A 57,671-nucleotide genomic window follows, 5' to 3' on the forward strand; every position below is an offset into this window, starting at 1 on the left:
AGCTCATGAGTGAGATTGCCGTGGACAGCCCGGATGTCTGGCCGCTTCATCGTGCTGTAAATTCCCGGGCGGACAGTGTTACCTTCAAGATGCGCACCAGTCCCCTGTGGGTTTCATTGTTCGCGCCCTTGCTGCTGACAGTTCTTATCGGATGGTTGGACAACATCACGAGCTTTGAGGTCAGCTGGTTTGTCTTCTATGCTCTTCCCATCATTCTGGCTGTATGGTGGGCCGGTGTTCGTGGTGGGATGTCAGTGGCCATCGTGTCGGCTGTGGTTTGGTGGGTGGCAAACAGATACTCCAGCCCCTACCAAACTGTGATGGGGTATGCCTGGGCCATGCTCAACCGGCAGTTCTACTTCTTCGTGCTGGTTTTTGCGGTGAATGCCGTGCGCAACAAGCAGGATGCAGATGCGGCCCACATCCGCATGCTGGAGGAGCGGCAGCAGCTGGAGCTGGACATTATCAGGGTGAGCGAGCACGAGCAGCAGAGGATCGGCCAGGACCTGCATGACGGCCTCTGCCAGCAGCTTGCGGCGATCGGCTGCGCGGTTCAAGCGCTGGCGGAGGATCTACAGTCCCAACGGCTGCCTGCGGCGCAGGACGCGGCCCTGGTGGTGGAGTCAGTAAGCCAGGCTGTGGTAGACGCGCGTGGGCTGGCTCGCGGCATCTTTCCGGTGCATGTGGATGACTCCGGCTTTTCAGTGGCCTTGAAAGAACTGGCAGGAAATACCAGCCGGCTGACTGGCGCCTCGATCGTCATTCACGAAAGAGGAGAGATCCAGGTCGGAAAACCCAAGGTGGCGATGCACCTCTACCGCATCGTGCAGGAAGCTGTGGCCAATGCAGTGCGCCATGGGAAGGCAGGTGAAATCGTCATCTCATTGATCCAGCACGGCGAGACAATGGAAATGAAGGTGGAAGACAATGGCAGCGGCATGAATGCCGACAAAGCAGCCCTGGCTACGGGGATGGGGCTGCGCACCATGCGCTATCGATCAGAAATCGTGGGGGCCGACTTTAAAATCACGCCACGCAATGGCGGGGGGACGTGTGTGTGGTGCAGGCTGCGGGCAGGGGACAGCGTATCCTAGAGGTGCGCTGGTTTGATGTCGCGAAGTCGAAACGCTGACGTGATTCCGTTGAGATGGCAGAGACCGAGTTTCCGCGTGAATAATGAAGATGGAGAATGCGTTTCAGTCCACCGTGCCATGAGTTTCAAATACGTGATCGTTTGCGCAGGTCTGGTCTTTGGCGGCCATGCTCCCTGGTCTTTGGCCGGGGATCTTGTTCCCTTCAGCGGCGACGTCGTCCAAGGCATGTCGGTGGAACAGATTTCCAAAGCCCTGGCATCCACCGCACTGCGCCGGCAGCCGCTGCGCCTGGTGCTGAGTGAAAAGGCCACTTCCCAGGCTGCGGAGGGTAAACCAGCGTCACAGATTCTTTATCATGTGATCTGGGTGGAGCCCGGGTCCCGACGAATGCGCTATGACCGTGTGGACTATGCGACCTCCGACAAGTCCCCTTACGTGGTGAGTTCCTTTACCGATGGCGTACACTCGGGCCGCTGGGAGAGCGGGGTCAAAGAAGAGGATGTGCCGCGGTTGCTGAGCGGGGATGACAGTATAGCGCGGGGCGGCATGTGTTATCTGGGGCCTGCCGTATGCTATTCTCCCCAGATCGTACTGCGAGTGCTGGGACTGACGATGCTGGACAAACCTATGGCCGAAGTCGTGGAAAGGTGGGGAAACGGTGCCACCATCATTCCGGATGCGGCGGGAGACGGTCTCACATTGGAGACCCAGACCAAGAAGCTCATGTTCGACGGTCACGGACTCTTGAAGCAGTATCTGATGTTTGACGCCGCGCGCGAGGCTGACGCTGGAGGTGATCCTACAATCGTTGAGAGCATTCTCGTCACCGCAACTGGCCAGGTGGGAACTTTTGCCGTCCCGACCCAGATATGCCGCCGCATCAATATTGAGGGCAGGACGCATGAGTCAGTTTTTGAACTCAGGGTGAAGGACTGCAGGCTGTTTAACACCCAGGAGATGGATCAGGCAGTCAATCCACTCTTACCCCAAGGCACTCCGTTGGTCGGCGGAAAGCCAGGAGACAGGATCGAGACTGCAAGGCGCGTGTTTGGTGAGGGAGCGAATGAGGTGCGTTAGAAACGAACCCTTTCGACCGATAAGTCGGCGAGGGCGATAGACTTGCCAAGGCCAGGGCAGGCCTGGGTTGGGCGCTTGCAGGCGAACTGGCGCAGCGGCGGCGTGAATCAATAATATTTCACCAGACCATCACGCCACAGCGGCTTGAGCTGATCCACAGGGGAATCAATGAGCGTGGTGCCGTTGTGAGAGATGTAGAGATATTGCTCGCGGGTAGAATCGCCGATGATCACCAGACCAGCAGCCTCTGCAGCACTCACATGCTCAGGCGCGATCTCCACGAGGAGGCGGCCAGGTGTTTCGCCAAAGAGAAGCTCCGCAGTAGTGAGGCCGGGGGCGGCGAGCGGCATCTTGTCCGTGGATACGCGGATTCCCGCCTTGCCGCTGAAGGACATTTCCGCCAAGGCGACGGCGAGGCCGCCTTCACCGATGTCGTGCGAACTGAGGACGCCGCCCTGTTTCACCAAATCGTAGTAACGGCGGTAGGCGGCCATGCTTTCATCTTCGGAGAAGTCTGGCGCTGCATCCATGCCGATGCCCTTCGTGTACTTGGCTACGATGCTGCCGCGCAGGCCGGTGCTGGCCTTGCCGAGGATGGCGATCTTGCTGCCTACGCGACGCAGAGAAGCGCCGACGACATGCTTCGCATCCTCCACGATGCCGAAGCCGCTGAGCAGCAGCGTGACGGGGATGGAGACCGGGCCTTCATCCGTGACGAAGTAGTTGTAGAAGCTGTCCTTGCCCGAGACGAAGGGGGCGGCGTACGTGGTGGCGGCCTTGGCCATGCCCTTGGTGCACTCCACGAGGGCACCGAGCTCGCGCTCGTTGTCGGGGTTGCCCATGCAGAAGTTGTCAAGAATGGCGATGCGGTCGGGGTTTGATCCCATGGCCACTAGCTGGCGCACGCACTCATCCACGACGGCGCGGCCCATGAGGTGCGGGTCGGTTTTGCCCCATTCAGGGAGAAGAGCGCAGGCCAGGGAGACAAGCTGATTGCTGCCGTCCACGCGGATGACGCTGCCGTCCTGGGGCGCGTCGCCAGAAGCACCGGCCAGCGGCTTCAGCACCGTGTTGCCCTGCACTTCGTGGTCGTATTCGCGGATGATCGGCTCGCGGGAGACGATGGAAAAATCAGCGAGGAGTGTCTTAAGAGTCTGCGTCCAGGACTCCGGGCGCACGGGGACGGCAGGCTTCACTGCCGGAGGGGTGCGCCATTTGGCCTTCATTTCACGGCGCGGGGCCTCGTGCAGGGCCGCTACATGCAGGTCGCAAACGACGGTGCCGTGGTGCAGGACTTTCAGGCGCTGGGAGCCGTCTGCCTTGGCCAGCACGCAGAGCTCGGTCTGGTAAATCGCGGCCAGCTCGTGCATGGCGGCGAGGTCCTTTTCTTCGATGGCGATGACCATGCGCTCCTGAGATTCGCTGATGAAGACCTGCCAGCTTTCGAGATCCGGGGCCTTGAGCGGGGCATTTTCCAGCCACACTTCGCCGCCGGTCTCACGCAGCATTTCGCCTGCTGCAGAGCTGAAGCCACCGGCACCGCAGTCGGTGACGAATTGAACAAGGCCTTTCTCACGAGCGGCGAGCACGAAGTCTGCGGCCTTCTTTTCCTCGATGGGATTGCCGATCTGCACTGCGGTCTGGTCCTCCTCGTGCGAGTCGGTGGTGAGGGATGCGGAGGAGAAGGTGGCGCCTTTGAGGCCGTCCTTGCCAGTGCGACCACCAGCAGCGATGAGCAAGTGACCGGGTTTCACTTCCTTGGCGATGTCCTTGATGGGGATGATGCCGGCGGTGCCGCAGAAGACGAGGGGATTGTAAATGAAGGTGTCGTCAAACTGGATAGCCCCATTGACCGTGGGTATGCCCATGCGGTTGCCGTAGTCGCGCACGCCGCGCACCACACCGCGCATGACGCCGAGAGGATGAATGACGTCCTTGGCCTTGATGTCTTCCTGCTCAATGTTGGGCGGGCCAAAGCAGAAGACGTCGATGGAGGCCACGGGCTTGGCGCCTTTCCCTGCGCCCAGGATATCGCGGATCACCCCGCCGAGGCCGGTGTTTGCTCCGGCGTAGGGCTCGATGGCGCTGGGGTGGTTGTGCGTTTCCACCTTCAGGCACACGGCCTTGTCGGCATCCAGGCGGACGAAGCCTGCATTGTCTTCAAAGGCGCTGAGCACGAAGTCCGGCTTGTTCTTGCAGATCTCCTCCGTCACGTTGCGGATGTAGGTCTTGAAGAGCCCGTCCACTGTCTCCTCCTTGCCGTCCAGCACGTGGGTGATCTTCGCGCCAAAGATGCGGTGCTTGCAGTGCTCGCTCCAGGTCTGGGCGATGACTTCCATCTCGACGTCTGTGGGCTCGCGGCCCTCGTCCTGGTAAATCTTCTGCACGGCGAGCATGTCGGCGCGTGAGAGCGAGAGCTTCATGCGCTTGGAGAGGTCAAGAAGCTGGTCGGCGTTGAGTTCGCGGAGGGGGATGTGACGAAAAACGGCTTTGGACATGGGTGGGACCCCCTGACTTGGCGAGGAATCCGCCGGGTTCAATGGCGGAGGCGGAAAAATGGGTGGCCAAAGGCGGAGGGTCTGTGGGGAAGGCTTCGCCTTTGACTTCTCCGGGGCATCAGCGTGGCATGCGGGACTTGAGAATAGCCCGGATTTTTTTCGGGCTTTGATGCAGATGCTGGACTGCCAGGATCATGTTCCGGCTTCCTACCACCGCGTAGAAGATGCCGAGATTCCAATTTTTCACAATCAACTTGCGGGCACGCTTGTCATAGCGTGAGCCCAAGAGTGGGTTTTGCGCCAGCAAACGGTACATATGGGTGATGTCCGCATTCATTCGGAGAGTGTGATCCTCCCCGCGCTCCATCTGCTCGCAGTAATGAATGAAGAGATCTTCTTCCGCGCCTGAGAGAACCACGATCTCGTTCATCAGCTCTGTCTGGCGGCTTTCCACTCGGCCACTCTTTTCAAGAGACGCTGCTGCACCTCTTCCCACGGGGCGGCGGTTTCAGGGTGCTCATGGTAATGCTGCAGCCGTGCTTCCAGCAGTTCTGAGATCGCCGCCTTTCCCTCGGGAGTTTCGGACACGTCAAATGAGTCGGTGGCTGTCAGGCGCTCCTCTAATTCCCAATACAACTCGCGCATGTCTTCCACGGACATCGTGGCAAGCTGGGCAAGAATTTCGGTGCTCATGGGAGGATATTAGCGGTGCAGCCTGCTTTCGTCAAGATGGCGGCAGGGCCTGTCACACCTCTAGCAGCTCTGCTCCTGCGCGAACCAGGCGCGGGGATAATCACCTTCAGCGGTGTGCAGGCGTGGTGCACTCCGGATAGGAGGTGGTGCGAAACGGTTGCTGTTCTTCCCGCGCCAGCTTTTATCCTGCCCCCATGGCAACCATCGCAGTCCTCGGCACGCTCGACACCAAAGGTCAGGAACACGCCTACGTGGCGGAAATCATCCGCGCACGCGGGCATCAGACGCTGCTCATTGATACCGGCAGCGGCGCAGCGCCGCAGGTTCAGCCGGACATCACGCGGGACCAGGTGGCGGCAGCGGGGAAGGTGGATCTTGCTGGAATTATGGCGCGTCAGGACCGCGGCGAGGCCGTGACAGCCATGGCGGGGGCGGCGGCAGCGTTTCTCTCCGCGCTGGTCAGCAGCGGCAAGGTGCAGGGCGTCATTTCTCTCGGCGGCGGCGGCGGCACAGCCATCGGCACCGCAGCCATGCGCGCTCTCCCTGTGGGATTTCCGAAGGTCATGGTCTCAACGCTGGCCGCAGGAAATGTGGCCCCGTATGTGGGCACGAAGGACGTCGTCATGTTTCCCAGCATCGTGGATGTCAGCGGCATCAATCGCATCTCGCGTGTGCTGCTGGCGCGTGCTGCTGGCGCTATCTGCGGCATGGTGGAAACGACGGTGCCCACGGGCGAGGACAAGCCGCTCATCGCCGCCTCAATGTTTGGCAACACCACCGAGTGCGTGAACAAGGCCAAGCAGATTCTCGAAGATGCAGGTTACGAAGTCCTCGTCTTTCACGCCACGGGAACGGGCGGCAAAATCATGGAGTCGCTCATCGAAAGCGGCATGTTTGCCGGAGTGCTGGACATCACCACCACGGAGTGGGCGGACGAACTGGTGGGTGGCATCCTTGGGGCTGGAAAAACTAGACTGGATGCTGCGGGCAAGGCGGGCATTCCTGCGATCATCACACCGGGCTGCCTGGACATGGTGAACTTTGGCGAAAAGGCCAGCGTTCCCGCCAAGTTCGAAGGCCGCACCTTCTACATCCACAACCCGCAGGTGACCTTGATGCGGACCAACGCCGCCGAATGCGCTGAACTCGGCCGCATCCTGGCGGAGAAGGCGAACGCCTACACCGGCCCCGTGACCGTGCTGCTGCCGCTGAAGGCCATCAGCATCATCAGCGCGGAAGGGAAGCCATTTCACGATTTCGAGGCCGACATGGCTTTGTTTGCCGCCATTCGCGAGCATCTGCGGCCGGGCATTCCGCTGGTAGAGGTTCTTGCTGAGATCAACTCTCCCGTGTTCGCAGCAGCGTGCGCAAACAGCCTGCTGGGACACCTTTCTCAAGCCGAGTCTTGATTCCAAATCATCGCCGGTTCTCTCATTGCAACCCAGGGTGGTCGGTCCAAACTGGCACATCTATGAACTACCCGCTCACGTTTCGATTCAAGTTCTTCGCCCTGGCCCCGCAAATCTATGTGACCGACGCTCATGGCGGCACGGTGTGCTATGTGAAGCAGAAGCTGTTTCGCTTTCGCGAAAAGGTGGAGGTGTTTGCTGATGAAACCATGAGGACGCTTCTGGCCACGATCGAAGCCGACCGCATCATCGACTGGTCGGCGCGATACACGTTCAAATCTCCCGATGGGCAGGTGATCGGTGCGGTGGGACGGCGGGGGATGAGGTCGCTGTGGAAAGCTCACTACGATGTGTTTGCGCCAGGTTCTCAGACGCCTGCCTTTGTGATTCAGGAAGCGAATCCTTGGACGAAAATGCTGGATGGTCTGGTGGGTCAGCTACCCGTCGTGGGCATGTTCACCGGCTTTATGCTGCACCCCAGTTATGTCGCCTCCCGAGGCGAAGGCGGTGCGCCGGTCGTGACGCTGACCAAGCAGTCTGCCTTTTTCGAAGGCCGCTTCGGACTGACGCAGGAAAGTCCGGCGGATGATGGCGAGCAGCTGGCGCTGCTGCTTTCGTTCCTGATGATGAATCTGCTCGAGCGTTCACGGGGTTGAGCCAGTTTATCTTGGCAATCCTTCCATCACCGAAGCAGGCAGCTCCACCGTCTTCTGCCGGCTGGAGGTGCCGCGCAGCAATGAGATCTGCCCTTTGGCGCAGCCCAGTTCGTCGGCGAGGAAGCGAATAAGTTCCGTATTGGCTTTGCCATCCACCGGCGGGGCTTTGAGCTTCACCAGCAGCACAGGACGGCCTTTCTCATCCGCGGTCCATCCGGCGAATTCGGACTTCTTCGCGTTTGGAGTCACACGTACGGCGAGCTGGGCGAGATCCTGGGAGGCGGCCATGGGATCAGACGAGTTTCAATCGTTTGCGCATGAGCCACTCGGCGGTGAGCAGCAGGATGGCGGCGCCAAACCACCACCAGCTGCTCCACAGGATGGTCTCATCGGTGATGACCTGTTTGCGGTCCATGCTTTGCAGCAGACTGGGCAGCAGGCTGCCTGCCTGTTCTTCGCGCATGAAACGTCCACCACTGTTGGTTGCCATGGTCTCGAGCAGCATGCGGTTCATGGTGAGGGCGCCCCACTCGAGATTGCCGGTGTCTGAGACGTGCAGGGAGAGGCGTGCATCGCTGCGTTGCGCGCTGGGGCTTTCGGCCACGGCGATCTCATACGTGCCGGCTCTCAGGGGGGGCGTAACGGCCCGGTAGATTCCGATGTGCGTGGGGTCTGCTTCCAGCTGCAGGGTGGCCACTTCAGCTCCGTCATGCAGAAGGTAGGCGCGTGGCTGTGCGTCCGCGATGATGTCTCCGTTGTCATTGCGCACGCGCACGCGGATTTCGGAGGATTCTCCAGGTGAATACCGCAGGTGGTCGGTGCCGAGGGAGAGTTTTTTCTGATCGATCTGAAACGGCGGCGCAGCAATCCACGAGCCAAGCTGCATCCACAGCCGCTGGTGGTACAAATCCGCCACTTGAAAGCGCCAGCGCCACATTTCATCAGTACCGAGGTAGAGCACGGCGCCGGCACCCACCTGCCGAAAGACCATGGTGGGCTGCTGCGCCTTTGCGAGCGTGATCGCAGCGGGAAGCGGCTCGACGTTCGAGTGCCAGTTTATCTTTGGCAGCGTGGGCCAGAGAGTCGCGTTGGCGCTGGGGCTGTCGCTGAGACGCAGTGCGTCAAAACGCTGGCCATCGGCCGTCAGCTCGATGCTGGACGGGGAAACTTTGCCGCCGGACGAGCCAAAACGCACCGGGACGAGCGGGGCGGTTTTCCCCTGGCTCCATTCTTGCAGTTTGCCACGCTGGCCATCCACCATGATCAAGCCGCCGCCGCGCTTCTCAACGAACTCGACGATCCAGTCAAGCTGCTCGCCTTTGAAACGGCTCAAAGAAATGTCGCCGAGAATGATGAGGTCATAACTCAGCAGTTCGTCCCGGGTTTTGGGGAAGTTTTTCTGCAGGTTGCCGTTCGCCGCATTGTCGGCCATGTCGTCAAAGATCACCTTGGCCTGCCAGCGTTCATCCCGGTCAAAGTGGTTGTGTACATAGCGCGACTCCCAGCGCGGATGGCCATCGACAATGAGCACCTTGCGTTTCTTTTCCAGCAGATGGATGGAAAGCTCGCGGGCGTTGTTCGAGCGTGTTTTTTCCAGTGCGGCACGGTCGCCGCTGGCGGAGACCTGGATGTTCACGCTGCGCAAGGTTTTATCGCGCTGAGCAGGGGCGGGCGGAGGAAGTTCGGAGACGGGAAAAATGAAGTCGTAGTTCTTTTCTCCTTTGCCATCGGTGGTGAAGTCTTTCTTCCACAGCACCTTGCCCTGGCTTTCGATGCGAACGCTCGCGGGAATGCCACTTGGCATGCTGTCATTCACGGTCAGCCAGCCTTGGAAGTTCTCCTTGGAAAAGACGGACTCGGGCGCGGTGACGGCCAGCAGCGCGAGATCCGCCGGGGGAATCTCGGTGCCAAAGCCGACGGTGAAAATGGCGGTGCCGCTGCTCTTGAGCGCCGTGCTGAATTCCTCCGGCGAGCCAGAGGAGTTGTGCTGGCCATCCGTGAGCACAACGAGTGCGGTACCCGCAGCGGCGGGGCCGAGCGCCGCGCGCAGCGTCTGGTCCAGATTGGTGATCGGCGCCGTGGCTGGAAGGTCAAAGCTGGCGGGCATATCGCCCGAAGTGTCTTTGCCACTCTGGCGGTACCACCACAGGCGCTGTGTGTTCATGCCGCGCAGGGCCACCAGTTCAACGTCCTGCGTCTCGGCGAGTTTTTTTAGCAGTGGCGTCGTGCCTTTGAGCAGGAGATCTTCCGCGCGTTGAAAGCGGGCCTTGGGAGTGCCGGTGGAATTCTCCGCAGTCTCATCCGTAAGCTGCATGCTGGCGGAGCTGTCCACGGCTACGATCACGCGGCCCAGCTGCCTCATGGTCGTGACATGCCGCAGGATCGGACCTGCAAGCGCCAGAACAAGGATGAACACTGCGAGAGAACGGAGCACCGCAGGTGCCTGGGCCGCCCGGCCACCCACAAACTTCAATTCACGCCGATAGAGAAACCACATCAGCGCCGCCAGACCAAGCGCGATCACGACCACCGGCAGCGGCGGGTAGCCGCCGGTAAAGCGCAGGGTGGTTTCGGTTTGCGGTGTCATGCGGAAAAGCTCAGCCTCTGGCGATGTGTTGCTGCAGCAGAACTTCTGCGAACAAAAGCATCAGCAGCGCGACAAGCAGAGGCTGCCAGAGTTCGCTGCCATGCCGGCGGGTGCGGTCAAGCGCCTGGTAGGAGGGCAGAGTGTCGGCGTAGGCCGCATCATGGCGCTGGGCGATCTTCTGAATGTCCGCCACGGGCAGGGCTTTGAGATTGGATTCGCTGCCGTCAATGTTGAAGGCCAGAAGCGAGACCTTTTCCGTGCCGTTTTTTTGCAGCTGATAGATGCCAGGCTGCGAGATGGACGAACTCTGCACAAAGACCGCATCTCCTTCTTTGACGGACTTCAAGGTCTGTGTCTGACCCGTGGGATCTCGGAGAGTGAACTCGGAGCCGAGCTCCGCTTTATCCAGCGGCAGGCGGATCGTCGTGCCCACAAGCTGCCATGCAGGCGCGCTGCCCACGGTTGCAAGGTAGGTGGTGAGCCGCTGCATGAGAGGCACAAAAAACGGCTGCAGCGGCAGATTGCTCCATTCTGCGTTGGCCGTGGTGGCGGAGGCGATGACGCGTCCACGCCCGTATTTCTTTTCGACCATCAACGGCATGTTGCGGTCCAGATTGAAGATGCGCTGGGTCTGATCTCCCTGCGGAACCAGTTCAAACCAGTGGCGGAATTCAGCATCCTGCAGCCGGCCTGCGCGCGCATCGTTGAAGTAAAGAGCGGAGGGATGAGTGAAGCGCTGCATCAGGATGCGTGCGGACGGTTCGTCGGCATCGGCGCGGCCCTGGCCTTTGATGGCGGCAGGATAGAGCCCCTCTCCTTTGCGGAAGAACTCGCGGTTGTACCATTCGAGATCGCACTCAGGGCCGGCAAAAACGAGCAATCCGCCGCCCTCTTTGACAAACTTGTCGATGTCATTCTGCGTATGACCCTGCAGGCGCTGCACATCGGCCATGATGATGACCTCCTGCTGGCGAAGGTCTTCATTGCGGATCTTGCGCAGATCCACCTTGCGGGTTCGGATCAGATCTTTCAGCGATGCGGAGGCAACCGTGTGCGGAGTGAGCGCGATCTCCAGAAAGTCAGTGGCGCCGCTGAGCGGCTCGGTGCCTGGCTTGCCGTCGATGAGCAGGACGTTGAGCTGATTGCGCACCTGCACGATGGAGTGAAAGGCATTGTCATCGGCAAAGCTGTCGCCTTCGATGCGGACAGAAAGCGAGTGGTCGCCCACCTTGTTAAAGGCATGGGTAAAGGACAGAACGGCCTCGCCTTCCGGCGCGAGAGAAACGCGCGCGGTGCGCAGGCGCGCTCCATCTGCCTCCAGTTGCACCGGAATGTCCTGCCAGGGGCGTTTGCCATGGTTCTTGATGCGCACCCGCATGCCGATGGGCTGGGACTCTGCGGCCACGAGAGCGGAGATGTCCGCGCTGGCGATGCTCAGATTCTCCGCGAGGTCGCTGCCCACACGGTAAAAGGTAATCTGCGGCTTCGGCTCCTGCTTGGAAAGATTGTCCAGCGCGGGAAGCGCGGCACCATCGGCGATGGCTTTCCAGTCGGCTTCCTGGAAGTCGGAGACGATCACCACCTCACGCGCGGCATTGGGCGCATCCTTCAGGGCGGAGGTGGCGGCTTGGAAGGCATCATTGGCGGCCAGCGGTCCGGACATGGAAGGCACATCGCTGAGCTGCTTGGGCACGAGATCGAGAGACGTGGTGGACTTGTCGAGCAGCTTGCGTGGCGAGCCGCCGGAAAGAATGACCTGAGCGCTTGAGCCACTTGGCAGATCGGTGAGGATGTTCTGCAAATCCTGCCGCGCCTGCTCCATGACGGTGCCGCCCGGCAGCGTGGTCTGCGCAGCGGGTGCGCGCATGGAAAAGGAGTCATCCAGCATGACGACGAGGGAAGAACTCCCAATGCCAAGGGAGCGCAGCGCCGTCAGAACAGGGCGCGCCAGACACAGAGCCAGCACGATGGGAATGGCAATGCGGATCATGAGCAGCAGCAGCTGCTCGATTTTCATCTTGCGCTTCCGCTGGCGGATCACCTCGTGCAGCAGGTGCATGGCGCCCCAGCGCACGGTGATCACCTTCCGCTTGTTGAGCAGATGGATGATCAGCGGGATGAGGAAGGCCGCTGCGCCGAAGAGGAGGATCTCGTTGATGAACATTGTTTTAACGCATGCGCAGGGAGAGGTAGTTGCGCAGCGCCATGGAGTGAGACTCGTCTGTCGGCAGGCTCAGGTAATCGACTTGGTGTTTGCGGAAGCCTTCCTTGAGCTGGGCGGCGAAAATCTGCTGCACTTCCATGTAGCGCTGACGGATGGTGGCGGGATCCAGAAGGAGGAAGTCGTCGTTGTTCTCCAGGTTCTCAAAACGGGCCCAGTTGCCGAATGAAAAGTCGAGTTCGTCGCGATCCCAGAGCTGGAGGGCGATGATTTCGTGGCCTTTTTTGCGCAGCACACCGATGGACTGAAGCAAAGCTGTGGGATCGTCAAAGAAATCGCTGATGAGAATGACAAGGCCCCGGCGCTTGAGACGCTGCGCGAGAGATTCAACCACGGGTGCCAGGCTCGTGTCCTTGCCGGGAGTGGTCTTCACCATAGTCTCCAGCATCAGATGCAGGTGGGAAATCTTGGTGCGGCAGGGAATGATGTCCCGCACCTTGGAGTCAAAGGTGATGAGCCCCACGGCATCCTGCTGGCTCATCAGCAGGTAGGCCAGCGATGCGGCGAGCTTGCGCGCGTAGTCAAATTTCAATACGCCCTTCTGGCCGCGGTAGCCCATGCTGCCGCTGGCATCCAGCACGATGGTGGCGCGCAGATTGGTCTCTTCATCAAACTCTCGGATGTAGAAGCGGTCCGTGCGGCCGAAGATCTTCCAGTCCAGCCGGCGGATTTCGTCTCCCTGCACGTATGGGCGGTGCTGGCGGAACTCGACGCTGAATCCCTTGTGCGGCGAGGCATGCTGGCCGGTGGTGAATCCTTCCACGACCGTGCGCGCAAAGAGCTGCAACGTCTGCAGACTCGTGATGTCTTCGGCGTGGAGAATGTCGGAAAGCGTGGCCACTGGGAGGGCGGTGTCTTGTCTGGATTAACAATCGTCTGACCTGATGACTGCGACTTACAGCACCCGCGTTTCGCCCCTCTTGGTCTTTTTAACCAGCTCCGCGATGATCTGATCCACCGTGATGCCTTCAGCTTCGGCATGGAAAGTGGGGACAAGACGGTGGCGCAGGGCAGGGGCGGCAAGGGCTTCGATGTCATCCGTCGTCACATGGGTGCGCCCCTGGAGCAGGGCGCGGACTTTGCCGGCGAGCACGAGCATCTGGCTGGCACGCGGGCCAGCCCCCCAGCTCAGCATGCTCTTCACATAGTCAGAGGCGTCAGGCTCGGTCGGGCGGGTGGCGCGCACGAGATCCAGCACAAAGTCGATGACATGATCCGGCACCGGAACCTTGCGTGCGAGCTGCTGTGCGGCATGCAGTTCTTCTGCCGTGATGACGGCCTCGATTTCCTGCGTGTCTCCGCCCGTGGTGCGTGCGATGATCTCACGCTCGTCGTTGCGCGTCGGGTAATCGACTTTGATGAGGAAGAGGAAGCGGTCCTTCTGCGCTTCAGGCAGCGGGTAGGTTCCTTCCTGCTCGATGGGGTTCATCGTAGCCAGCACAAAAAAGGGCTTGGGCAGCTCATGCGTCACCTGGCCGACGGTCACGTGCTTTTCCTGCATGGCCTCCAGCAGCGCAGCCTGCGTCTTTGGCGGTGTACGGTTGATTTCGTCCGCCAGGATGATCTGCGAGAAGATGGGGCCCTGCTGGAAGACCAGCTTGCGGCGGCCGGTGTCAGCGTCTTCCTGAATGATTTCGGTGCCGGTGATGTCGGCTGGCATCAGATCGGGCGTAAACTGAATGCGGCGGAAGCTCAGGTGCATGGCATCTGCCAGGGATTTGACGAGCAGGGTCTTCGCAAGCCCGGGCACACCTTCGAGCAAGCTGTGCCCTCCCGCGGCGATGGCAATGAAGACCTGCTCAATGACAGCCTCCTGTCCGACGATGCGCCTGCCAAGGGCAGCTTTGAGCTTGTTGTAACCTGAGACGAGAGCGGCGGCAGCGGCGGAGTCAGACATGAGAAGGGAGTGACGTATCAGAATGAGGAGTGACGGATGAGGACCGTTGAGGGGGCCATCAATCCGTGCGCAGTGAACACGAGGACGAAGCACGAATTCTTTCCACTCTTGCGCGCATGCTGGCAAGAAGACAAAAACAGATTTGTATTTAATGCAGAATCAGATCCTGCTGACGCACGCCACCGCCATGGCGGCGATGCCTTCTTCCCGTCCCACGAAGCCCAGCCGCTCGTTTGTGGTGGCCTTTACACCCACCTGATCCGCCCGAATGCCCAGCGCGGCGGCGATGTTTGCCTTCATGGCGTCCGCATGCGGTTTTACCCGCGGTGCCTCCGCGATAAGAGATGAGTCCACATTCTCAATCCGCATGCCTTTGTCCGCGGCGATCTCCGCACATTTTTCGAGAATCTTGAGACTGCAGATGCCTTCGATGCTGGGATCGCTGGGCGGAAACCAGTGGCCGATGTCGGGCTCTCCGAGAGCGCCTAACACCGCGTCTGCAATGGCATGGCTGAGAACATCCGCGTCCGAATGGCCTTTGAGGCCGCGCGAATGTGGAATGATAACCCCCCCGAGCACGAGGGGGCGGCCTGCTTCAAAGGGGTGGACGTCGTAACCAATGCCGGTGCGAACCATGAGGAGATCAGGCGTTATGGTCTGCGGCCTTCTTCAAGCTGGCAAGCACGTCGGAGATCGGCAGATCGATGCGATGGCGATTGAGAAAGTAGCTGACGTTCTCGTAACCTGCTTCAGTGAGATTGTTCAAGGCGGTCACGAAATGCTCGCCAACTCGCACGGAGCGGTGGGAATCCGATCCGACGACGATGGGAATCTTGCGTTCTGCCATCATTCGCAGCATTTCGAGGCCTGGGTTCATCTCGGAGTAGCTCTTGTTGAGCCCGGAAGTGTTCAGCTCCATGGCCACACCGGTGGCGGCGATACGGTCAAGAGCGCCAGCAACGGTATTTTTCACAATGGCAAAGCACCAGGAATCCGGGTGGTAATTCTTCACCAGATCGGGATGGGCGAGGGCATCGTAAAGGCCGGACTCGGCAGACTTGGCCAGGTGCTCAAAGTAGGTGCGGCGGAAGTTTTCGATGGTGCCGGTCTCAAACTTGTTGAGGTACTCCTTGGCCTGCCAGTGAACGGCTCCAAGCACATAGTGGAAGTCGGCACGCTGGTGCAGCTGGGTGATGTACTCTTCGCATCCGGGAAAGAACTCGCTCTCGATTCCGAGGCGGATGTCGAGCTTGCCCTTGAAGGCGTCCGCGGCGCGCTGAACGAGCCCCACATAGGTGTCGAATTCACTTTCGGCCATGCGCACGGACGGCCAGAAGCCGTTCGGCATCGGGCAGTGGCAGGTGAAAATGATGCCCTTCAGCCCGGCTTTCACCGCCTGTTCGGCATACTCTTCCGGTTCTCCCCAGGCATGTTTGCACAGTGGGGTGTGCATGTGGGAATCGTAAAAAAGGGCTCCCGATTTAGTTGGCCCAGGAGGTGGCAGGGGCTGGCTGGGAATTCGTTTGGCCGGAGGCGGCGGAGGTTCGGCAACGACCTCCACGGGAAGCGTCGGTGCAGCTTTTTTGGCAGAAGGCGATGCAGCAGGTGCAGCCGGTTTCGGGGCTGCAGCGGGGCTCGGCGCGGTTTTGGCGACAGGTTTTTCGTCAGGTGCCGCCACCTTTGCTACGGAAGGCTTGGCGGGCGCCGCCACAGACTTGGCAGGTGCTGCTGCCACGGGTTTTGCTGGCGGCGGTGCTTTGGCTGCAGGTTTGGCAGGCGAAGGCTTGACGGGTGCCGGGGCGGGTTTCGCTGCCGGAACTTTCGCTTTCGGAGCGGGGGCTTTGGCCACCACCTTCTTCTTGTTTGCAGGCTTCGGCGGAGATGCCTTTTTGATTGCGGGCTTTTTGGCGGCGGGTTTCTTCGGAGCGACCTTTTTCGGAGCAGGCTTTTTGGAGGCTACTGTCTTCTTTTGGGGCAGCGCTTTCTTGGCTGGCTTGGAAGGGGCCTTTTTCTTGGAGGCCACGGTTTTTTTGGGCGCAGGCATGGCCTTACCCCGGGCCGCCTTTTTCGTGTTTCGTTTGGGTTTGCTCACAGTCTAGCTCCTGGTTCCGTGCAATATCAGCCATCCTTTGCCCTCGACTGCTGCAATCCGTGCGTTTTTACCACTGCCGGCTGGGCCTGGAAAACAGAGTCGAAGAGTTAATGGGACATCTTTCCAGTTTCCGGTCTGGAGTTGCTGGAGAAGCGGCTGAAATTTAGGATCTTTACGATCAAAGTAGGCATATATGACGTCATTATCGTCAGGATGCTTGATTTCGAGAACCTCACTGCCCGCTGGCGTCGCCTCTGGCGGGCTGTTTTGCGGTTTGGAGGCGATCACCCGAAACAGCATTGGAGAAGTGGGCTGGGTTTTGATAAACTCCTCCCAGTTGGTTTCGCCGTATCGGACAGAGCTTTCCCAGTCCACGCGGAAGCTGCCGTCTTCTTTTTCTTCGATGATGAGGCTGACCGGCTCAGCATTGGCAAAGATCGCCTGAGCGTAGCCAAGGCGATAGCCCGCCTCCTCTACCGGCAGCACCCAGCCAAGACTCTTCCACTCCATTGGCTGCTGGGGGTGGCTTTGATAGTAGTTCTCCATCAGGGGGCGTACTCTAACCGGGTCGCGTGAATAGAGAAGCTTCTGGTCGAGGCTGGCTGCTTCAAAAAAGCCCCGAACAGCGTGTTCGATTTTTGGCCTTTTGGTGTCAATGCCCTCGATGAGGGACGGGGTTTCGGAGGCTAAGTTGCTGCCTCCAAGAGGACCGCCGCGTCCTGCTTGAAGTGTGGTATTTTCAGTGGTTGTAGACGATTCTGATTTTCCACGGGGCTCGGGTGCGCGGACCTCGGAAGCACCATTTAGAAGTGAGGGATGTTCCTTGGTTTTGCCCGACCAACGCCTCTCCAAGTCCTTGTCATATACCGACTGAACATACTCGGGGTTGACCTTGGCTGATTCCCAAAGTTTTACCATAACAACACGAACCACCGTGGCAATCATAACCACCAAGGCCATGCAGCCCAAGACCGTGGCGATAGCGTTGATCATGGCCTCGCGGCGCCGTGCTCGGCTGCGGCGGGGCGGATCATTGTCAGCAATGCTCGGATTGGTCATGGCAAACACGCATGGATGGAGCCGAAGGCGGGATTTGAACCCGCGACCCTCGCATTACGAATGCGATGCTCTACCACTGAGCTACTCCGGCTTGGACGTGTGACTTTAAGTCGCTCATTATATAAAGGGTGGAAAGACCTTGTCATTTGCTTTCTTTTGCAGTCCGAAAAAATCCGCTGTCTCGTCCTCGACGGCCCTCCAGCCAGCCCTTCCATTTGCCACATAGCTCGCCACCTCTGGCTTGAACCGGCCTCAAACTCATATAGTTATACACCCGATGACCAGCTCCCATCTGCCTGCCCTGCCCGGAACTCCCTATGGCGAATTTTTGGCCGAACAGGAGGAAATTCAGCGGCTCAAATGGCTCGTCAGCGAGCAGGAGGGGCATGATATCGGCTTCGAGTTTGCTCTCAATGAATGGGCGCGTAACCATCGTGCGGAATGGCGCAGGATGCGGAACAAGCTTCAGCGCACGACCGCCTAGTTTTTGGCTCCTTTCAGGGTAATTAAGAGGTTGGATCTCGCGTTAATGGCGGGCCATGACCTTCCGTACCGCTGCCCTCGGGGCTCTTGTTCTTCTGACCACTGCACTGGCGCACGCCACAAACCATACCCGTGTCCTTTTTATCATGGCGGACGATTTGCGTCCCGAGCTCGGTTGCTATGGCTCCGCAGCAGTCACTCCTCATTTGGATGCCTTGGCCAGAAGCGGAACGCTTTTCCGCCGGGCCTATTGCCAGCAGGCGGTTTGCAATCCCTCCCGCTCCTCCATGCTCACCGGTCTTCGCCCCGGGACACTGGGCCTGTATGTGAACGGCACCCATTTCCGGGAGTTAAAACCAGACGTGCTCACCCTGCCGCTCTGGATGAAGCAGCATGGTTACACCACCCGCTGCGTGGGCAAAATCTTCCACAACTGGCACACGAAAGAGCATGGCGATCCCCGCTCGTGGAGCGCCCCGGAATTTCTGCACTATGCCAACCACGGCGATGACGTCCCTCAGGTAACCGGGACGCTGCCTCCCAACTTTGCAAGCCTCTCCGGCAATCTGCGCCAATATGGCAAAGTGCCCCTGTGTGAATGCCGCGAGGTGCCGGACGAGGCCTATTATGATGGTCGGGTGGCGGCTGAAGCCGTGCGTGTCCTCGGCGAGGTCAAAGATCAGCCCTTTTTTCTCGCGGTCGGCTTCTGGAAACCCCACGCTCCCTTCAATGCTCCCAAAAAGTACTGGGACCTCTATCAGCGGGATAAACTGCCTGCCTATAACCCCGCGAGACCCGCAGCCGCCCCTGAAATAGCATTCCACCAGAGCACGGAGATTTTGGGACCCGTCGAAAATCAGAAGCAGCCCACAGCCGAGCAGGCAGCGGAAATGAGGCATGGTTATTATGCCGGCATCAGTTATCTGGATGCCCAACTGGGAAAGGTGATCGCCGCTCTGGAACACCATGGCCTGCGGGACTCCACCCTCATCGTGTTCTCTGGCGATCACGGTTACCACATTGGCGAACATGGTCTCTGGGCCAAGACTACAAACTTCGAACTCGACGCCCGCGTGCCGCTCATCATCGCCCCGCCGAAGGCAAAACAAGCTGGAACCAGCACGGATGCCTTGGTCGAGATGCTGGACCTCTTTCCGACCGTCACCGCTCTATGTGGGCTCCCTGACGCCCCCGGCATGGAGGGGGTGAGCCTTGTGCCCGTTTTGAAGGATCCCAAATCCACGGTCAAAGAGGCCGCCTACACCCAGCACCCTCGTCCGCCTTATCCTGACCGCTCTCCTCGTGCCAAGCCGGAGGTCATGGGGGTGAGCGTTCGGACTCCAACGCTCCGCTACACCGAGTGGCGCGATTTCGAAAGCGGCAGTGTCGTGGCCAGCGAGCTTTATGATCACAGCCGTGAAGACCCAGAAATGAACAACACGGTGGCACATCCCGTCTCTGCTGTGGCACTGGAGCAGGCTCGCCAGCTCCTGTACCGCCAGTTTCCACCCCAGCAGCGATGAAATGAGGGTGGCAAAAAACGCAATTAATGGTTGCCAAACACCGCCAAATTTTGTTAATCATCATTAAGTCGCATGAAAAACCGTTTTCTACTCCTCGCTTTCACCCTCTGTGCCGTTTCCAGCATCGCCTATGGAGACATCCAGTCCCCTGCCGGGCATCATTTCACCTGGAGCCGGAAGCTTAGCCGTGGTGTGGGCAACGTTCTTTTCGGCTGGTTCGAGTATCCGGCCGTCTGGCGCAAGACCAATGAGTCCGACGGCTCCATCGCCGCTGCTTCTGATTTCATCGTGGAAGGCACGAAGCGCACCTTGGTGAGAGCTGGCTACGGTCTCTATGAGATCGCCACCTTCCCGATTCCGAGCTGGAAGCGCACCTACCGCCCACCTTATCATCACAAGGAAAACGTGGACACCTGGTGGGGCTACACCCAGTTCCCGCCGGAAGTGGGGTTCCGTTCCGAAGTTCCTTATTCTTCCTACCAGGGCTGGTAGGGGCAATCAGATAACTTTTCCGAGGCACAGACTGCTAGCAGTCTGTGCCTTTTGTTTGCAATCCATGGCTCCTGCTGCCAAGAGGGGCGGTTTATCATGCCTGAATCTCATCAGATCGACATCAACCATGTGGCCAAGCTGGCTCGTCTCTCTCTCGACGCAGAGGAAGCCGCGCGTTATGCCTCCCAGCTTGACGGCATCCTGACTTACATCGACACCCTGACCCGCTACGATCTGGACGGGGTGGAGCCGACCGCCCACGCCATCCCCGTCTATGACGTGTTGCGTTCAGACATTCCCCGGCCGGGCTTTACCCAGGAGCAGGCGCTGTCCAACGCCCCCAAACGCGTCGCTGATCAGATCCAGATCCCGCAGGTCATCGAGTAACGGCCCGTCTCTTTTCTCTCTTTTTTCCGCCTTTCCCCACTATGCTTGCCTCCTCCACCATTGCAGCCTTGCGCAAAGGCATCACTGCAGGTGAAATCACGCCACGAGACATTGTTTTGGATGTCGCAAAGTCCATCGAATCGCGCAATGCAGAGATCGGTGCCTACTTGTCCTGGGATGTCGAATCCGCCCTTGCGGAAGCTGACCGCGCAGACATCTCCAAGCCTCTGGGTGGCGTTCCCATCGCGGTGAAGGACAACATGAACGTGACCGGTCAGCCCTGTACCTGCGGTTCACGCATTCTCGCTGAAAATTACTCCTCCCCCTATGATGCGGGCGCCATTCGGCAGCTGCGCGCCGGCGGCGCCATCCCGTTTGGCCGACTGAACATGGACGAATTTGCCATGGGCTCCAGCACTGAGAACTCCGCCCTCGGCATCACCCGCAATCCGCGCGATCTCTCGCGCGTGCCCGGTGGCTCCAGTGGTGGCAGCGCCGCCGCGGTGGCAGGAGACCTCGCAGTCGCAGCCCTTGGCTCAGACACAGGCGGGTCCATCCGGCAGCCTGCCGCCCTGTGCGGTTGTGTCGGCATCAAGCCCACCTATGGCCGCGTCTCCCGCTTTGGACTGGTCGCGTTCGCTTCATCGCTTGATCAGATCGGACCCGTCACCAAAACGGTGGAAGATTCCGCTCTGCTGCTGAACCACCTTTGCGGTCATGATGCTCTCGACTCCACCTCATTGAACGTAGAAGTGCCGGATTTCACGGCGACTCTGGGGCGCGACATCAAAGGTCTGCGCATCGGACTGCCAAAGGAGTATTACATCGACGGCATCCATGCCGGAGTTTCCGCCAGCGTGCAGGCCGCTATTCGTCAGTTGGAATCTTTGGGTGCCATCGTCGAAGAAATCAGCCTGCCTCACACTGAACTCGGAGTGGCAACCTACTACGTGCTCGCTCCTGCGGAGGCCTCCGCCAATCTCGCCCGCTTTGACGGTGTGCGCTATGGGCACCGCAGCAGTGCCGCCGTCAATTTGATGGATCAGTACACGCGCTCCCGTTCCGAAGGCTTCGGACCTGAAGTGAAACGACGCATCCTGCTGGGCACCTACATGCTCAGCTCCGGCTACTACGATGCCTATTATATCCGCGCACAAAAGGCGCGTACGCTGATTCGCAACGACTTCACCGAGGCCTTCAAGCAGGTGGACGTCATCGTCTCTCCCACCAGCCCCACCCCTGCCCACAAACTTGGCGAGCTTAAAGACAACCCGCTCGCCGCTTATCTGGAAGACGTGTTCACCATTCCGGTGAATCTCGCGGGTTTGCCCGGCATCAGTTTGCCTTGTGGCAGTGTGGAAGTGGAGGGCAAGGCTCTCCCCGTAGGCTTGCAGATCGTCGGCAAAGCTTTGGATGAAGCCACTGTTCTCCGCGTCGCGCACGCCTACGAGCAGTCACGCTGAAGTCTGCGGAAAGAATTGAATAAAATGTGTCGGAGTGATTGACAAAGGAGTGCACTGGTCTATTCTCGCTGCCCGCTGTTTCCCAGCAGCGGCTGAAGAAGTCTCAACGCACCCGTAGCTCAACGGATTAGAGCATCTGACTACGGATCAGAAGGTTTCAGGTTCGAATCCTGACGGGTGCGCCACTCATAACAAGTGAGGTTCAACAGCTTCTTTTCTTGAGCGAATCTTAGCGCGAGAATTTTTGTTCATCTCCCTGGGTATGTTCAGCGACGCTTGCGCCTCGCGGGCTTAACCGGGCGGAATCTTCGCTCACCCTGCCATGCAACAAACACAGGAGATGGAGCGTCGCTACATGGGGACATAAAGGTCCGAACCTTACACGCTTGTAATGTTCCAGTAACGTAAAAGCCATGCCCCGGGTGCTTTCATTGCGGTGGAAATCAATCCACCTCAAACAATCAAATGAACCCAACAACACCCATGAAAACTTCATCCTCCCACACGTCGATCTGGAAGCGCACGGCCGTGCTTGGCTCCGTGTGCGTCTTGAGCGCCTCGCTGGTGGCTTTTACGGCTGCCAAGGAGGCGTCCCTCGGCAAGGCGGAGCCGCTGCACATCCAGGTCAGCGATGCTCCCCTCTCCACCGCCACCCGGGGCTTCCCCAGCTTCTCGCCCATTGTGAAAGCCGTCGCGCCCAGCGTTGTCAAAATCTCAGTCTCCAGCGAAGCCAAGGTCAGCCAGATGGAGCTGCCGGGCGGCATGGATCTGCGCCGCTTCTTTGGCCCCGGCTTTCAGATGCCGGATGAGCTCCAGCAGCAGCGCGGTCAGCAGCAGCGCCGCATGCCCCGTGAGCAGGGCGTCGGCTCCGGCATCATCGTCACGAAAGACGGCTACATCCTCACCAACAACCATGTGGTGGACAACGCCAGCACGATCAAGGTTGGCCTGACTGATGGACGCGAGTTCAATGGCAAGGTGATTGGCCGCGACCCCAAGACCGACGTCGCCGTCGTGAAGGTCGAAGCCAAAGACCTTCCCGCCATGGCCTTTGCTGACAGCGATAAAATCGAAGTTGGCGACATGGTGCTCGCCATCGGCCACCCATTTGGCATTGGCCAGACGGTGACATCCGGCATCATCAGCGCAAAAGGCCGTGCCACGATGGGGCTCGACTATGAGGACTTCATCCAGACCGACGCTGCCATCAACCCCGGCAACTCCGGCGGTGCCCTCGTGGACGTGGAAGGCCGCCTCATCGGCATGAACACCGCCATCCTCAGCCGCAGCGGAGGCAATCAAGGCGTCGGCTTTGCAGTGCCCACCAACCTGGCCCGCTGGGTGATGGAAAGCATCGTCAACAATGGCCGTGTGGAGCGTGGCTTCCTCGGTGTGAACATCCAGGACATGACTCCTCAGCTGGCTCAGCAGTTCAAGCTGGATGCTGCCAAAGGCGCCCTTGTCTCCGGTGTCACGCCGGACAGCCCTGCTGACAAAGCGGGTGTGAAAAGCGGCGACGTCATCACCGACTTCAATGGCAAGCCCGTCAGTGACAGCCGTCATCTGAAACTGCAGGTGGGCTCCACCGCTCCTGGCGCCGCTGTGCCGATGAATGTGCTGCGCGATGGCAAATCCTTGACCCTGAATGTGACCGTCAAGGTTCTTCCAGGAGACAAGGTGGCCAGCGCCACTCCCGCCGCAGACAATGCGGAAGATGCTCTCCATGGCGTCGGCGTGGCTGACCTCGACAAAGCCACACGTGACCAGCTCAAAGTGCCCTCCAACATCAAAGGCGCTCTCGTCTCCTCCGTGGAGGAAGACTCTGTGGCCTACGATGCCGGACTTCGCGAAGGCGATGTGATCCTCGAGATCAACCGTCAGCCTGTCAAAGATGCCGAGCAGGCCACCGCACTTTGCGCCAAGCCCGAGAGCAAGGTCTCCCTCGTGAAGATCTGGAGCCATGGCGGCACCCGCTTCATCGTCGTGGATGAAAGCAAGGCGGGCTGATTCTGAAGCTCCGCTCCCAACCCGCTCCCGCCACCAGCGCAGGAGCGGGTTTTTTCTTCTGAGCCCGGACGCCGCGCCTTTCTCCCACATTGGACAACTCCGCGCATCACCGCTACCCGTATGAATTCCCAGCCCGCCATGCGCCTATTAGTGATCGAAGATGACAGCAAGATCGCCTCGTTCATCGTGAACGGGCTGAAGCAAAACGGCTTCGGCGTGGATGCCGCCACCGATGGCGAGCAGGGCCTCGATCTTGCCTGCACTGTCAGTTACGACTGCATCGTGCTCGACCTCATGCTGCCAAAGCTGGACGGCCTCTCCCTCCTGCGTCAGCTCCGCAAAGAGAAGGTGCACACCCCGGTGGTCATTCTCAGCGCCAAGGCCACGGTGGACGATCGCGTGAAAGGCCTGCAGGCCGGCGGGGATGATTACCTTACCAAACCTTTTGCCTTTTCTGAACTGCTGGCACGGGTGCAGGCCCTGATCCGTCGCGCCACCCATGTGGTGGAGCCGACCACGCTCACCTCTGCAGGCGTGGTGCTCGACTTGCTCTCGCGCGAAGTCAGACGTGAGGGGCGCAGCATCGAGCTGCAAAGCCGCGAATTCGCGCTCCTGGAGCTTCTCATGCGCACCCCCGGCCGCGTGGTCACCAAAACGATGATTCTTGAGCACGTGTGGGATTACAGCTTCGATCCCCAGACCAATGTGGTGGACGTTTTGGTGCATCGCCTGCGGACCAAGCTCGACAAAGATTTCGAGGTGAAACTCATTCAAACCATTCGCGGAGTCGGTTATGTCTTCAAACCCGCTTAAGCTCTGGTTGCGCAGCTTTGCCGTGCGGCTCACGCTCGGCTATGCAGTGATCTTCACGCTTAGCGCCGTGGTGCTCTTTGGCCTGCTCTACGTTCTGCTGGCCTCGGCGATGGAGCGCAAGGACCGCGAGGTCATCGAGGCGCGGCTGAAGGAATGCGCCGCGGTGTATGCCAGCGGCGGCCTGCCAGCCCTTCGCAATCTGGTCCAGCTCAACAGCACGGACGAAGGCAAATCCAAGTCCTTCTTTGTCCGCGTCACGGGAAATCTGGGCAGCGTGCTTTTTGTCAATGTGCCCAACGACTGGCTGCCGGCAGATGCCAGCTCGCTGCGGCCGCAGACCGATGTCGCAAATCTTGACTGGCTCCGCATCCCTAAAGACGACGAGCGGGATCTTACGGTGGCCACCGCACGCCTGCGGGATGGCTCCATTATCCAGGTGGGCCGCAGTACCAACAGCCGTGAAACGGTGCTGCAGCCCTTCCGACGGAACTTTCTGCTGGTCATGACTCCCACGCTGATCTTTGCAGTGCTGGGCGGCGCCTACTTCGCGCATCGCGCCACGCAGCCCGTGCGGGAGGTGGTGGACACAGCGCGCACCATCTCTGACACCGGGGACTTTTCTGCTCGTGTCGCCGCCCACATGAATCGTACCGAACTCGAGGAACTGGCTACGGAGTTCAACCGCCTGCTCGACAAAAACGAGTCGCTCATCCAGGGCATGCGCCATGCACTGGACAACGTGGCGCACGATCTGCGCACGCCTTTAACGCGCCTGCGCGGCACGGCGGAGGCCGCCGTACAGGCCACGCCGGATCCCTTCGCACGCGAGGCATTGGCGGATTGCGTTGAGGAATCCGACCGCGTGCTCACCATGCTCAAGGCGCTCATGGACATCAGCGAAGCCGAGGCCGGCATGATGAAACTCCACCGTGAGCTCACCTCCATCCCCGCGCTGCTCACGCAGGTGGTGGAGCTTTACGACCTCATCAGCGAAGAAAAGCACATCGCCATCACCACGGAGTTCGCCCCGGAGTGCATGGCCTCTTTGGACCCTACACGCCTGAGCCAGGTCTTCGCCAATCTCCTCGACAACGCTCTCAAATACACACCCGAAGGCGGCACCGTGCATCTGACCTGTCATGCTGCTGACAACATCGTCACCGTCAGCATTCGCGACAACGGCATGGGCATCCCCGCCACCGACCAGCCGCACATCTGGGAGCGCCTGTATCGTGGAGACAAAAGCCGCACCCAGCGCGGCCTGGGCCTGGGCTTGAGCCTAGTCAAAGCCATCGTTGAAGCCCATAGCGGCACGGTGGCGGTGAAGAGCGAGGCAGGGAAGGGGGCGGAATTTGTGATCACCGTGCCGCAGATCCCGCTGCCTGTTTAGGCGCTGCTGCTGCGCAGCATACCCGAAGTGAAGATTTTGGCGCGCAGACCGCCGCGGAAATTCGCTTTGAGATATTCCTCCGCACCGTCTGCGATCACCCGGTCCATCCAGTGGCAGGGTTTGCACTCCTGGCTTCCTTCAAATTCCACGCCCTGCACCAGAAAGCGTTTTCCCAGCAGATCCTTCAGGCTGGCTCCGCGCAGGATCACATTCCGGCGAAAGATGGAGGCGGGAAGTTTGGGCAATTTGAAGAGTTGGCGCACTTCCTCCACCACGTCAGCATCCAGAAAGGTTACTTGTCCCTTATGGCCCGCTTTTTTGTGGATGTAGCGGTCGCCACGCAGACCATACTGCGACATGCACTCCACCTCCGTGACTTCCTGAACACCGTGCTGCAGACGTCCTGCCCCCTGCCGGGTCCAGTAGTCATGACCTGAGGAGATGTAGATGGCCACGACGCTGGCGTGCAGCACGAGCGGAGGCGCCCCGTCCGGTGGGGCCTCCGTTTCGTCCAGGGTGTCGGCCCATTGCATGCCTGATTCATCGCAACGCAACCGCTTGGCGGCCTTTAAGCGATGAAAAGTAGCCGCCCGATTTTTCCATCTCCCATGAACGCAACCGCAACGCTGGCCATTGTTGGCAGTGGTCCCTCCGCCCTTTATCTTCTGAAGGAGATTCTTGCTGAAGTGGACGTGCTCAAATCAAAGTATGGCAGCATCCATATCTTTGAAAAAAGCGGCGTGGTCGGCGTTGGCATGCCCTACAGCCCCGAGACTACGGACAGGTTCAACATGTCCAACATCTCCTCGGAGGAGCTCCCGAAGCTGCCGGTGAGTTTTGCGGACTGGCTGCGGTCTCAATCCTCAGCCGTCCTGCACTCCTTGGGCATCCTGCCGGAGAAGATCAGCGAAGAGGAGGTGTACAGCCGTCTGGCGCTCGGAGAGTATTTCAAGGCCCAGTATCAACTGCTTACGAGCTGGATTATCGAGGCGGGAATCCATGTCACAAACCATGCCGAGTGCGGGGTAACCGACATCAAGGACGATGCCGAAACCGGCCGGGTCATGCTCTTCACCTCGACCCAGGAAGTTTACGAGTGTGACATGGTGGTGATCGCCACAGGACATCAGTGGCCCTCCAAAGACGAGCCAAAATGCGGCTACTACGCCTCGCCATGGCCAATCGGCAAACTGCTCGCCGATGATGGAAGCCAGGCCCTTTTCACGATCGGCACCCTGGGGGCTTCGCTGAGCGCCTTCGATGTAGTCTCCTCCCTCTCCCACCGGCACGGCGACTTTGTCATGGAGGACGGGCGCATGGTCTACAAGCCGCATGCCGGGACAGGGGAGTTTAAAATCGTCATGCATTCTTCGCAGGGCCTGCTTCCCCACCTGCAGTTTGCCCAGGTTCATCCCATGAGGGAGATCTACCGGCATGTCACGTCTGGAGGCATGCGGCAGCTGCTGGACGCAAACGGCTTCCTCCGCATCGAGGTGTATTTCGACCGGGTGTGCCGCCGTGTTTTGCACGCGGCCTTTGAGCATGATGGCATGCCGGAGCTCTCCCGAAAGCTGGAGGATCCCGCATTCAAGTTCGCGGACTTCGTCGAGACGATGACGGACAAGCATGACTACGCGAACGCCTTTGAAGGCATGCGGAAGGAGATGGTGGAGGCAAAACGCGCGGTGAAGCAGCACAAACCCATCCACTGGAAGGAGGCCGTGGATGACCTGATGTACACTTTGAATTACCATGCCGAGCTCATGCCAGCAGAAGATCACCTGCTTCTTCAGGAAAAGGTGATGCCATTTCTCATGAATGTTATTGCGGCCATGCCGCTCCCCTCTGGAAACAGCATCCTGGCGCTCTACGACGCTGGCAAGCTTGAGATGGTTTCCGGCAGGGTGGTGCGGATCCGCAAGCTCACCTCCAAGGGTGTGACCGCTGTCGTCGTGGAGCAGGACGGAAAGGAGAGGATCTGCACCTACCGGATGTTCATCGACTGCAGCGGCCAGAAATCGGTAAACCTCAGGCGCTATCCCTTTCCCAGTCTGGTCCGGACGCGGCGGGTGCGTAGGGCGCAGTCTCCCTTTCTCAAGGCCGGGGAGTGGAAAGAAGTGTCTCCCGAAAAGGAGGCACTTGTAGAGAAAAAACGCGGCCAGTGGTTCTACGAGACCGGTGGCATCGACATCGACGACGCCTATCGAATCATCGGTGCGGATGGCAGGCCCAATCCCCGCATTCATGACATCGCCTTTCCGCATGTCACCGGACACCGCCCCTACTCCTACGGCCTGCAGGCCTGTGCGCACACCAGTGCCAGGGTGGTGCGTTCGTGGGTGGCGGAGCTGAAGGAAAACGAGAGCGATGGCGATTTGAGAAGCTGATTTTCGTCAGACATCCTTATCGACGCCCGGCGGAGGCTTGAGACAAGCCTCCCTACCTCACGCCTGACATGCGCATGCCCTCGGCGAGGTAGGGCGGGCTGTCCCAGCCCGCCGCCGCCGAAGCCCAAACCGCACACAAGCTGGAAACCACGTGGCTGACCGGTGACGCGCCACACGAACGCCTCCAAACAAAAGCGCGCCTCTTCCCTGAGGAATGAGGCGCGCTTCTGATGTCGCTGCTTCAGCCGGGCCTTCTCAGCGTCGGCTCACGCTGCCACAGCCGTCCGTTTTTCGCGGCCTCGATGTAGCGCTTCACAGCCTTGTCATTGGGCAGCGGGATCACACCTTCGTCCGCCTTCACTCCAGCGGCATCCAGCAGAGGCTGGGCTTCGGCTGTGTGGCCCATGATCTTGAGATGGGCGAAGGCGTTGGACACCCAGTCGAGCGGGCCGGCCTGCGCGGCAAGATCCTGCGCGCCAGCTTCAGATGCAAGAATGGCCACCGTGTCAAAAATCACCGAAGGTGCGCCTGAGATGGGCGCGTCTGCTTCGGTGCGGGTGCCCGCTGCATCTGTCACGCCTCCCACTTTTGGGGCCACGATCATGAGGGTGGCTTTCTCCTTGGCGGCGGCTTTTTGCAAAGCGCTCAGCAGGTTGGAATCAAATCCGTCTGTGATGAGGACGCCGATTTTGCGTCCTCGAAGCGTGGCGGGAGCCTTGGCGAGGATGCTCAGGGCAGGGGACGGAGCGAGATCGCGTGGCGCAACTGCGGGCTGGATGGCTTCAGCGTCCTGTTCCATGCCAAGAGCCTCCTTCACACCTGCGTAGAGGTCGGCATCAATGATTGCCAGATGCCCGAGCATGCGCAGGCGGATGGCCTTCGTCTCCACCTTGGCCAGTTCAAAGGAGAACGCGCTGATGATGTGCTGCTGCTCCGTTTCCGTCATGGAGCGGAAGAAAAGACGCGCCTGCGAGTAGTGGTCGGAAAAAGTCTCGGAGCGCTTGCGGATCTTGGTGCCGTCCAGTTCTTCCGGCACGCTGGTAAAGCCGTGCATGGGGCACTCACGTGGCTTGCCCCCGTCAAAGCTGTTCGGTTCATAGTTCACGCGTCCCTTCGGCACCTGCATCTGGCGCAGTCCGTCACGCTGGAAGTTGTGCATCGGGCAGCGTGGCGCATTCACCGGGATCTGGTGGAAGTTGGGCCCTCCAAGGCGTGAGAGCTGCGTGTCCTGATACGAAAACAGCCGTCCCTGAAGCAGTGGGTCATTGGAGAACTCGATCCCCGGCACGATGTTGGAGGGCAGGAAGGCCACCTGCTCAGTCTCGGCAAAGAAGTTGTCCGGGTTGCGGTTGAGCACGAGTTTCCCCACCATCCGCAGAGGAATGATTTCTTCCGGGATGAGTTTGGTGGGATCCAGCACATCAAAATCCAGCGAGGCGGCGGTCTCTTCGTCAAAGACCTGCAGCCCCATCTCCCATTCCGGGAAGTCGCCCTTGGCGATGGCATCCCACAGATCGCGGCGGTGGAAGTCGGGGTCCGCTCCATTGATTTTCACGGCCTCATCCCACAGCACAGACGCGGTACCGAGCTTCGGCCGCCAGTGGAACTTCACGAAGTGTGACTCTCCTTTGGCATTCACCAGCCTGAAGGTATGCACCCCGAAGCCCTCGATCATCCGCAGAGAGCGCGGGATGGCCCGGTCCGACATGGTCCACATGAGCATGTGCATGGTCTCAGGACTCAGGGAGACGAAGTCCCAAAAGTTGACGTGGGCTGAGGCCGCCTGCGGGAAGCCCCGGTCCGGCTCCATTTTCACCGAGTGGACCAGATCCGGAAACTTCATGGCATCCTGAATGAAAAAGACCGGGATGTTATTCCCTACCAGATCGTAATTGCCTTCGCTCGTGTAGAACTTCGTCGCGAATCCCCGCACATCGCGTGGCATGTCTCCCGAGCCCGCTCCGCCGGCGACGGTGGAGAAGCGCACAAACACCTCCGTTTTCACCTTCGGGTCCTGCAGGAATGCCGCCTTGGTGATCTCCGCCAGCGATTCGTAAACCTGGAAGTAGCCGTGAGCACCTGAGCCACGCGCATGCACGATGCGTTCAGGGATGCGCTCATGATCAAAGTGCGTGATCTTTTCCCGCAGGACAAAATCTTCAATGAGGGTCGGTCCGCGGACTCCAGCCTTCAGGGAGTTCTGATTGTCTGAAATGGGCACTCCATGGTTGGTGGTCAGCGCGGCCTTTTTGTCGTCGGTCTGCTGATGTGTCTCGGCAGGGGATGTCGCTGCCGCCTTGGACTTCTTTGACTGGGCTGGGGTACGCGAAGGCATAAAGGTCGTTGGGGTTGAAACGGATTCACTGACCCACGCCTCAGAGAGGACTGTTGGAAGGGCAGTGTTCGGTGATCGCAACCGCGCCGCCCAATGGCCTTAACAATCTTTGTAAACAGGATGGACCTGATTGCGCCCCCGGTGCGTACCTCTGGCTTCGTCGTCAGCCAAAAGATTGATCGCATGGGCTTGAGCCTGCGCATGAAAGCCTTCTTGAGGCCTTTGGGATGTGGACTGAATCTTCTATCGAAGATGGTGCGCGATACAGGGTTCGAACCTGTGACCCCTACCATGTCAAGGTAATGCTCTACCACTGAGCTAATCGCGCGAGTCCGGGGGCGAAGTCTATAAACGGCCCCGGCGGTTTGGGCAAACGGTTTTTAGAAGGGAAATCATCCATTGTTCACCTGCTTGCGCACCGTGGTGCCCTGATTCATCAGATCATCCCGCTCCAGACCGGTGAGCCGGGTGATGGAACGCAGCAGCCATAGCAGCAATGCCAGCGTCACTCCCATGAGCGGGATGCCGATGACCAGGAAGCCGCTCCAGTTCAGCCGGCCGATGGCCTTCGTATACTCCTCGCTGCCGGGGGCTTTGTCTCCGAGCAGGTAGAGGGCGAGCGCGAAGTTCATCGCTGAGGAAAGCAGCATCGTGCCTGCCATGCCCCAGGAGGCTTTTTTGAGCAGCACCGCAAAGCTGTGATGCTTTTCAGGCGTGTTCAGCGCCTGGTGCAGCGCTGGCTGATTGATGATCTGCGGATTGAGCAGCATCTCATTGATCAACGGCTTGCCCCAGCGATGGCTCAGCGGAAAGGCGATGCCGAGGAAAATGGGAAACATGGCCTCCTTGGCCGCAAACCACGTGGCATTCAGATTCCACAGCCCCAGCACTCCAGTGATGATGACGGCCACCAGGCCGAGCACGGAAAAGAAGTTCAGTCCGCGCTTGTTCATGAAGCACCAGATGCCGAACCCCAGCGGCAGCAGCAGCGCCACCACCAGCGCCCACAAAGGGCCGAGCCGCTCGGGAGTGCTAAGTTTCTCCAGCGCAATGGAAGGCAGGATGACTGTGAGAGCGAGGTCGAGGAGCGGGTGGGGCTGTTTTTGGGTCACGTGGGTACTTTGGGCGGAGGTCAAGGAATCGTCAAGACGTGGTCAAGTGTGCAAAGCTCGACTCTTGACCTCCCGACAATGCTTGACTCCTTGACCCTCCCCCCTTGCTTCCTCTTCGCCCTGTTATACACATTTCCATGGTCGCCACCGCAGCCCCCAGCCTTACTGAAGAAATCCTCCGCCTCAAAAAAGAACGCAATGCCGTGATCCTGGCGCACAACTACCAGGACAAAGCCATCCAGGAGATCGCTGACTTTGTGGGAGACTCGCTCGGCCTTGCTTACAAGGCCAAGGAGACCGAGGCGGATGTCATCGTCTTCTGCGGCGTGCATTTCATGGCAGAGACGGCCAAGATCGTGAACCCCGGCAAGATCGTCGTCCTGCCGGACGCCAATGCCGGTTGCTCGCTCGAGCAGAGCTGCCCCGGCCCGCAGCTTGAGTCCTTCCTCAAAGCGAACGCGGCGAAGAACTACTACGTGATCGCCTACATCAACTGCAGCGGCCACGTGAAGGCTTTGAGCGACTGCATCTGCACCAGCGGCAATGCGGACAAGATCGTCGAGGCCGCACCGAAAGACCGCCCCATCCTCTTCGTGCCGGACCAGAACCTCGGCTCCTGGGTCATGGAGCGCACGGGCCGCAAGATGGACCTGTGGAAAGGTGCCTGCTACGTGCACGTGGAGTTTACACGGGACAGCATCCAGCAGATCAAAGACGATCACCCGGACGCCAAAGTAGTGGCTCATCCCGAGTGCACCTATGCCGTTCGGATTCTCGCCGATGAAGTCTGCAGCACGGAAAAAATGGTCGGTTACTGCCGTAACAGCCCTGCCAGCACCTTCATCATCGTCACGGAAAGCGGCATGCTGCACCGCCTGGAGCGCGAGGTTCCCGGGAAAAAATTCATTCCCGGCCCCACCGGCCACTGCGCCTGCGCCGACTGCCGCTACATGAAACTCAACACTCTGCAAAAACTGCACGACTGCCTGCGCGATCTCTCGCCCCGCGTGGAGATGGACGAAGACTTGCGCAAAAGGGCGGAGAAGCCCATCCTGCGCATGCTCGAGCTGAGCCGGTAGGAAAAAGGGAACCACCTCACTCGCGATGATTGGAATTGATCTGGGCACCACGAACAGCCTCGTTGCCATCTTGAGCAATGGGCAGCCGGTGACTTTGAAAAATGAACTTGGCGAGGACCTGATTCCCTCTGTCGTCGCAGTTGCGGAAGATGGCGCATTGCTCGTGGGGCGTGCAGCCAAGGACCGCCTGATCACGTGTCCAACTGCAGGCCAGGCCTGCTTTAAGCGGGACATGGGAACCGACACGACCTACGAGTTTGGTGGTCGCAAATGGTCGCCGGTGGAATGCTCCGCGCTCGTGCTGCGCGAACTTAAGCGCATTGCGGAAGTGCAGCTGAAAACCACAGTGGATTCTGCGGTGATCACCGTGCCTGCTTATTTCCATGATCAGCAGCGCCAGGCCACGGTGGATGCTGCGGCCATTGCCGGACTCAAAGTTTTGCGCCTGCTCAATGAGCCCACCTCGGCCGCGCTCGCCTACGGCTACCGTGCGGCGGATGACTTGAGCACTCTGCTCGTATTTGATCTGGGCGGCGGCACCTTTGACGTCACGCTGCTCGAATCCTTCGAAGGCGTCGTGGAGGTCAAAGCGTCCTCCGGAGAGAGCCGCCTCGGGGGCGAGGATTACACGGAAGCCTTCGCCCAGTGGATCGAACGCGAGTTCAACTGGAACCCTCCCGCGGCAGATGCCCTGCGCTGGCGGGAGCGCGTGGAATCGCTCAAGCGCGTGCTTTCAAAACAGGCCAGCACCACGATTTCGCTGCATGGCAAGGATGCCCCGATCACCCGGGACGATTTCATCACCGCCACAGCGCCCATTACCGCGCGCCTGCGGCCCGTGGTGCGGCGCGCCATGCGGGATGCCGGACTCACCCCGAAGCAGATCGATGCCGTGCTGATGGTGGGTGGTGCCAGCCGCATGCCTGTCGTTTTTGATGACCTGTGGGATCTCCTCGGCATGGAGCCGTCCCGCACGCTGGATCCGGATCGTGTCGTGGCGCTCGGCGCGGCTGTGCAGCAGGCCCTGGTGGCGGGAGATGCCGCCGTAAAGGATCTCGTGCTCACGGATGTCTGCCCTCACACACTGGGCATTGAGACCACCAAGGAACTCATGCGCGGCCATCGCGAGCATGGCTTCTTCGCGCCCATCATCGAGCGCAACACCATGGTGCCCTGCAGCCGCAGTGAAATCTTCAGCACGCTCTCTCCGGAGCAGGATGAACTGGCCATTCAGGTTTACCAGGGAGAGAGCCGCCTCGTCAAAGACAACCGCAACATCGGCAAGCTCCACATCCAGGGGCTGCGCGCTCGCCCAGGTCAGAAATACCCCGGCCAGGTGGATGTGCGCTTCAGCTATGACATGAACGGTATCCTCGAAGTCGAAGTGACCATCAAAGAGACGGGCAAGAAGGTGAGCAAAGTGATCGAGCAGCGTCCAGGCACCCTCAGCGCCGAGCAGATCGCCGAGGCCTTGCGCATGCTGCAGCCGCTGAAGACGAATCCCGCGGACCGGCCTGAAAATCGTGCACGCATCGAGCGGGCGAACCGGCTCTACGCCGACCTCTCCGGTGAAATGCGTCGTTCCTTGGAAGGATTCATCGAGGCCTTTGAGGCGGCGCTCATCAGTCAGGAGCGTGAGCGTATCGCAGAGGCGGCTGAGGATCTGGACCGGTTCATGGCACCCTTTTTCCGCGACACCGATGGCTGATCCTTGGAGAGTTCTGGGGCTGGCGCCCGAATCTGCGGATGAAAAGCAGGTGCGCTCCGCTTATGCCCGGTTGCTGAAGGTTCATCGTCCTGACCAGGACCCGGAGGGTTTCCAGCAGCTTCGCTCCGCTTATCAATTCGCGCTCGACTGGCTGAAGCACCGCGCCGCGCCCGAACCCGAAGAATGGGCCGACGATTTCCTCGTGGAGGATGAGGTCGAAGAGGACGTCTCCGAAAAAGCGTCTCCTCCTCCGGTGGTCCCACCTGCGCGCAATACGCCGCCGCCGCTGCCTTCTTCCTGGGCACCGGGCGCCGTCCCCGTGCTGCCGCACCGCGTGGAGCAGGAGCCGAGTGCAAAGCCGGAACCCGAGGGCCGCCCCGAGCGCAACTGGCCACGTGAATGGTCCTACTCGCTCGTATCTCTCGATCGCGCCTTGCAGGGCACGGAGCAAGATTTGCCGGGCGTTTCCTCGGCCCTCAAAGCCCTCGCCTCTGACGTGGTGGAGTATGGCATTCCTCCGTTCGCCTTGGAGGCCATTCTGGACGATGCGTTTCACGCCAAAGCCGCGCTGTTTGGCTCCACCACTCCCGCAATCATCATCGCTCTGCTGCTGCAGGGCGATCGCATGACGTTCCTGACTCGAGTCCTTGATGCCATGGAGCAGGCGGGAAACCAGATGAACATGGCGGTTTTTGCCCAGCGGCTTGATGACTGCCTGCCCGAAGGATTGTCCCCGCGCACGACAGATCTCTATTTCCGTGCGGCCACGCTGGCGGCTTTGCACAAGCCCTTCATCGCCCAGTCCATCGCGCGCAAGTTGAGCCGCTCGCTGGAGGCTTCAGCAAACTCCGCAAAGTTTGACCAGCTCCACGCCGCCATCACGAGAGGAATGGCCTTGCGCGATCTGACGCCCCTCCACCGAAGCTTTTGGTCGCGCCAGCTGAATCATCCTGACGCACCATGTGACTGGCAGGCCAGCGTGCCCCAGCAAGCTCTGGAGGCCGTGGTGCTTCTCGGCAGGCAATGGCCCGGCAGCATGCTGGTGCAGGGCGTTGTTCCTGCGGACGTTTGGAAAGCCGCATGGAAAGGCCGCCTGCTCCGCATCACCCTGTCCAGGGCGTCCAAGGTCTTGCATCCGCGCAACCTCACCGTCACGGGCTTCGCAGTGCTCGGCGGTGGGATGCTGATTTTTGGGGCACATCTGTTCACGGCGATCTCTCCGGTTCCCAAGTCCAATCCCTCCCGGCCGGCCAAGGTCGAGCTGTCTCCAGGAGAACGCCAGCGTCAGGAAGAGTTCCGCAAGCACCTGCTGGAACTGAAGGCGAAATACGAAAAGCAGCAGCAGGAGAAAGATCGCACAAACGCCCGATGATCAGCCTCCGGAAGTGATGCGGGCACTCCTGCCCGCAAATGAGAGCGCTCCGCTGCGGGCAAGAGTGCCCGCATCACTTTTCAATCACCTCACCGCCACCACGCCGGCAGATCCGTCATCGTGTCCTTGAGGATGCTGCGAATGGCCACCCGCTCCGCCGAGGCGAGGTGGGCATGCTGCGCATCGGGCGCTTCACGCAGGTAGAGCGCCATGTGGTAATAGACGCGTTCTTTGAGCTCCTTCGGCGCATGCTTCCAGGTGTCCGTGTAGATCATGTAGCTGCAGCGGTGCTTGAACATGCGGGTCTTCAAATCCAGATCCTTCAGCGAGAGGCCTGCTTTGGAGGTCTTGCGGTCGCGCAAGAAGTCCCGCACGTAGGCGGGATCTCCCACCATCCCTTTGGCGGGAAATCTCGCCTCATCGGCAAACATGATGTAGCGCGCCAGTTCCTGCGCACGCTCTTCGAGCTCAGCTTTCGCCGCCGCGCCCAGAATGCCCTTGCCTTCAAACTTCAGCTGCCGCGTGGTGTAAATGGCATAGACCAGCCGGTTCTCGAAACCCATCTGATGTTCGTTCGTCAGATTCGGCAGGATGTCGCTCGTGGGCAGCAGATGCAGGCTGAGGTCTGAATACTCGCCGGGATTCACGGAGACGATCTGGTTCTTCCCAGCATTCGGGATGCCCATCACGTTGGCACGATTTTGCGTGAGATTGTGCTCGCCGGTGAGGTGCCAGCCACCGAAACGATCTTCCAGAGGGATCTGGTGTCCCTGCACATCCCGGCGGTAAGTCTCCAGGCTGGACCCCGCGCGCGAGACCAGCAAGGATTCCGCGATCAAACCGGGCAGCCGGCGCGTCGCATTGCCTGCGTGGCAGTTCATGCACTTGGTGGAGCGCACCACGTCCGGCACCGGGCCGCCCGGACGCATGCGGTTGAATACGTAAAACATCGGCCCCATCTCAGGATCTGCGGCGATGATCTCGACCAGTCCGCCCGGCACCCAGCCGAGGTAGGTATCCTCATTGAAGTAGAGCGCACGGGGATTGCGCGGATTGATGATCTCGCTTTGCAGCGAACTCGCGGAGAACACCAGGATCTGCGAGCTGATGGGGATGTTCAGCGCCTCCAGCAGGCTGGTCAGGAAGGCCTTGTCACTGGTCGTGTCCAGCTTCACCTCCCCCTTCTGCGCCCGCTCCTGCATTTCGGCAAAGCGGTCTTTCGGCTTCCATTCGAGGTAGGAATGCGGCGGCCCTTTGAAATCAATGACCCGTGCAGGTTTCGTCTCCACAGCCTGGGCGGCGGAGATCAACAAAAACAGCAGTATCGACAGGGATCGGGAACGCATCGTGCTCTATACGCTTGCCAAGTTACCCAAATCGCATCACACAACCACTAAACATTTGTCATTCGTTTAGTCTGGTTACCACCCCGCCATGCCTACCATCCAGCCCCGCCGCGCCGGCATCCTCATTCCTGTCTTCGCCCTCCGCACCACGGAGGACCTCGGCATCGGAGACATCGGCGGCGTCCGCCAGCTCATCGACTGGGCGGCTGAGACCGGCCTCGGCTTCCTCCAGTTCCTGCCCATCAATGCCACCGGCAGCGACAGCAGCCCTTACAACGCCATCAGCTCCGTCGCTCTGGACTACCTGACCCTGGAGCTCACTCCGGCGGCGGTCCCGGAGCTGGACGAGAAATTCTACAGCACCATCACCAGCATCCTGCGGGTGGACCTGCTCCGCCATGGCTCGGTAAACTACCCCAAGGTGCGCCGCCTCAAGAACACCCTCCTGCGCCGCGCCTTCAGCCAGATCGAGCACCAGCCCGCGCGCATGGCGGAGTTTGAGGCCTTCTGCGAAAAGGAGGCCTCCTGGCTGGATGACTACTGCCTCTTTAAAGTCCTCATGGAAGAGCATGGCCATGAGGACTGGACAAACTGGCGTGAAAACCTGAACACCGCCGGCAAGGCCCGCTTATGGCGTGACTCGCAGGCGGACGAGATCGATGACCGCATTCTCTTTCATGCCTACGTTCAGTGGCTCTGCTTCAGCCAGTGGGGTGCCCTCCGTGCCTACGCCAATGGCAAAAGCATCAAGCTCATGGGGGACATCCCCTTCGGCATCTCCTGGTGCAGCGCGGATGTGTTTTTCAAGCCCGAACAGTTTGACCTCGAATGGTGCGGCGGCGCTCCCCCTGAGACTTATTTCAAGGACGACTACTTCGTGCAGCATTGGGGCCAGAACTGGGGCATCCCGCTCTACCGCTGGGACGTCATGGAGCAGGGCGGTTTCCAGTGGTGGCGGCAGCGCACCCAGAAGCTCACCGAGGTCTTCGACATCTTCCGTATCGATCACGTCCTCGGTTTCTACCGCATCTACAGCTTCCCGTGGCGTCCAACGCGCAATGCAGAGTTCTGCTATCTCAGCGACGAGGAGGCCAAAGGTCTCACCAACGGCCGCCTGCCTCACTTCATCGCCAATGATGACGAAACCCCGGAGCACAAGGCCGCCAATCTGGCCAATGGAGACAAATACCTGCGCGTCATCCTCGACGCCGCCGGCGGCAAGGCGGAAATCGTCGCCGAAGACCTCGGCACGGTGCCGGACTACGTGCGTCCTCATCTTCTCAGCCTGGACATCCCCGGCTTCAAAGTGTGCCAGTGGGAGCACAATGAGCAGGGCCGCGTCGTCATGGGCAGCACGTACGACAACTGTTCCTTCACCACCTACGCCACGCACGACCACGAGCCCATGCGCACCCACTGGGAACACCGTCGCCGAGATGCCGCCAGCGAGTCAGAGACCTCCCGTGCCCTGGGAAACAAGGAACTCGGAGACCTTGCCGAATTTGCAGGCCTGCGCTTTTCCGACGGTGGCTGGCCTGAGTATGACTCCCACATCCGTCATGCCCTGCTGGAAGCACTATTCACCAGCAATGCCCGCTTTGCCGCCTTCATGCTCACGGATCTCTACGGCCTGGAAGACCGCTTCAATGTCCCTGGCATCGCCGCAGACAGCAACTGGAGCGCCCGCCTTCCCATGACCATGGCTGAGCTTCGCAACGCCTCCCCCTGGAAAGAAGAAAGCGACTGGCTCAAAAAGGCCGTGAGGCGAACGGACCGTTCGGCCACATGAGCACCGTCCGACCGCTGCTCACCTAGGGGCAGGCCTCTAGCCATTGGAGAAAAAATCACTGGAGTCTGTCTGCGGATTTTCATAAAGTCCCCCACATGGAGGAACTACTCAGCTGGGTCTCTGCCCAGACGGACGCCCGCGGGATTTTGAACAACCGTTACTTTACGGCTCTGGCGCAGGGCGTGATGGACAGGGAGGCCTTTCTGCGCACGCAGCAGCAGTTTTTCTTTGCGGTGCGCTATTTTTCCAGACCCATGGCGGCGCTCATGGCACGCATGCCCAGTTCCGCTCTACGCCGCAGCCTCATCTGCAATCTGGCCGAAGAGCATGGCTGTGTTGAGGAAAAGCCCGCCTCTTTTGATCCGGCCCTGGCGCATGACGTCACTTTTTTGCGCTTTCTTGAGTCAATGGGAATGCAGCGGGCGGAAATGAACGGCGTCCGGGAAGGCGCCGTGGTCAGGGCGTTCAATACCTGCCTTATGGGCGCATGTGTCATGGAGCGCACGGAGGTGGCCTTTGCCTGCCTGGGAGTCATTGAACACGCCTTCGCCGGCATCTCTGCGCGCCTGGGAAAGACCGTTGTAACCCATGGCTGGGTGCATGCTGCGGACTTGGTGCACTACAATCTGCACGAGGAAATCGATGGCCGGCATGCTGCGGAGTTTTTTGAATGCGTTGCCGACGCCTGGCAGGCGGGCGGCGCTGACCGTGCCGCCGTGGAGGATGGAGTGCGGCTGGGGCTGCACGTGTTTGACCGCCTCTATGTGGATCTCTGGGAAACCGCCAATCCGCCACCTCATGATCTCCCTGCCTCCTGATCTCCAGCGGTTCTGCCACACCCGCTCAGCGGCGCGGCATCTCGTTCGTGCGGCGCTGTTCATCGTTTTTTACGGGGTGGGAGCCGGTGGCGCGGTGCTCCTGGCTTCCTCAGGAGCTGCGTGGTGGAAGTGGCTGGCGCTTCCGCCCTTCTACCTTCTGGCCGCGGCTTCGTTGCACGGCCTCAGCCTTTTCACCCACGAGGCGGTGCATGGATCACTGGCGAAGAATCGCCGCCTCAATGCCGTGCTCGGTGCGCTGTGCGCCATGCCGGTGCTGCAAAATTTCTCTGCCTATCGCGTGCTGCATTTGAACCACCACCAGCATCTCGGAGATGCAGGAGACCCTGACCACTATGCCAACTACACGCGCTGGACGTGGATGGTCTTCCTCATGAACTGGGGAAGGCTGCTCGTGGGCTACCCCGTTTACATCACCGCCATTCCCATCCTCGGCTTCATGCAAGGCACCGCGAAAGACCGTCTTGGCATCGCCGCCGAAGTAGCTGCCACCGTGTTGCTCGCATGGCTGGTCTGGTCGCGCGTCCCCGCCATCTGGCTCTGGCATGGCTGGCTCATGCCCATGCTCTTCATCAACACCATGGTCAACATTCGCGGCATGAGCCAGCACACGCTGCTGGAGCACGCGAATGATGAGGTTCTGGGCACGCGCACCATCCTCACCAGCCGGTTGGTGCGCTTCTTCATGTGCAACGAGAACTATCACCTTGAGCATCATCTCTTCCCCGGCGTGCCCTGGCACCACCTGCCGCAGGTGCATGATGCTCTCTCTTCCACATTGCGTGAGCAGGGCGCGCCGTTCATTCCTTCCTACTCGGCCTTTGTGCGGGAGTTTATTATTCACAGCCTGCGCCGCAGTCCGCTGGGGTGGAAGCGGGAGGGCGGGGGCCTGTGAGGATGCGGCGGGTGCAGATTCATGAATGGCTCTATGTTTGGCTCGGGTGCGCCATCTCGCTGGCACTCGCGTTCGTTGGCAATGGCTGGCATCCGCTGCTGGAGGTTTCGGTGCTGACCCTTGCTTATCTCTTGCTGCAGCGCATGGGGGAACCGGGAGGCCGCGTGCGCCTGCTGGGCGCTTACATGGCCACATTGGCGCTGTATGCGGGCTCGTCAGCGATCGTGGAAAAGCTGGGAGTGCCATTGCGCCATCATGAATTGCTCGCTGCAGACACAGCCCTGTTTGGAGAATCACCCGTGCTCGCTTTGCGAGGCGTGTTCCGTCCGGGGCTGAATGACCTGCTCAGCCTGGGCTACATGAGCTATCATGTCTATCTGCACTGGGCGCTGCTCCAGGTAGTGATCTCAAACAAGCACGGCATGCTGTTTGGTGCGCGTCTGTTCACGGCATTTGCCGTCGGCTTTCTCGGCTATCTTTTCTATCCAGCCGCGCCGCCGCTGACAGCTTTCCCCGAGTTGTTTCCAACTCCGCTGGCCGGCGGTGTGCTGACGCATTGGAATGAAAGCATCAACACCGCAATGGCCTCGCACTACGATGCCTTTCCCAGCCTGCATGTGCTCATCACGCTGACGTTGCTGACCTGGGACTGGGGCTGCTTTCGCCTGCGGTTCTGGATCATGCTTGTCCCTTCGCTCCTCATGCTGGTGGCCACGCTGGCGCTGCGCCTGCACTATGCCGTGGACTTGCTGGCCGCTGTGCTGCTGTTTTTCCTGCTTCATCTCGCCTATGGACGAAACCCGCTCCGCCACTCCTGACGCCTGGGCCATCGAGGCCGCCACCCTGCCGCTCGCCTTTGCGCAGGTGCGCGAAGATCCCCGCCTGGATGTGGAGCTGGCGCAAACTCTTCCCGCAGATGCAACGGTCGTCATGATCGCCTCCGGCGGCGAGACGCTCGTCCAGCTGGCTCGTCTGCCGCTGCATCGCATTCACGCCGTGGACGTGAACCCCGCGCAGCTCGCGCTCTCCCGCTTCAAACTCCATCTCGCAGAGCATGCCAGCACCAACGATGCAGCACGCCTCCTTGGCCATGAAGACATGCCGCTGCGTTGCGAGGCTCTGCAGAGATTGTGCGATGAACTTGCCATGCCTGCGGACGTTTTTGGACCGCCCGATTTTGTAGCTCTCAATGGGCCGGATCATTCAGGCCGTTACGAGCGCTGCTTTGCGGAACTGCGCCGCGTGAAATCAAAAGGAGCAGATCTCGACGGATCGCTGCGTCAGGTCATGTCCCTGCCCAATCTGACGACCCTCTTTGGCCACGAAGCTGCACAAAACCCGCGCCGCCCCTTCCACGAGCACTTCGCCTGGCGCACCCGCGTGGCATTGGAACGCGCGGACGCGGAGACAAACCCCTTTCTCCGCCAAATGTACAGCGGCACCTTTGCGCCCGGCCATCGCTACGACTGGCTGCAAACCCAGGTCGCCCCACAGGCGGAGGTACTCTGGCACCAAGGCCGCATGCGTGAAGTCCTCGAAGGCCTTCCCCCAGCCAGCGCGGACATGGTGCACCTCTCCAACATCCTCGACTGGCTCTCACCTGCGCAAGCCGCGCAGACGCTCGCCGCAGCATTCCGCGCATTAAAACCCGGCGGCAGAGTCATCCTGCGGCAGTTGAATTCCTCGCTCGACATGGACACTCTGGCTGGAGACATCATTTGGGACCACGCGCTCGGACAGGCGATGGAGCAGCGGGACCGCAGCTTCTTCTACCCCCAAATTTTAATTGGCAGCCGCCCATGAACCTCCACACCCTGCGCGAACCACCGCCCGCATGGCTGGGCGAGGCGCTGGAGCGTTTCGAGCGCCAGTTTGATTATCCTCTCGGTGAAGGCCGCCGCTTTCGCATCTCGCATGGCCGCGACTACCTGCCGTTCTTTGCCGCCATGGGAGAAGCCACCGTCAATGTCGCCGAAGCCGGCGGCGAAGTGCTGGGCACCCTCGTGCGCGTCGAGCGCTGGCTGGAATGTGATCACGCCACACCGCCGCGTCGTCGCGTGCACTACCTCTGCGATCTCAAAGTCAGCCCTCACGCCCGCTGCACCGGTCTTCTGGCCCACCTGATGTGGGAAACCCGGCTTCAGGTAGCCCAAAGCGGCGCACACGCCTGCTATGGCATCGTGATGGACGGCACCGGCCGACGGCCGGCAGACTACACGGGGCGGCGTGACATTCCCCCATTTCAGCCGCTGGCTCAAATCGTCGTCCTCAGGATCACCGCCGCCGAATCAATACTCACCCCGCAAACGTCAATCGCTGAGACCTTCGCACCGCGTCCCGCCTGCATCCTCACCGGCGGAGACTCCACTCTGCGCTCTCTGATGCCCCCCATCCGCATCGCCGATACTGCCTGGCTGGAAGACACCCGCCGCGGCAAGCGCCTCTGGACTGATGACGGTACCGAGATGCTTTCCGCCCACCTCTCTGGCTTTCGTTTCAGCGATCCCGCCTACGGTGCCGCAGTCGTTCGCCAGGCAGTTCATGCCACCAAGGCTGCTGGTATGCCCGCCATGTTCGTTGCCGTGCCGCACTCACAGGTCGCCGCATTGCTTGAGCCACTCCACGACCTCCAGATCCTCCAGGCTCCCGCGACCATCTACGGCCACGATCTTGCCCCCGGCCACGACTGGTGGGTGGACACCGCCGAAATCTGAAACCACGGCGCATGTGAAGGAGTGGGATCATCCTGATCCCTCACGCTCCCGCCTCGCCCAGCGCTTTCAAACCAAAACCAAGAGAGTCCCCTCAGCCCGGGCGTTGCCTCACGGCAACCCCCACACCCCGCGCAGCGCCGCGTAGTCGTCCTTCGGCAGCAGCACGTAATGCGGCGAAGCACTCGGGTCCAGCCAGCGTAGCATCCGCGTCAGATCCCCTTCGGCCATGGTGGTGCAGCCCGCGCTGGGCTTGTCCGGCCCGCGCCGCACGTGGAAGAAAATGGCGCTGCCATAGCCGGGGGCGGCAGGACCCTGATTATGGCGGATTTCCAGCATCCATTTGTAGGCGGCATCGCCGAGGCGCATTTTTTGTTTCTCAAACCACGGCGGAATTCCCTGGCGCGGATCGATACGGATGTGGCGGTTGTAATACTGGGGCAGGGAAGAGTCATCTACATACGCATCCCAAGGACCCACCTGGATGTAGGGCCAGCGCGCCCCTCCAGGGGCGGCGGCGGCATAGCCAAACAACGAGCCGAGCTGGAAGACACCCGCCGGGGCACGCCAGTCCTTTTCCACCTTGGGTGGGATGCCGTTCTGTGGCGGGGAGAAGACGCCACGCCCCCACGCCAGCCCCTTCCTGCCCAGCAAAACCGGCACCGGTTTTTCAAACACCGCCTGCCATGGCGCCCCGGCAGAAGCGCGCTGGTAGCACTGCATGGTGGCGGTGTTGGAATTCCATCCCGCAGCCTGCGAGACGATGACCTGACGCACGGAGCGCCCTATCTGCGCGTGAGACTCCGAGGGGAGTACGGAAAAAATGCTGATGCTTAGCAGAGCGAATATTCCCGTCTTTTTTCGATGAAAAACTTTTTGGTATTGCATGGCGAACCTGTTTCCGAATATATTCATTAAATCAACCCTGCCGGGTTAATTGGATTCAGGTTTTGGGGGTTTTTTTCCTGAGCTCCGAGTTCCGGCAGGGTTGTTTTTTGCCCCTGGACAGAGTCTTTGCCGAATGAAGCACATTGATTCGCGTCGAAGGCGTTCTACAGATGCATTCCATGAACCTTAGGTGCCTTTCAGCCATTCTCGCGGCCTCTGCCTGCCTCAGCCTCCTTTCTTCCTGCGCCAATTCCTCGGTCGTCAGCCTCGAATATGTGCCCCAGCCCGGGCTCATGCTGCGGGGCACTCCCGATTTCGCCGTGGGCGAGTTCAAGGACAAGCGGAACGAGAACGCCCAGACACTTGGTCACGTGCGCCTGCCCATCGGTCCCAAGGTGGACACCATCCAGACACGCCTGCCTGTCAGCGAAGTGGTGCGCAACGCCTTTGCCTACGCCCTTGAGGCCCGCGGCATGCTTGCCACCGACGTGAGGGGGCGTTTCATCGTCACCGGAGACATTCAGGATCTCCGCTCGCAGCTTCTCGTTCATCCCTACGGCTATGCGCGCATTCGGGTGAATGTCGTCGAAGCCGTGTCCGGCAGGGTGATTTACACCCGGGTGTATGAAGGCGAGCGCCAGAGCAATGCCTTCCGCCCTGGCAGCGGCTCGCCCGTGCCCGTTCTGCGGGACCTCACCTCCCGCGCACTTCAAGAAGCCGTGGACCGCGCCTTGGATGACACCAAGATGCGCCAGCAGATCGGCACGGGCATGGACTCGCGTCCACGCTACACCCCCGGCATGCTTTAAGCAGCCCGTCTGGCAGGAGGGGGACTATCCTGGTCCCCTCATTCGCGATCACAAGCTGCGATGTGCCCTTTGAGCAAGCCCGTCTGTTAGGTCGCAGAGGACCTATCCGCCCTATTTCAGCGCCTTCTCCAGCTCTACGACCTGCGTCAGCTCCACCTCCGGCACCACGATATGTCATGTAGCCTCATGCCCGGAGTCGGCTCTTGCTTGCTGCTTCCGGGCGAGCTCCTTCTGCCGGCACTCGTAGCAGCGCTTCGGACGCTTGTAAGGGGACGCCTTGAGGATTTCATAATAATGTTGCTGCGAGCCAGCAGACCAAAAATCAGGTTTGCCGCAGTCGGCGCATCTGAACTCGATGTCCATGTAGCAAACGGCTGGGATGCAGGCGTTGGTGGGGAGCACGAGGTCGGGATCGACAGGAATGGAATCGTCAGGGATCTCCGAGGCATCCTGAATCAGGCCGCGTTCCAGTAGCAGGCGAATGCGCCGCTCGCGCTCGTCTATGACCTTGCGGAGGCGTTGGTTGGACTGATTGCGGCGTCCTTTCGACATGAGACACGGCGATCACTTCAGCGCCTTCTCCAGCACCTGCCCATCCACACCCGGGAAAGGCACTCCCAGCAGCTTCGCCATCGTCGGTGTCACATCGATGTTTTTGATTTCATCGAGCACCACGCCTTGCTTCACACCAGCGCCGCTGATCACAAATCCTCCGTAGAGATTCGGATCTGTCTGCAGATGGCCATGAGCGCCCTTTGGTGGATCATTGGGAATGATCACGTCATTGTCCGCCAGGGAATCAGTAAATGTGTAGCCATCGGCGGCCAGCAGCACCAGGTCCGGTTCACGACCATCCTTCCCTGCTGTCACGTGGTGCAGCTTCGCATCGAAATCCTTCGCCTCCACCACGCCCTCCACTCCTTCCAGCTTGCTCAGCGTCGGAGTGATCTGCTTTAGAATGCTCTCGCGGTTCGCATCATCCAGCACATACACAAAGCACGCGCCGCCTTCGGCCATCGCAAACACCTGCGAGTCGGGCGCGAGGCTCTTGCCCAGCACCGCTTTGACGAAACCGTCTTTTCGCAGCGCTGCGTTCGCATTGATCGACTTCGTGAAGGTCACAAACCCGTGGTCCGTGGTGATGACGAAAGTCGTCTTGTCGCGGATGCCCGCCTCTTCCGTGGCACGCACGATGTCCGCCACACGGTTGTCCGAATCATTCGCCGCCCAATACGCTTCCGCCACCTGACGGCCATGCGCATGCTCAAAAGAATCGAGACTCACCAGATGCAGCGCCAGGAAGTTCGGCTTGTGCTTCTTGATGATGTGCTGGGCGAGCTGTGAGTACATGTAGTCCCGCTGCGCCTTGCCTGGATTGCCCGCTTTGCACCACTCGTTCTGCTTCTCGATCGGGATGCCCGCCGTCCGTGCCTCCTCCAGCAGGGAAGGGGTGCCGTATTTTTCAAACAGCTCCTGCTCAAATACATCCGGCACCGTCCAGTCCAGCGTCTTGGCGCCGCGTGAGGCTGGCCAGATCACTCCCGCAGTGGTCATGCCAGCCGCCTTGGCCGCGTCGTAAATCGTGGGCGATTTGACGATCTCTTCCTTGTTGAAAAGCGGGTCAGGAATCAGTGGCACCTTCTTCCGCGTCGCACGGTCAAAGTACTCATTCGCCAGCACGCCATGCTTCGCTGGATGCACGCCAGTGACGAGCGTCGTGTGGTTCGTCCACGTCACGGTGGGGAAGGAGCACTCCATGCGCTTGGCCCTTACGCCTTTGGCCGCCAGCGCCTTCACGGCAGGCATGTGGCATTTCGGGTCATCGAAATACTGATGCGCCCAGCCGTCGATGCTGATGAGGATAACGTGTTCGGCCGGAGCCGCTTGTGCAATTGTCGTGGCGGCCAGAAGGAGGGCGAGGGAACGATGGAGCATAACTGTGATGTCCATGAACGTTCCCCAAACCTCATTCTTGTCACGCCACTCCAGGCATTGCTGTCACTTCTTGCCTATGCAGTACAGCTTGTCCTCAGAACGGATGAAGAGGCAGCCGTCGCTCACGGCCACGCTGGCACGAACGCTGGCGGCATTGCCATTCGGCTTGGTGCCGTTGCCCATTTCGTTCATGCCCAGCAGCTCAAACTTGTCGGTGTTGGCTTTGGCCACATAGACCTCGCCCCAGAAGTTGATGCAGTACACTTTGTCGTCCACCACGGTGGGGCTGCTTTCAAACTTGGTCTTGCCGCCGAGTTCGCCGGACCAGAGGACTTTGCCGGTTTTGGGTTCCAGGCAGCTGAGGATCTTCTTGCCGCCATCGAGGACGTAGAACTTGCCTTTGTAGAAGGCGGGGGTGGGCACGTCGCTGGTCACGCCTTTGGGTTCTGTCTGCCACACGGGCTGGGTCTCGCCTTTGGAGTCCAGCGGCATGGCGTAGATGGGGGAGTTCTTGGGGGCGCAGACGATGGCCATGCCGTCGCCGACCACGGGGGAGGGGACGAGGCGGAAGAACTTGTTGTACCCTTCACCGGGCGGATTCCAGGTGGCGATGCGGGAGAACTCCTTGCCCGTGGCGGCATCATGAATGGTCAGTGTGTCACCACCGGAGATGAGCATGAGACGCTGTCCTTTGTAAGTCGTGAAAATGGGGCTGCTGAACGCCTCAAGAGATTCCGTGGAGGCAAGGCTTGGGCGGATGTGTTTCCAGAGGTCCTTCCCGGTGGCTGGATCCACGGCGAGGATGTAGCTGCTCATGTCCTTGCCTGCGGTGCCCTTTTCAAACTTGTCCTGGAATTTAAAAGCCTCGTTGCGTTGCAGCACCTGGATGTACAGCTTGCCGCCGTCGAGTGCGGGGCTGCTGCCATAGGTCCACTGCGTGGCAAAGGCGCCGTGGGTTTCTTTGAAGTCGCGCTTCCACACGATCTTGCCATTGAAATCACACGCGGCAGCAATGGCGTTGGCGAAAAGGAAGTAAACACGGTCGCCATCCGTTACTGCGGAAGGGCTGGCCAGGTTGCTCTTGTCGTCCCACTGAATCTCCGACCCTTCGCTAATGGTGGTGCGCCACTTTTCCTTGCCGGTCTGTTTGTCGTAGCACAGGCCCACGAGCTTTTTCTCCGCATCAATGGGCGCGGTGATGAAAAGGTTGTCCCCCCAGATCACGGGCACGGAGGCGGAGAGTCCTGGCACCTCTGCCGACCACCTCACTCCTGAGGTGGTGCTGAACTTCACCGGCAGGCCGGTCTCACCCGAGGAGCCGTCCTGATTGGGGCCGCGCCAGCTTGGCCAATTTTCGGCGAGAGCGGCAGAAGAGAACGACAGGCAGGCGAGCAGGAGTGCGGCGGGTGATTTCATGGCGAAAATGGAGAGAAGCGAATACGCGCTGGCATGTCGAGATGTTTTCGCGAATTGATCGTGAACTTTGAACCTGACCCACTGGCAATCGACCGCGCTCGCCCTCCTCAGCTTTGCCGCCGGACTGGTGCTGCACCTGCGCTGGCATCCGCTGCGCCAGCCTTTGTCCGATGCTTGGGACTGCCTGCGGCTTCACCCTGCGCTGATCTTGTTCACAGCCGGAGCAATGCTGCTGGCTACAACGCTGGGTAACGAAAAAGAAACAATATATTCGTTACATATTTTGAATGACTGGCGAGAAGCATTGCCGCTGCTGGCTCGCGAGGCTCTGGCTCGACTGGCCGTCCTTCCGCATGCACTCATGGTCCCTTGGCCGCTGTCGTGCGTGGTGCCCTTACCGCTGATGTTTCTGACCGTGCGGATCTGGCGGTGGCCTTACCGCTACGGAGAGCGAAGACCTGTGTTGGAGCAAAAATGTATTCTTATAATCGTTACATTATTAAGCTTTGCTTGGCTGGGAATGGAGGGGGTTAGCATGCGGCGCATGCTGCCGGAGGAGATGGAGACAATGAAACTTGCGTTGCGTTACATTTTTACCGCATTGGCGGCGGCGGGCACCCAAGTGTGGCTGGTGCGATTTGTCATGGCCTGGGAGCGACCGCAGAAGACGGATGCGGATGGTGATGCCGCTGCGGCGTTGGAGCACGCCTTTGCCCGCTGGCAGGGCGTAGCCTGGCTGGCGGGGTTCGATCTTCTCTGGATGAGCTGGCGCTGGTGGCAGGCGAATACACCTCAAAGCATTGGCGCATGGTGGTGGGTGGAACTGCTTCTGCTCTTTGCCGCCCTGCCGGTCGCGGTGGCAGCGGTGCCGGGGACGTTTTGGCAGCAGGGGGCGACGGCCCTGCGCATCCTGCGGCGGTCGATAGTGCGGCTGCTCATGCTCGCCGTCACGGCGATAGCCCTTCGCATTGTGGTTCAGTACACGGCGGCCATGGCGTATGCTTTGTGCGCGGGTGCGCCATTCCTGCGCATGATCGAGCTGCCGCTGAGCGCATTGGTGCTTGCCATGCTGGATTGCTGGCTATTGCTAACGGCCCTACTTCTCATGCTGCGCCACGGTTTCCCACGTTCCTCCACTTCCGCATGACCAGCGGCACGCTCTCTCCAGAACAGATCACGAAGCGGGCGAAGTCGAACCTGGCCTTTGCACTCGCCTGCCTGCCGAAGGAGCGCCGCCGGGACATGATCGCCTTTTACGCCTTTTGCCGCGTGGTGGATGACATTGCCGATGACCCCAACAACAGCGAAGAGGACAAAGAAAAAGAACTCAATCACTGGAAGCGCTGCGTGGATGAGGGCAAGCCCCCCGGCCACCCTGTGCTGGATGAAATGCTGCTGCTGCCGCAGAAGTACAGCTTCCCCCGCGCCTGGCTCTGCGAGATCATCGACGGCGTCGCCAGCGACATCACCAAGACCCGCTACGAGACTTTTGAGGAACTCTTGGGCTACTGCTACAAAGTCGCCAGCGTGGTCGGCCTCGTCAGCATCGAAATCTTCGGCCACAAGAACCCCGCCACCAAGGACTACGCCATCAATCTCGGCTATGCCCTGCAATTTACGAACATCATCCGCGACGTCGGCCAAGACGCCAAGGACACCGGCCGCATCTATATCCCCCGGGCCGAACTGCGGAAGTTCGGAGTGCTGGAAAGCGAGATCCTCGATGCCCGTCCCAGCGAGCGCTTCATCAAGATGATGGACTTCCAGTACCAGCGCGCCCGCGGCTACTACGACGCCGCTCAAAAGATCCTCCCGCCGGAGGACCGCAAAAACATGGTCGCCTCCGAGATCATGGCAGACATCTACTCGCGAATCCTCGAAAAGCTCAAACGCGAGCGCTACCCCGTCTTCACCAAACGCGCCCGCCTCAGCAAGCTGCACAAGGTCTGGATCCTCGGCAGCCATTTGGTGAAGGCTCGGTTTGGGAAGTGAGGAGCGCGGAATTCATTCCGCAGCACTCCGCAAGCATGCACAACGCCGAATCGCCCCTGCCGCCCTTCTTTCACCTCAGTGGCAAGACGATCCCCCTGCGAATTTTGCACGCTTCACTCCTTCATCAACACCAAGGTCGCTTCCATCGGACTGAGTTCTCCACGCCGGTAGCGCACCTTAACGGCGGTGCCAGGCGGCAGGCGTTTGAAGGCGGCAAACTTCTCTGGCGTCATGGTCTTGAGGGGGTGGCCTTCGATCTCGAGTACTTCATCTCCGATACGCAGCCCGGCTTTGTCCGCCGGTCCATTCGGCAAGACATTGAGAATCTTGTTTTCTAAGTCCATGTAGATGCCAGCCGTCGCGGCGCTTGTGATTTCCTGCACGGTGCCCAGGGGCTTGAGACGGAGTTCGCCTACGGAAAAACGAAAGGTCATTACATAGTGGCGGAGCAGATTCAGGCCGATGAGGCCTTTGCTCTCGGCGTTTGAGCCTGGAGGGGCGTCGATGATATTGGTGCGCAAACCATGCAGGGTATCAGGGCCGAATGTAACCTCACGGAGCTTTGCCTCCCGGCTCATCGTTTTGCCTGAAAGAGTGACGGCGGTGGCGAGTGCGGGCAGCGCGTCCTTCAGCGCTTGGGGTGCCATCTTTTCGATGAGCGTGCTCGGGAGCTGGAGAATGGTGCCGTGGCCCGTGTCCGGCGTGGCCGCCAGTTCATGTGTGCCCACGTGCAGTGGCACGGTGAGGTTCATCATGTGAAATCCCTGTCCTTTGGGCATTCCTGCTGATGTGCTTTTGCGTTGGCAGGTGAGTGGCAGTACAGTTTCGCCTTCCTGTGAGGGGGCCTTGCCCGCAGGAAACAGGGTGAGTTTCCGGGTTGAAGGATCGATTCGAACATCCCAGTCGGCCAGGGTGGCCATACCAAGCAGTCCTTGAATTCCCGGGATCATCTCGGCAATGAACACTGGCTCGTTCTCCGTCCAAGCAGATCCAAGGCTGAAGCGCTTGGTCAGCGTGCGGAGGCCCACGACGCTCCCGCCATCGGCGCTGGATGCTGATTCCTTGGGACCATTCGTCTGGAGGCCGAGTTGCCGCGCTATTTCGGGGGACAGAAGAGTGCAAGCGGCTCCAGAGTCCAGCAAGAGCTGCACAGACTGTCCATTGATCTGTGCTTCCACGATGAATCCCAAAAAGGTAGATTCAAGCGGCACCGTCACACTTTCCTCCCCTGTTGGCAGGCCCGAAGTGCGCAAAGCACCGGCCAGCGCCTCAGCTGAGAGCGGCGGCTCTTCTCCGCGCAGAGGGAGAATGAAGCAGGAGAGGATGATGGCAAGGCAGCGCAGGTGCATGAGTGGGGGCTGGGGAGAACTGGGGTGCGTGGGTCGGTGCTTCGCCGTTGGAGTAAAGCGCATTTCCAATGAGAAGCGCGGAATTCATTCCGCAGCACTCCGCCGAAGGGGAAAGGGAGCTTGCCTTTATGGGGTGCCGCAGTTTGTGTGCGTGGCTGCTGCGGAATGAATTCCGCGCTCCTGCCCGGCCTTTCACTGGTGCGAATTCCATACTTTTCTGATAGAAACCCCGCTTTTTGTGCGGCTTCTGCATTCCCGTTTTTTCTCATGCGTTCTTTTGCCCTCTTGCTCCTCCTTACCACGGCCTCTTTGGGCCTTGCTGAAACCAAGCCCCTCAAAGCCCTCCTCGTGGCAGGTGGCTGCTGCCATGATTATGCGAAGCAGCATGTGATCCTCAGCCAAGGCATCCAGGCCCGCGCCAATGTGCAGGTGGATGTGGTGTGGACCGATGACAAGTCCGTCAACCCGCCTCTGCCGCTGTATGACAATCCCGACTGGGCCAAGGGCTACGACATCATCATTCACGACGAATGCGCCGCCGGGGTGAAGGACATGGCCGTGGTGAAGCGCATCCTCGATGTGCACCAGACCATCCCCGCCGTGCATCTGCACTGCGCCATGCACAGCTTCCGCACCGGCACGGACGCGTGGTTCAAGCACCTCGGCATCCAGTCCGCCTCGCATGGCCCGCAGGAGCCTATCGCCATCACGTTTGTGGACAAGGAGCACCCCATCACCAAGCCGCTCGCCGATTGGACCACCATCAAGGAGGAGCTGTACAACAACGTGAACATCTTCGACGGCCATCCGCTCGCCATGGGCAAGCAGGTCGTCAAAGGCAAGGACGTGGACTACGTCGTCGCCTGGACGAATGAAAAATCCGGTGCCCGCAGCTTCAGCACCACCATCGGCCACAACAACGACACCGTCGCTGATGCACGCTACCTCGATCTCGTAACCCGCGGCCTGCTCTGGGCCATGGACAAGCTCACGCCGGATTACCTGACACCGTTCAAGGGCGAGAACAAAGTGACCTTCGTCCCCGCCAAGCCTGTCGAGGCCCCGAAGCCTGCGGCACCACCCCCGCTGCCAAAAGATGCGCTGCCGATCAAAGCCAGCGCCAGCAGCGAAGAGAGCGGCAAGGGCAACTACGCCTGGAAGGCCGTGGACGGCGATGAGGGCACCCGCTGGTGCGCCTCGAATCCCAGTTACCCGCAGTGGCTCCAGCTTGAACTCGAAAAGCCGCAGACGCTCACGGGCATCCAGACTGCCTGGGAAAACGCAGGGGTGTATCAGTTCAAAGTCGAAGGCAGCACCGATGGCAAAGCATGGACCACGCTTGTCGATGGCAGCGACAACACCAAGAAAGCGCCCTACTCGAACGACTTCGCCAAGGTGGAAGGCATCCGCTTTGTAAAGATCCACGCACTTGCCAAAACAAGCGGCGGCTGGGCGAGCATTCGTGAAGTGCAGCTCAAAGGCCCCAACATCAAAGCCGTTGCTCCGACGCTGAGCGAGGCACAGAAAAAGGAATACGACAAGTCCAGCGATCCGCTCAAGGATGCAGGCAACATCGCGCCAAAAATCGTGAAGCTCACGCCTGAACAAGAATCTGCCATCTTGAAGGACGTGAAGGTGGCTGAGGGCTTCGATGTCTCCCTCTTCGCCAACAGCGCAGCAGCGAATTACCCTGTCTTCCTGGCCGCAGAGCCAGATGGTACGCTCTATGTCAGCAGTGATGGCGACGGCTCTGTGGAGCGCAAACCCAACCGCGGACGCGTCATCCGCCTGCGCGATCTGGATGGCGATGGCCGTGCCGATGAAACCAAGGTCTTCTGCGAGGTGGACAGCCCACGCGGCCTCGTATGGGACCACGACCGCCTGTACCTCGTGCATCCGCCGCACCTCAGCGAGTTCATTGATGCCGACCACGACGGCGTCGCCGAAAAACAAAACATCCTCGTCAATGGCATCGCCTTCGGTTTCAAAGACCGTCCTGCTGACCACACCACCAACGGCCTCAGCCTCGGCATTGACGGCTGGCTCTACATCGCGGGTGGCGACTTCGGTTTTATGGATGCCGTAGGCACGGACGGGAAGCATCTGCAGCATCGCGGTGGCGGCGTCATCCGCGTGCGTCCTGACGGTACCGGTTTGGAAATCTACTCCACCGGTACGCGCAACATTCTCGAAGTCGCCATCAGCCCGCTGATGGACATCTTCGCCCGCGACAACACCAACGACGGCGGCGGTTGGAACGTGCGCTTCCACCACTTCACCGGCCTCGAAAACCACGGCTACCCGCGCCTCTACAAAAACTTCAACGACGAGTGCATCCAGCCCCTCGCCGACTACGGCGGCGGTTCAGGCACCGGCGCAGTTTACATCGACGAACCCGGCTTCGGAGAGTGGAACAACGCGCCGTTCACCTGCGACTGGGGCACTGGTGCCCTCTGGCACCATCAGGTGAAGCCCAAGGGCGCCACCTTCGAAGAAACCCGCAAGCCCGAACCGTTCATCAAAATGACCCGCCCCACCGACGCCGATGTCGATGGGATGAGCCGCGTCTATTGCGCCAGTTGGAAAGGTGCCACCTTCGGCTGGGCCGGTCCCGATGTCGGTTACATCGTGCAAGTGAAGCCCAAGGGATTTAAGGCGGAACCGCTACCGGATTTTGCGAATCTTAGTGATGCTGACTTGGTGAAGCAGTTCAAGTCACCGAGCCATCGTCGCCGCATGGAGGCACAACGAGTGTTCGAGCAGAGACAGCCCTCATGGACGGAACGTTTGACCAGCGGCAAAGAAGACAAGCAGGTAAGTGCGAGGAACGAGCTGATCATTGCGATTGCTGAGGATTCCAAGGCATCCATCGCCGCCAGGGTTGCTGTTGCTTATCTTGGTGCTGCGAAGCTGGAAGGAAAAGACCCGCAAATCACTCGCGCCTGGTGGAGGTCGTTTGCGCTGCAGATGCCAATGCGTTATTCGACGACTGAACGTCCCAAGTTTACTCGTGCTGGTGGCGGTGATGAGTACGTGATGTCGGCTGAAATGATTGCTGCGGCACCCGTGGACAGCCTTCGCCTGGCAATGCAGTTGTCGGAACAGGTTAAAACTCGAGATGTCATATTTAGCGAGGCATTTGCCAGTTCCGATCCGGTCATTCAGCACTGTGGCATCCGTGCTTTGGCTCTTGCCCCGCGGCCTGGATGGAAGCTGGCCTTCGACATGGTGGATACGGGCAACTGCGTGACCAACGCACTCCATTCTCTCGCCATGATGCACCAGCCCGAAGTCGTCACCGGCCTCATCGAGCGCCTCGGCAAAGCCACCGATCCCGCCCTGCGCCAGGGCATCCTCGCCTCACTCTGCCGCCTGCATTTCCATGAAGGCGAATGGAAGGGCGACTCCTGGGGCACGCGCCCTGACACACGTGGGCCGTATTACCAGCCAGAGGCGTGGAGCGAGACGCCGAAGATCGCCGCCGCACTGAAGGATGCGCTGGTGAAGGCCGAACCCGAAGAAGCGGCGTTTTTGGTAAAGGAGCTCAATCGCAACCGCATCCAGTTCAACGAGGCGCAGCAACGCATCCTCGCCTTGGCCAAGCAGGATCCGAAAGTGTTGCCAGAACTCGCCGCACAGCTCGCGGGAGCTGAGGAAATACCGGCAGAGGCCGTGGCTCTGCTTGTTGGGCTGGTTAGTGATGCGGGCAAGAGCGCTCCAATCTCTTCGGCCACTCTCTCCCAAGCCGTCATCGCGCTCGCCAAAACCGACAGCGCGCCTGGTGCATCCGCAACGCTCGCAGCACTGGACACGCTGAAGAAGCTTCCGGATTCCGGCAAAGACTTCGATGCGGCTACGAGCGCGTTTTTCAATGCGCCGAAGCTCGAAAACCATCATCAGCTCGTGGAGCAGATGGCGGAGAAGTTGAGTGGCTCGGCATCGCTTTACGCGGATGCGGCGCTCCTGAACCTTGCCAACCGCAAATCTGGCAGCCCTGAGTCCATTCAGCTCTCGCAGAAGGCGCTGGATTCCGGTTGGGCAGATGCCAAGCGCCGGAAGCAGATCGTGGAAGCGATTGGCTTGATCAAGCATACGGCCTCGGCCGCCAAGGTGTTTGCCGCGCTCAATGATTCGGACCCGGCCGTGAAAAAAGCAGCGGAGAACGCAGCGAAGACGATGCGCTTGAGCTTTGAAAAGGACACGACACCGCTGATCAGCGCGCTGAAGCCAGAGGAGGTGCTCACCAAGGTCATCGCAATGAAAGGTGATCTCACGACCGGCGAGATGGTCTTCACCAAGGCCACCTGCATCGCCTGCCACACCACCAAGGAAACCGAAGCACAAAAAGGCCCCTACCTCGGCAACATCGCCCAGACCTACAAGCGCCCCGATCTCGCCCAGAACATCCTCGATCCCAACAAGACGATCGCCCAGGGCTTCGCCAGCGAAGTGGTCACCCTCAATGACGGCACCCAGCAGATGGGCTTCATCACCCTTGAGTCTGCTGACAACGTCAAGCTCCGCAACGTCGCCTCCCAGGAGTTCACCTTCGCCGTGAAGGACATCAAAAGCCGCCAGCGCCTCCCCATCTCCATCATGCCTCCGGGCCTCATGACCAACTTCACTGTGCGTGAGTTCGCCAGTTTGCTGGATTATCTGGAGTCATTGGCGAAGAAGTAACGGAGGAGAGGGACCATCCTGGTCGCTCAATCTCAAGCCCCACACAGCGCACTCGAACGCATGACGTCTCCGGCCGCAGGTTGGGGCTGTTTGGATTTCAAAGCTCACAGCTCTCTCCGCCAAACCGACCGACTGCGAGGATGTTCGCACGCCCCAATGCTCACAGCAAGAAGGCAGACGGTCGGGCTGTCGCCACAGCCGTCCTGCAAACAGACGAGCACACCCCGCTCACGCGATCACTTCCCGCACCACATGCCCCTGCACATCCGTCAGCCGGAAATCTCTTCCCGCATGCCGGAACGTCAGCTTCTCATGGTCCAGGCCGAGCTGGTGTAGGATCGTCGCATGCAGGTCATGCATGTGCACCTTGTCATCCACTGCCATGTGGCCGATTTCATCCGTCACGCCATGGGCGTATCCGGCTTTGAAGCCACCACCTGCCACCCATACGGTAAAGCCCAGCGGATTGTGATCGCGCCCCGTACCGTTCTTCTCGGCATAGGGCGTACGTCCGAATTCACCGCCCCACCACACGATGGTGTCTTCCAGCAACCCGCGCTGCTTCAGATCGTAAAGCAGGCCGGCGATGGGCTTGTCCACGGCTGCCGCATGATCGCCATGCTTCGGCAGGTTGGAGTGCTGATCCCAGGCAGGGTTGTTCGAGTTGTCGCCGTAGTTCACCTGAATGTAGCGCACTCCCTGCTCAGCCATGCGGCGGGCCATGAGGCACTGGCGGCCGAAGTTGTCCGTCGGTTTCTCATTGATGCCGTAGAGCTTCAGCGTCGCCTCGGATTCATCGCTGATGTCCATGGCACCCGGCGCTTTGTTCTGCATGCGCCAGGCCAGCTCGTAGCTGCGGATTACCGCATCGATGTCCGTATCTCCCGGCATGGCATGCGCGGCCTGCTCCGCATTGAGAGAACTCAGCAGGCCGAACTGCTTGCGCTGCTGCTCCGGCGTCCAGATCGCATTCGTAATGTTTTTGATGCTGGACTCCTTTGCCGGCATGCCGCTGCGGCCCACCGGCGTGCCTTGAAACACCGCCGGCAGAAACGCATTGCCATAGTTGCGAGGCCCGCCATTCCCCAGACTCGGGCTGATCGTCATGAAGCCCGGCAGATTCTCATTCTCCGCGCCGAGGCCGTACATCACCCACGCACCCATGCTGGGGCGGATGTTGCTCGTGGTGCC

47 protein-coding genes and 3 tRNA genes (1 of these 50 only partly in view) are annotated in these 57,671 nt (G+C 60.1%); 27 read left to right on the forward strand and 23 right to left on the reverse strand.

Annotated features, from left to right (window positions below; all coding sequences use genetic code 11):
• Positions 1-5: 5 nt before the first annotated feature.
• Together ACILSR_RS17600 and ACILSR_RS17605 are read left to right on the forward strand one after the other, a co-directional pair.
• Positions 6-1,094, forward strand: coding sequence for a sensor histidine kinase (locus ACILSR_RS17600; protein WP_395751107.1), 1,089 nt, complete (start codon positions 6-8; stop codon positions 1,092-1,094).
• Between the two features lie 117 nt (positions 1,095-1,211).
• A complete protein-coding gene (locus ACILSR_RS17605; protein WP_395751108.1) occupies positions 1,212-2,171 on the forward strand; it encodes a hypothetical protein in 960 nt (319 codons plus the stop codon).
• A gap of 107 nt (positions 2,172-2,278) precedes the next feature.
• Here ACILSR_RS17605 and purL read toward each other — a convergent pair whose 3' ends face one another.
• The 3 genes from purL to ACILSR_RS17620 all read right to left on the reverse strand — a co-directional run bounded on the left by purL (position 2,279) and on the right by ACILSR_RS17620 (position 5,362).
• The gene (gene purL, locus ACILSR_RS17610; RefSeq protein ID WP_395751109.1) at positions 2,279-4,669 is read right to left on the reverse strand and encodes a phosphoribosylformylglycinamidine synthase subunit PurL; all 2,391 of its coding nucleotides are present in this window, start codon (positions 4,667-4,669) and stop codon (positions 2,279-2,281) included.
• Between the two features lie 118 nt (positions 4,670-4,787).
• Positions 4,788-5,099, reverse strand: coding sequence for a hypothetical protein (locus ACILSR_RS17615; protein WP_395751110.1), 312 nt, complete (start codon positions 5,097-5,099; stop codon positions 4,788-4,790).
• A complete protein-coding gene (locus tag ACILSR_RS17620; RefSeq protein WP_395751111.1) occupies positions 5,099-5,362 on the reverse strand; it encodes a hypothetical protein in 264 nt (87 codons plus the stop codon). Before ACILSR_RS17620 ends, ACILSR_RS17615 begins: the two co-directional genes overlap by 1 nt.
• 194 nt (positions 5,363-5,556) lie before the next feature.
• Here ACILSR_RS17620 and ACILSR_RS17625 point away from each other — a divergent pair, with 194 nt between their 5' ends.
• Together ACILSR_RS17625 and ACILSR_RS17630 are read left to right on the forward strand one after the other, a co-directional pair.
• Complete coding sequence (locus ACILSR_RS17625) at positions 5,557-6,771, forward strand: Tm-1-like ATP-binding domain-containing protein (RefSeq protein ID WP_395751112.1); 1,215 nt, start codon at positions 5,557-5,559, stop codon at positions 6,769-6,771.
• Positions 6,772-6,833: 62 nt separating this feature from the next.
• On the forward strand, positions 6,834-7,427 hold the full coding sequence (locus ACILSR_RS17630) for a hypothetical protein (protein WP_395751113.1): 594 nt from the start codon (positions 6,834-6,836) through the stop codon (positions 7,425-7,427).
• 6 nt (positions 7,428-7,433) lie between these two features.
• On the opposite strand, the gene ACILSR_RS17635 is transcribed toward ACILSR_RS17630, so the two are convergent.
• From ACILSR_RS17635 to ACILSR_RS17675, 9 genes are all read right to left on the reverse strand, one after another.
• The gene (locus tag ACILSR_RS17635; protein ID WP_395751114.1) at positions 7,434-7,715 is read right to left on the reverse strand and encodes a DUF167 domain-containing protein; all 282 of its coding nucleotides are present in this window, start codon (positions 7,713-7,715) and stop codon (positions 7,434-7,436) included.
• A gap of 4 nt (positions 7,716-7,719) precedes the next feature.
• Complete coding sequence (locus ACILSR_RS17640) at positions 7,720-10,014, reverse strand: VWA domain-containing protein (protein WP_395751115.1); 2,295 nt, start codon at positions 10,012-10,014, stop codon at positions 7,720-7,722.
• A 10-nt stretch (positions 10,015-10,024) separates the two neighbouring features.
• On the reverse strand, positions 10,025-12,178 hold the full coding sequence (locus ACILSR_RS17645) for a BatA domain-containing protein (protein WP_395751116.1): 2,154 nt from the start codon (positions 12,176-12,178) through the stop codon (positions 10,025-10,027).
• A 4-nt stretch (positions 12,179-12,182) separates the two neighbouring features.
• On the reverse strand, positions 12,183-13,076 hold the full coding sequence (locus tag ACILSR_RS17650; RefSeq protein WP_395751117.1) for a DUF58 domain-containing protein: 894 nt from the start codon (positions 13,074-13,076) through the stop codon (positions 12,183-12,185).
• 54 nt (positions 13,077-13,130) lie between these two features.
• On the reverse strand, positions 13,131-14,132 hold the full coding sequence (locus tag ACILSR_RS17655) for an AAA family ATPase (protein ID WP_395751118.1): 1,002 nt from the start codon (positions 14,130-14,132) through the stop codon (positions 13,131-13,133).
• A gap of 159 nt (positions 14,133-14,291) precedes the next feature.
• Complete coding sequence (gene ispF, locus ACILSR_RS17660; RefSeq protein ID WP_395751119.1) at positions 14,292-14,768, reverse strand: 2-C-methyl-D-erythritol 2,4-cyclodiphosphate synthase; 477 nt, start codon at positions 14,766-14,768, stop codon at positions 14,292-14,294.
• A 7-nt stretch (positions 14,769-14,775) separates the two neighbouring features.
• Complete coding sequence (locus tag ACILSR_RS17665) at positions 14,776-16,176, reverse strand: histidinol-phosphatase (protein WP_395751120.1); 1,401 nt, start codon at positions 16,174-16,176, stop codon at positions 14,776-14,778.
• A 51-nt stretch (positions 16,177-16,227) separates the two neighbouring features.
• Positions 16,228-17,292, reverse strand: a complete 1,065-nt coding sequence (locus ACILSR_RS17670) for a hypothetical protein (protein ID WP_395751121.1) — start codon at positions 17,290-17,292, stop codon at positions 16,228-16,230.
• Between the two features lie 7 nt (positions 17,293-17,299).
• Positions 17,300-17,374, reverse strand: a tRNA-Thr gene (locus tag ACILSR_RS17675).
• 186 nt (positions 17,375-17,560) lie between these two features.
• Here ACILSR_RS17675 and ACILSR_RS17680 point away from each other — a divergent pair.
• The 9 genes from ACILSR_RS17680 (at position 17,561) to ACILSR_RS17720 (ending at position 25,841) form a co-directional block, all read left to right on the forward strand.
• Positions 17,561-17,767: a hypothetical protein gene (locus tag ACILSR_RS17680; protein ID WP_395751122.1), complete on the forward strand. Its 207-nt coding sequence runs from the start codon at positions 17,561-17,563 to the stop codon at positions 17,765-17,767.
• A 55-nt stretch (positions 17,768-17,822) separates the two neighbouring features.
• Positions 17,823-19,289 (forward strand): sulfatase, encoded by a 1,467-nt coding sequence (locus ACILSR_RS17685; protein ID WP_395751123.1) that lies wholly within the window; start codon positions 17,823-17,825, stop codon positions 19,287-19,289.
• Positions 19,290-19,361: 72 nt separating this feature from the next.
• The gene (locus ACILSR_RS17690; RefSeq protein WP_395751124.1) at positions 19,362-19,781 is read left to right on the forward strand and encodes an exosortase system-associated protein, TIGR04073 family; all 420 of its coding nucleotides are present in this window, start codon (positions 19,362-19,364) and stop codon (positions 19,779-19,781) included.
• A gap of 96 nt (positions 19,782-19,877) precedes the next feature.
• Entirely contained in the window at positions 19,878-20,168 is a 291-nt protein-coding gene (gene gatC, locus ACILSR_RS17695; RefSeq protein ID WP_395751125.1) for an Asp-tRNA(Asn)/Glu-tRNA(Gln) amidotransferase subunit GatC, read from the forward strand.
• A gap of 41 nt (positions 20,169-20,209) precedes the next feature.
• Positions 20,210-21,631 (forward strand): Asp-tRNA(Asn)/Glu-tRNA(Gln) amidotransferase subunit GatA, encoded by a 1,422-nt coding sequence (gatA, locus tag ACILSR_RS17700; protein WP_395751126.1) that lies wholly within the window; start codon positions 20,210-20,212, stop codon positions 21,629-21,631.
• A 108-nt stretch (positions 21,632-21,739) separates the two neighbouring features.
• Positions 21,740-21,816: transfer RNA gene (locus tag ACILSR_RS17705), tRNA-Arg, on the forward strand.
• Positions 21,817-22,114: 298 nt separating this feature from the next.
• Complete coding sequence (locus ACILSR_RS17710) at positions 22,115-23,638, forward strand: DegQ family serine endoprotease (RefSeq protein ID WP_395751127.1); 1,524 nt, start codon at positions 22,115-22,117, stop codon at positions 23,636-23,638.
• Positions 23,639-23,776: 138 nt separating this feature from the next.
• Positions 23,777-24,451, forward strand: a complete 675-nt coding sequence (locus ACILSR_RS17715) for a response regulator transcription factor (RefSeq protein ID WP_395751128.1) — start codon at positions 23,777-23,779, stop codon at positions 24,449-24,451.
• Positions 24,432-25,841 carry a sensor histidine kinase gene (locus tag ACILSR_RS17720; RefSeq protein ID WP_395751129.1) on the forward strand — a complete coding sequence of 470 codons (1,410 nt, stop codon included), beginning with the start codon at positions 24,432-24,434 and terminating at the stop codon, positions 25,839-25,841. The genes ACILSR_RS17715 and ACILSR_RS17720 overlap by 20 nt, the downstream gene beginning before the upstream one ends.
• Here the strand turns inward: ACILSR_RS17720 and ACILSR_RS17725 are convergent.
• Positions 25,838-26,374, reverse strand: coding sequence for an MOSC domain-containing protein (locus tag ACILSR_RS17725; RefSeq protein ID WP_395751130.1), 537 nt, complete (start codon positions 26,372-26,374; stop codon positions 25,838-25,840). The two genes, ACILSR_RS17720 and ACILSR_RS17725, sit on opposite strands and share 4 nt — an antisense overlap.
• A 75-nt stretch (positions 26,375-26,449) precedes the next feature.
• Here ACILSR_RS17725 and ACILSR_RS17730 point away from each other — a divergent pair, with 75 nt between their 5' ends.
• A complete protein-coding gene (locus tag ACILSR_RS17730; RefSeq protein ID WP_395751131.1) occupies positions 26,450-28,228 on the forward strand; it encodes an FAD/NAD(P)-binding protein in 1,779 nt (592 codons plus the stop codon).
• Positions 28,229-28,469: 241 nt separating this feature from the next.
• Here ACILSR_RS17730 and ACILSR_RS17735 read toward each other — a convergent pair whose 3' ends face one another.
• The 3 genes from ACILSR_RS17735 to ACILSR_RS17745 form a co-directional block, all read right to left on the reverse strand.
• A complete protein-coding gene (locus tag ACILSR_RS17735; protein WP_395751132.1) occupies positions 28,470-30,563 on the reverse strand; it encodes a catalase in 2,094 nt (697 codons plus the stop codon).
• Positions 30,564-30,816: 253 nt separating this feature from the next.
• Positions 30,817-30,891 (reverse strand) — tRNA-Val (locus tag ACILSR_RS17740).
• Between the two features lie 64 nt (positions 30,892-30,955).
• Positions 30,956-31,675 (reverse strand): VC0807 family protein, encoded by a 720-nt coding sequence (locus ACILSR_RS17745; protein WP_395751133.1) that lies wholly within the window; start codon positions 31,673-31,675, stop codon positions 30,956-30,958.
• A gap of 137 nt (positions 31,676-31,812) precedes the next feature.
• Between ACILSR_RS17745 and nadA the strand changes: the two genes are divergently transcribed.
• The 3 genes from nadA to ACILSR_RS17760 are packed head-to-tail and all read left to right on the forward strand — an operon-like array spanning position 31,813 to position 35,834.
• Positions 31,813-32,754 carry a quinolinate synthase NadA gene (gene nadA, locus ACILSR_RS17750; RefSeq protein ID WP_395751134.1) on the forward strand — a complete coding sequence of 314 codons (942 nt, stop codon included), beginning with the start codon at positions 31,813-31,815 and terminating at the stop codon, positions 32,752-32,754.
• Between the two features lie 25 nt (positions 32,755-32,779).
• A complete protein-coding gene (locus ACILSR_RS17755; RefSeq protein ID WP_395751135.1) occupies positions 32,780-34,462 on the forward strand; it encodes an Hsp70 family protein in 1,683 nt (560 codons plus the stop codon).
• Complete coding sequence (locus ACILSR_RS17760) at positions 34,455-35,834, forward strand: hypothetical protein (protein ID WP_395751136.1); 1,380 nt, start codon at positions 34,455-34,457, stop codon at positions 35,832-35,834. Before ACILSR_RS17755 ends, ACILSR_RS17760 begins: the two co-directional genes overlap by 8 nt.
• A gap of 89 nt (positions 35,835-35,923) precedes the next feature.
• Here the strand turns inward: ACILSR_RS17760 and ACILSR_RS17765 are convergent, their stop codons facing one another.
• Positions 35,924-37,180 carry a hypothetical protein gene (locus ACILSR_RS17765; protein ID WP_395751137.1) on the reverse strand — a complete coding sequence of 419 codons (1,257 nt, stop codon included), beginning with the start codon at positions 37,178-37,180 and terminating at the stop codon, positions 35,924-35,926.
• An 88-nt stretch (positions 37,181-37,268) separates the two neighbouring features.
• Here ACILSR_RS17765 and ACILSR_RS17770 point away from each other — a divergent pair, with 88 nt between their 5' ends.
• From ACILSR_RS17770 to ACILSR_RS17795, 6 genes are all read left to right on the forward strand, one after another.
• Positions 37,269-38,969 (forward strand): 4-alpha-glucanotransferase, encoded by a 1,701-nt coding sequence (locus tag ACILSR_RS17770; protein ID WP_395751138.1) that lies wholly within the window; start codon positions 37,269-37,271, stop codon positions 38,967-38,969.
• A gap of 95 nt (positions 38,970-39,064) precedes the next feature.
• Positions 39,065-39,787 (forward strand): TenA family transcriptional regulator, encoded by a 723-nt coding sequence (locus ACILSR_RS17775; RefSeq protein WP_395751139.1) that lies wholly within the window; start codon positions 39,065-39,067, stop codon positions 39,785-39,787.
• Complete coding sequence (locus ACILSR_RS17780) at positions 39,768-40,700, forward strand: fatty acid desaturase family protein (protein ID WP_395751140.1); 933 nt, start codon at positions 39,768-39,770, stop codon at positions 40,698-40,700. The genes ACILSR_RS17775 and ACILSR_RS17780 overlap by 20 nt, the downstream gene beginning before the upstream one ends.
• 11 nt (positions 40,701-40,711) lie before the next feature.
• A complete protein-coding gene (locus tag ACILSR_RS17785) occupies positions 40,712-41,518 on the forward strand; it encodes a phosphatase PAP2 family protein (protein ID WP_395751141.1) in 807 nt (268 codons plus the stop codon).
• Positions 41,490-42,503, forward strand: a complete 1,014-nt coding sequence (locus ACILSR_RS17790; RefSeq protein WP_395751142.1) for a DUF3419 family protein — start codon at positions 41,490-41,492, stop codon at positions 42,501-42,503. Before ACILSR_RS17785 ends, ACILSR_RS17790 begins: the two co-directional genes overlap by 29 nt.
• The gene (locus tag ACILSR_RS17795) at positions 42,500-43,414 is read left to right on the forward strand and encodes an N-acetyltransferase (protein WP_395751143.1); all 915 of its coding nucleotides are present in this window, start codon (positions 42,500-42,502) and stop codon (positions 43,412-43,414) included. The genes ACILSR_RS17790 and ACILSR_RS17795 overlap by 4 nt, the downstream gene beginning before the upstream one ends.
• A 108-nt stretch (positions 43,415-43,522) precedes the next feature.
• Here ACILSR_RS17795 and ACILSR_RS17800 read toward each other — a convergent pair whose 3' ends face one another.
• Positions 43,523-44,299 carry a L,D-transpeptidase gene (locus ACILSR_RS17800; RefSeq protein ID WP_395751144.1) on the reverse strand — a complete coding sequence of 259 codons (777 nt, stop codon included), beginning with the start codon at positions 44,297-44,299 and terminating at the stop codon, positions 43,523-43,525.
• A 179-nt stretch (positions 44,300-44,478) separates the two neighbouring features.
• On the opposite strand from ACILSR_RS17800, the gene ACILSR_RS17805 reads away from it, so the two are divergent.
• Complete coding sequence (locus tag ACILSR_RS17805) at positions 44,479-45,108, forward strand: hypothetical protein (RefSeq protein ID WP_395751145.1); 630 nt, start codon at positions 44,479-44,481, stop codon at positions 45,106-45,108.
• Positions 45,109-45,282: 174 nt separating this feature from the next.
• On the opposite strand, the gene ACILSR_RS17810 is transcribed toward ACILSR_RS17805, so the two are convergent.
• From ACILSR_RS17810 to ACILSR_RS17820, 3 genes are read right to left on the reverse strand one after another with little or no spacing between them, the layout of a single operon-like run.
• A complete protein-coding gene (locus tag ACILSR_RS17810) occupies positions 45,283-45,660 on the reverse strand; it encodes a zinc-ribbon domain containing protein (protein WP_395751146.1) in 378 nt (125 codons plus the stop codon).
• A gap of 12 nt (positions 45,661-45,672) precedes the next feature.
• Positions 45,673-47,058, reverse strand: a complete 1,386-nt coding sequence (locus tag ACILSR_RS17815) for an alkaline phosphatase family protein (RefSeq protein WP_395751147.1) — start codon at positions 47,056-47,058, stop codon at positions 45,673-45,675.
• Positions 47,059-47,106: 48 nt separating this feature from the next.
• The gene (locus tag ACILSR_RS17820) at positions 47,107-48,459 is read right to left on the reverse strand and encodes a PQQ-binding-like beta-propeller repeat protein (protein ID WP_395751148.1); all 1,353 of its coding nucleotides are present in this window, start codon (positions 48,457-48,459) and stop codon (positions 47,107-47,109) included.
• Between the two features lie 67 nt (positions 48,460-48,526).
• Here ACILSR_RS17820 and ACILSR_RS17825 point away from each other — a divergent pair, with 67 nt between their 5' ends.
• Complete coding sequence (locus ACILSR_RS17825; protein ID WP_395751149.1) at positions 48,527-49,606, forward strand: hypothetical protein; 1,080 nt, start codon at positions 48,527-48,529, stop codon at positions 49,604-49,606.
• Positions 49,603-50,451, forward strand: coding sequence for a phytoene/squalene synthase family protein (locus ACILSR_RS17830; protein ID WP_395751150.1), 849 nt, complete (start codon positions 49,603-49,605; stop codon positions 50,449-50,451). Before ACILSR_RS17825 ends, ACILSR_RS17830 begins: the two co-directional genes overlap by 4 nt.
• Before the next feature lie 113 nt (positions 50,452-50,564).
• On the opposite strand, the gene ACILSR_RS17835 is transcribed toward ACILSR_RS17830, so the two are convergent.
• Positions 50,565-51,800 carry an aspartyl protease family protein gene (locus ACILSR_RS17835; RefSeq protein WP_395737042.1) on the reverse strand — a complete coding sequence of 412 codons (1,236 nt, stop codon included), beginning with the start codon at positions 51,798-51,800 and terminating at the stop codon, positions 50,565-50,567.
• 285 nt (positions 51,801-52,085) lie between these two features.
• Between ACILSR_RS17835 and ACILSR_RS17840 the strand changes: the two genes are divergently transcribed.
• Positions 52,086-56,480, forward strand: a complete 4,395-nt coding sequence (locus tag ACILSR_RS17840) for a discoidin domain-containing protein (protein WP_395751151.1) — start codon at positions 52,086-52,088, stop codon at positions 56,478-56,480.
• Between the two features lie 228 nt (positions 56,481-56,708).
• On the opposite strand, the gene ACILSR_RS17845 is transcribed toward ACILSR_RS17840, so the two are convergent.
• Positions 56,709-57,671 carry the 3' portion of a DUF1501 domain-containing protein gene (locus tag ACILSR_RS17845; RefSeq protein ID WP_395751152.1) on the reverse strand. Its footprint extends 450 nt past the window's final position, so the window shows 963 of its 1,413 coding nt (coding positions 451-1,413); its start codon lies off the right edge, out of view; its stop codon occupies positions 56,709-56,711.

It is taken from the genome of Prosthecobacter sp. (genome assembly GCF_044222565.1).
Classification (GTDB): domain Bacteria; phylum Verrucomicrobiota; class Verrucomicrobiia; order Verrucomicrobiales; family Verrucomicrobiaceae; genus Prosthecobacter.

Excerpts from the sequence above, each read along its gene's own strand:
- ACILSR_RS17810 (WP_395751146.1), bottom strand. The coding sequence starts at position 45,660 with ATGTCGAAAGGACGCCGCAATCAGTCCAACCAACGCCTCCGCAAGGTC.
- ACILSR_RS17600 (WP_395751107.1), top strand. The coding sequence starts at position 6 with ATGAGTGAGATTGCCGTGGACAGCCCGGATGTCTGGCCGCTTCATCGT.
- ACILSR_RS17715 (WP_395751128.1), top strand. The coding sequence starts at position 23,777 with ATGCGCCTATTAGTGATCGAAGATGACAGCAAGATCGCCTCGTTCATC.
- ACILSR_RS17615 (WP_395751110.1), bottom strand. The coding sequence starts at position 5,099 with ATGAACGAGATCGTGGTTCTCTCAGGCGCGGAAGAAGATCTCTTCATT.
- ACILSR_RS17775 (WP_395751139.1), top strand. The coding sequence starts at position 39,065 with ATGGAGGAACTACTCAGCTGGGTCTCTGCCCAGACGGACGCCCGCGGG.
- ACILSR_RS17690 (WP_395751124.1), top strand. The coding sequence starts at position 19,362 with ATGAAAAACCGTTTTCTACTCCTCGCTTTCACCCTCTGTGCCGTTTCC.
- ACILSR_RS17735 (WP_395751132.1), bottom strand. The coding sequence starts at position 30,563 with ATGCCTTCGCGTACCCCAGCCCAGTCAAAGAAGTCCAAGGCGGCAGCG.
- nadA (WP_395751134.1), top strand. The coding sequence starts at position 31,813 with ATGGTCGCCACCGCAGCCCCCAGCCTTACTGAAGAAATCCTCCGCCTC.
- ACILSR_RS17665 (WP_395751120.1), bottom strand. The coding sequence starts at position 16,176 with ATGCCTGCGCCCAAAAAAACCGTGGCCTCCAAGAAAAAGGCCCCTTCC.
- purL (WP_395751109.1), bottom strand. The coding sequence starts at position 4,669 with ATGTCCAAAGCCGTTTTTCGTCACATCCCCCTCCGCGAACTCAACGCC.
- ACILSR_RS17605 (WP_395751108.1), top strand. The coding sequence starts at position 1,212 with ATGAGTTTCAAATACGTGATCGTTTGCGCAGGTCTGGTCTTTGGCGGC.
- ACILSR_RS17635 (WP_395751114.1), bottom strand. The coding sequence starts at position 7,715 with ATGGCCGCCTCCCAGGATCTCGCCCAGCTCGCCGTACGTGTGACTCCA.
- ispF (WP_395751119.1), bottom strand. The coding sequence starts at position 14,768 with ATGGTTCGCACCGGCATTGGTTACGACGTCCACCCCTTTGAAGCAGGC.
- gatC (WP_395751125.1), top strand. The coding sequence starts at position 19,878 with ATGCCTGAATCTCATCAGATCGACATCAACCATGTGGCCAAGCTGGCT.
- ACILSR_RS17835 (WP_395737042.1), bottom strand. The coding sequence starts at position 51,800 with ATGCACCTGCGCTGCCTTGCCATCATCCTCTCCTGCTTCATTCTCCCT.
- ACILSR_RS17800 (WP_395751144.1), bottom strand. The coding sequence starts at position 44,299 with ATGCAATACCAAAAAGTTTTTCATCGAAAAAAGACGGGAATATTCGCT.
- ACILSR_RS17755 (WP_395751135.1), top strand. The coding sequence starts at position 32,780 with ATGATTGGAATTGATCTGGGCACCACGAACAGCCTCGTTGCCATCTTG.
- ACILSR_RS17780 (WP_395751140.1), top strand. The coding sequence starts at position 39,768 with ATGATCTCCCTGCCTCCTGATCTCCAGCGGTTCTGCCACACCCGCTCA.
- ACILSR_RS17760 (WP_395751136.1), top strand. The coding sequence starts at position 34,455 with ATGGCTGATCCTTGGAGAGTTCTGGGGCTGGCGCCCGAATCTGCGGAT.
- ACILSR_RS17640 (WP_395751115.1), bottom strand. The coding sequence starts at position 10,014 with ATGACACCGCAAACCGAAACCACCCTGCGCTTTACCGGCGGCTACCCG.
- ACILSR_RS17620 (WP_395751111.1), bottom strand. The coding sequence starts at position 5,362 with ATGAGCACCGAAATTCTTGCCCAGCTTGCCACGATGTCCGTGGAAGAC.
- ACILSR_RS17685 (WP_395751123.1), top strand. The coding sequence starts at position 17,823 with ATGACCTTCCGTACCGCTGCCCTCGGGGCTCTTGTTCTTCTGACCACT.
- ACILSR_RS17795 (WP_395751143.1), top strand. The coding sequence starts at position 42,500 with ATGAACCTCCACACCCTGCGCGAACCACCGCCCGCATGGCTGGGCGAG.
- ACILSR_RS17625 (WP_395751112.1), top strand. The coding sequence starts at position 5,557 with ATGGCAACCATCGCAGTCCTCGGCACGCTCGACACCAAAGGTCAGGAA.
- ACILSR_RS17720 (WP_395751129.1), top strand. The coding sequence starts at position 24,432 with ATGTCTTCAAACCCGCTTAAGCTCTGGTTGCGCAGCTTTGCCGTGCGG.
- ACILSR_RS17765 (WP_395751137.1), bottom strand. The coding sequence starts at position 37,180 with ATGCGTTCCCGATCCCTGTCGATACTGCTGTTTTTGTTGATCTCCGCC.
- ACILSR_RS17655 (WP_395751118.1), bottom strand. The coding sequence starts at position 14,132 with ATGTCTGACTCCGCCGCTGCCGCCGCTCTCGTCTCAGGTTACAACAAG.
- ACILSR_RS17680 (WP_395751122.1), top strand. The coding sequence starts at position 17,561 with ATGACCAGCTCCCATCTGCCTGCCCTGCCCGGAACTCCCTATGGCGAA.
- ACILSR_RS17830 (WP_395751150.1), top strand. The coding sequence starts at position 49,603 with ATGACCAGCGGCACGCTCTCTCCAGAACAGATCACGAAGCGGGCGAAG.
- gatA (WP_395751126.1), top strand. The coding sequence starts at position 20,210 with ATGCTTGCCTCCTCCACCATTGCAGCCTTGCGCAAAGGCATCACTGCA.
- ACILSR_RS17770 (WP_395751138.1), top strand. The coding sequence starts at position 37,269 with ATGCCTACCATCCAGCCCCGCCGCGCCGGCATCCTCATTCCTGTCTTC.
- ACILSR_RS17710 (WP_395751127.1), top strand. The coding sequence starts at position 22,115 with ATGAAAACTTCATCCTCCCACACGTCGATCTGGAAGCGCACGGCCGTG.
- ACILSR_RS17645 (WP_395751116.1), bottom strand. The coding sequence starts at position 12,178 with ATGTTCATCAACGAGATCCTCCTCTTCGGCGCAGCGGCCTTCCTCATC.
- ACILSR_RS17630 (WP_395751113.1), top strand. The coding sequence starts at position 6,834 with ATGAACTACCCGCTCACGTTTCGATTCAAGTTCTTCGCCCTGGCCCCG.
- ACILSR_RS17730 (WP_395751131.1), top strand. The coding sequence starts at position 26,450 with ATGAACGCAACCGCAACGCTGGCCATTGTTGGCAGTGGTCCCTCCGCC.
- ACILSR_RS17805 (WP_395751145.1), top strand. The coding sequence starts at position 44,479 with ATGAACCTTAGGTGCCTTTCAGCCATTCTCGCGGCCTCTGCCTGCCTC.
- ACILSR_RS17815 (WP_395751147.1), bottom strand. The coding sequence starts at position 47,058 with ATGGACATCACAGTTATGCTCCATCGTTCCCTCGCCCTCCTTCTGGCC.
- ACILSR_RS17725 (WP_395751130.1), bottom strand. The coding sequence starts at position 26,374 with ATGCAATGGGCCGACACCCTGGACGAAACGGAGGCCCCACCGGACGGG.
- ACILSR_RS17790 (WP_395751142.1), top strand. The coding sequence starts at position 41,490 with ATGGACGAAACCCGCTCCGCCACTCCTGACGCCTGGGCCATCGAGGCC.
- ACILSR_RS17820 (WP_395751148.1), bottom strand. The coding sequence starts at position 48,459 with ATGAAATCACCCGCCGCACTCCTGCTCGCCTGCCTGTCGTTCTCTTCT.